The sequence below is a fragment of the Arthrobacter nitrophenolicus genome, assembly GCF_000332815.1.
Lineage (GTDB): Bacteria > Actinomycetota > Actinomycetes > Actinomycetales > Micrococcaceae > Arthrobacter > Arthrobacter nitrophenolicus.
The window spans coordinates 1-50,289 of the sequence record NZ_AOFD01000031.1 but is presented as its reverse complement, the minus strand read 5'-3'; the positions used below and the strand labels follow the sequence as shown (position 1 = coordinate 50,289).

Genomic DNA, 50,289 nt, shown 5'->3' with positions numbered 1-50,289 from the left:
ACCACCAAACCCCCGGCGAGTAGGTTTTGAAACCCGCCACAAATGAGAGAGCATCCCGCCAGGCCTTGCAGGAGGTGAGAGAGCGTGCCCGAAGGGGTACGGGGCGTGGAATTTGATGGAGGATCGGCCGCCTGAAGGCCCGCAAACCCCCCAAAATCCGGTGATTAACCTCAAAAAGTCGCGGAAACACGCGGAATTTGCCGCCCTCGACCGTCCAAGCTGGTAAGTTTTCGAACAGTGGCTTGTGCGCATGCCGCGTATAGGCTCCAGAATCATGATCGTCCAGGAGGACATAAATGGCTAAGAACCGTAGTGAACTTGTTGCAGAGGTAGCGGGCAAGGCCGGCACCAGCCAGGCAGCCGTCAACTCCGTCCTCGACGCACTGTTCGAGGTTTTCGAGACTTCCGTCGCCGCGGGCGAGAAGATCACCATCCCGGGCTGGCTCGCCGTCGAGCGTACCGACCGTGCAGCACGCACCGGCCGCAACCCGCAGACGGGTGAGACCATCCAGATCGCAGCAGGCCACAGCGTCAAGCTGACCGCCGGCTCCAAGCTGAAGGCTGCGGTCTCCAACAAGAAGTAAGCAACTTCTTCCCGGTCCGCCATCCTAGCGGCGGACCGGACAGAAAAGGGCGGCAACCATCCGGTTGCCGCCCTTTTGCATGGGCCCTGCCCCTTGATCAGCAGATTCGCGGCCCGGGCAGGCGTAGCGGACAATGGAGTGGTGTCTTCTGCCGCAAAATCCCAATCCACCACACCCCTGCCCGCCGGCAAAGGCGGACGGGGGCCGGGCGGTGATGCCCTGGGTGTCTCCCTGCCCTGGCAGCTCGCGGGACTGGCAACCCTGTTCCTCGGCCTGACAGTGGCCCTGATCTTTTCAGGTGCGGCCGCCACCCGGGGCGTTGCTGATCCGGGTGCCTTGGTGCGATGGGGACTCCCCGTCAGCAAGGCCCTCCACAACATTTCACTGGCCACGGTCATCGGCGGCCTGGTCTTCGCCGTCGGCATCCTGCCCAGGAGCCTGGCCCCCCGCAGCAGGGACAGGGCCGAGGGGAGTGAAGGTCCGGAACACCCCGCCTTCAGCAGGGCCCTGGCGGCAGCGGCGGCCGCCGGCGCAGCCTGGACCCTCTCGGCCATCGCAGTCCTGGTCCTCACCTACGCGGACGTGGCCGGCCAAGGCCTGTCAGGTGACGCCGAGTTCACCCAGGCCCTCGTGTACTTCATGACCGACATCGAAACCGGCCGTGCCTGGCTGGCCGTCACCATCATCGCTGCCGTGGTGACCACAGCGCTGTTCGGCGTCAGGTCGCTTGGGGGCTTGGCGCTCACGCTCATGCTGGCACTGATAGGCTCGTGCCCACAGCCCTGATCGGACACTCCTCCAGCTCATCCGACCACGAGGGCGCCATCAACTCCCTGGGCCTGCACCTGGTGGGCGTCAGCACCTGGGTGGGCGGCATCATCATGCTGGCCCTGCTCTCCGGCATCCTGACCGGTGCCAAGGCAGGGGCTGCGGGCGACATCACCGAGGCCACGCTCAAGAGGTTCTCCAGCCTCGCCGGGTTCGCGTTCGTGCTGGTCCTCGCCTCCGGCGTCATCAACGCGAGCATCCGCATCACCAGCTGGGCCGACCTCTTTGGCTCCGCGTACGGCCAGCTGATCCTGGCCAAGACCGCCGCCACGCTGGTGCTGGGCGGAATCGGCTTTATGCACCGCCAGTGGGTCATCCCGCAGCTGGGCCGCCAAGGCAACACGATGTCGTCGCGCCGGGTGCTCTGGCAGCTGATCCTCGCGGAGCTCCTGGTAATGGCCGGAACGTCCGGCATCGCCGTCGCACTGGGCCGTTCAGCCCCGCCGCAGCCCACCACTTACGCGCCGGACGCCTCGCCCGCTTTCATCCTCACCGGCTACGAACTTCCCCCGGAGCTGACCGCGGAACGGTGGCTGACGGAATGGCGCCTGGACTGGCTGTGGATCGCGTTCGCGCTGTTTGGCCTGGTGTCCTACTTCCTGGGCGTTGCCAAAATCCGCCGCCGCGGCGACTCCTGGCAGTGGTTCCGGTCCATCAACTGGGTCATCGGCCTGCTGGTGCTGACCTACATCACCTCCGGGCCGCCGTCGGTCTACGGCCGCATACTGTTCTCCGCACACATGGTGGACCACATGGCACTGACCATGGTTGCCCCCATCTTCCTGGTGCTGGGCGCCCCGGTCACGCTTGCGCTGCGCGCCCTGCAGCCCCGCGGTGACGGCTCGCGCGGGCCACGCGAGTGGATCCTGGTCTTCGTGCACTCGAAGTTCTCGCAGGTAGTGACGCACCCGCTCTTCGCGGCGGCCAACTTCGCCGGCTCGATCGTCCTGTTCTACTACTCGGACCTGTTCGGCTTCGCCATGCGTGAGCACGTGGGCCATGAGCTGATGATCGTGCACTTCCTGCTGACCGGCTACATCTTCATCCTGACCATGATCGGCACTGACCCGCTGCCCCGCCGCGCGCCCTATCCGCTGCGGCTGCTCCTCCTGCTGGCGACCATGGGCTTCCACGCCTTCTTCGGCGTCGCCATCATGGGCGGGGACAACCTCCTGGCCGCCGACTACTTCGGCAACCTGGGCCGGGCGTGGGGAGACTCCGCGCTGGTGGACCAGCAGAAGGGCGGCGCAGTGGCCTGGGGCATCGGCGAAGTGCCCACCCTCCTGGTGGCGATCGGCGTCGCCATCATGTGGTCCCGTTCCGACGCACGGGAAACCAAGCGGGTGGACCGGGCCGCGGACAGGAATAACGACGCCGATCTCACCGCTTACAACGATATGTTTGCCAAATTGGCCGAACGCGACGCCAAGCTGGCTGAACGCAACAAGCTGGAAGGACGCTGATGAGCGAAACCGTACGCACCCACGCCCGGGTCCGCGCCTCTGAACTGGTGGGCCGCAACTGGTTGAACACCGGCGGCAAGACCCTGGACCTTGAGGCCCTCCGCGGCAAGATCGTGCTGCTCGACTTCTGGACGTTCTGCTGCATCAACTGCCTCCATGTCCTGGACGAGCTGCGTCCCCTGGAGGAGGAGTACTCGGACGTCCTGGTGACCGTCGGCGTCCACTCACCCAAGTTCGAGCACGAGGCCGACCCGGTGGCCCTGGCCGCCGCCGTGGAACGCTACGAGATCCACCACCCGGTCCTCGACGATCCGGAGCTGGACACCTGGAAGGCCTACACCGCCCGCGCCTGGCCCACCCTGGTGGTCATCGACCCCGAAGGCTACATCGTTGCGCACCTGTCGGGCGAGGGCCACGCGGACGGCCTGGCAGTGCTGATCCCCGAGCTCATCGCCGAACACGAGGCCAAGGGCACCCTCCACCGCGGTTCCGGCCCCTATGTGGCGCCCGAACCGACGTCGGGCACCCTGCGGTTCCCCGGCAAGGCGCTCTTCCTGCCCGCCGGCCGCGGCTCGGGCGCAGATGAAGCGTCCGACGGCGGCCCCGCAGCAGGTGCCGCAGTGAAGGATGCTGCGGAGAAGGGTTCCTGGCTGGTCACCGATACCGGGCACCACCGGGTGGTGGAACTAGGCACCGACTTCACGACGGTCCTGGCCACCTTCGGTTCCGGCACCAAGGGCTATGCGGACGGCCCGGCGGCCGGCGATACCGCAACGGCGCAGTTCAACGAACCCCAGGGCCTGGTCCTGCTGCCGGAGGATGTGGCAGCCAAGGTCGGCTACGACGTCGTAATTGCAGACTCCGTCAACCACCGCCTGCGCGGACTGTCCCTCACGGACGGCAAGGCCTCCACGCTCGCCGGCAACGGTGTCCAGCGCCTGCTGGAGACGGGCCCCGCACGCGTGGACGAGGACGCCGCCGGATTCACCGGCCGGCTGAGCGGGCACCCCCTCGAGGTGTCGCTGAGCTCGCCGTGGGACCTGGTCTGGTCGCGCAAGCTCAACGCCGTGGTGATCGCCATGGCCGGCACCCACCAGATCTTCAGCTTCGACCCCGTCTCCGGCGAAGTGGACATCATCGCCGGCAACGGCCTGGAGGGCCTCCTGGACGGCCCCGCCCACGAAGCCTGGTTCGCGCAGCCCTCCGGCCTGGCCGAGGACGGCGACGGCAACATCTGGGTGGCCGATTCCGAGACGTCGGCGCTCCGGAAGCTCGTGATCGACGATGCCGGCAGCATCACCGTGGAGTCTGCGTTGGGCAAGGGCCTGTTCGATTTCGGCTTCCGCGACGGTCCTGCCGTTGAAGCGCGCCTGCAGCACCCGCTGGGCGTGACAGTCCTCCCCGACGGCTCCGTGGCGATTGCGGACACCTACAACGGCGCCGTGCGCCGCTACGACCCCTCGGCGGGAACCGTCTCAACCCTGGCGCGGGGACTCCTGGAACCCTCAGACGTCATCGTGGACCACACCCATTCGGCCGGTTCCGAGCCGCTGCTGGTAGTAGTGGAGGCCAACCAGCACCAGCTGGTGTACGTCCCCATCCCCAAGGAAGCGCAGCAGGTGGACGAGGGCGCGTCCCAGACGCACCGGCCCAAGAGCCCTGTGGCGCCCGGCCCGCTGGAGCTCACTGTCCGGTTCACCGCCCCCACCGGGCAGAAACTGGACGACCGCTGGGGCGACCCCACGCAGCTCAAGATCTCTTCCACCCCGCCGGAGCTCCTGGTGTCCGGCGGCGGAACCTCCGTGGGGCTGCTCCGCACCGTGGAGCTCTCGTCCGGGATTCCGGAGGGCGTGCTGCACATTACCGCCCGCGCTGCCGCTTGTGACGGCCCGGAGACCGAGGACGGCGAGATCCCGGACCACGCCGCCTGCCACCTGTACCAGCAGGACTGGGGCATCCCCGTGGTCCTGCAGGCCGACGGCGACACCGAGCTCGTCCTGGACCTCCGCGGCATGGACTGACGCCCCGCCGTCGTAATGCTAAAGGCTGCCTGCTGTGTCTCTTGATGTCACGGCAGGCAGCCTTTTGCGGCCGTACCCCCGCAAGAACCGCGACTGCGCGCGGCCTGCCGTGCGCAGTGGAGCCAAAAGCGTGCCTGACGTGACGTTGATGGATACCTCCAGTTCTTCACATAGGGCCGACTCCGGGTGCTGCACCCCCACTGGCAAGACGGGCTGTACGTAGAGGCATCCTGCAACCGGACCGGGGACTTTACGCCCTCCCGACGGCGTCCCCGGACCTGGTTGCCGTACTGCGGAACCGGGAATTGCTGACCTGTTCCAGCGCCGCGCCGTACTACAACCTCTGGTGCGTGAAGCCTCCGGTTCTTCGGCACGTCTACCACCAGCGGCAGGCAGCAGTGGGTGACCCTGCCGTCCACCACGCAGGGCTGCTGCTGCCACCTTCCAGGCTTCGTCCGGTCGCTGCGCTCGCCGATGTGCTGGTCCACGCTCTGCGGTGTCTGCCCTTCCCGGAGTCGCTGGTCATGGTGGAGTGCGCGGTATCGAGGGGAGACATGACCGTCGGCTTCCTGCGCCATCGGCTGCCCGGGAAACGGAACGGGAAAGCAAGGGCGGTGCTGGACTGGGTGGACCGGGGATCCGACTCACTCCTCGAAACACTGGCGCGCACATATTTTCGGCAGGCAGGCATCTCTGTGCAGACGCAGTTCTACCTGGCGCGGGTGGGCTACGTCGACCTGTTGCTGGACGGCTGGCTGGTGGTGGAGCTTGATGGCCGGCACCATGCCGAGTGGAACCAGGTCCAGAAGGATCACCGGCGGAACAACGAGTCCGTGGTCCAGGGCTACACGGCCCTTCGGTACTACTACTCCGACGTTGTATACCACCCGGATGCCATGGTGGCCCAAGTGCTGGCGGTGCTTGCGAGGCGAGCTAGAAGCTCAGCATCGGGGTGACTTTGACCGCGTCGCCGGAGACGTCCAGGCGGGTGGTAAAGCTGAAGTCCACCTCTGCCTCGAGGGGGTACCAGATGCCGGTGAAGGAGTTCTGCTGGAGCGCTTCCACCTTGGCCTTGCCGTCCAGAGGAGCCACCACCCAGCGTCCGTCGAACGGCTCGATGGAGACGTTGGGATACTCCGTGACGGTCCACTTGATGCTGCCGTCCTGCACCCGGTTGTTGCTGGCGTAATAGAACGGGCAGTCCGGCTGCAGCTTCTGCTCCTTGCCCGCTTCCGCAGCACAGCCGTCCAGGAACTCCTTGACCTTGTCCGCCACGTCTTCCTTCAGCCTGCCCGTTGCCTGCGTCAGCAGGTTGAGCGGTGCCACGGGAACATCGCGGGCCGTCACGGTGGCCCGGGTGGCGGGGGCGGAGAAGTACTGGCCGTTCAGGGCGGCCTCGTACTCGCCGGGGTAGAACACGGCGAACGAGTTCCGGCCGTTGGGCATGTTCACCGGGACGCCGTTGACGTTGGCCTGGTTGCCGTTGACTACGGTGATGTCCAGCGTGGGCAGCCGGGAGGGGACGAATGCCCAGGTGTTGAAGAAGATCCACTCCGTGCCGGTTTTCTCCAGCAGGAATTCGGTGCTGAGGCGGCTGCCGTCAATCGTGTATTCCATCGGCACCACCACCTGGTCGCCCGGGCGGTCCTGCGGGTCGCCGATCTCCACGTTGGTGAGGCGGGACGCCGCGGTCTGCAGCCCGGTCCCGTCCAGCATTGCGGCGTTGCTGGGCGGCACGGTGGCGCGCAGCAGCCCCAGCGCCCTGCCGCCGTCGCCGTCCTGCAGGGCGTCCAGATATTCGCGGACCGGCTGCTGCGGGCTCGCCACGGTGTTGTTCACCAGGTTCACTGCAACGACGGCTCCGGCCACGGCAAGCATGAGGCCGAGCAGCCATCCGGCCGCTATCCTCACCAACGCTTGACTCATCTGCACGTTCCTTACAGTAACGTTAGTGCGATCGCACACTAAAGTTGGTGTCTCCCCTACCCGGGGCAGAAACGTGGGGAAAACGTCCGACGGCGGCGTACGGCGCAGCCGGTCAGGGCGCCGTAGACAGCGCTTTGGTCAGCGGCGGCGGCGCCGGGACGACGTGCCAAACACGCCGCGCAACAATTCACGGCCCAGCTGGGTACCGACGGACCTGGCCATGCTCTTCAGGCCGCCGCCGAGTGCGCCGCCAAGGACCGCGCCGAGGTCGTCCATCATCCCGCCACCGGGCTGGGGCTGTGACTGCCTGCGGGGAGCCTCAACAGGTGTCTCGTCACGGCGCGACGCGGGTTTGCTGCTTGTCCTGCTGCTCGGCCTGCCCAGGATTTCCTCCTCGATGCGGCGGGCCTCCTCATCCACGTCCAGCGGGCCCGGAACTTCCGCTGCCGGACCCGTGGGTGCGGCGGTCTTGCCGGCCAGCTTCTCGTAGGCGGACGGGTTGTCCACCGCGGTTCCGTATTTGGGCAGGAGTGCCGAGCCGGCCACGGTGCTCCGGACCAGGGCTTCCTCGCTGGGACCCATCACGGATTCCGGCGCACGCAGGCGGGTATGTGCCACCGGCGTAGGGGCGCCTTTGTCATTCATGACGGTGATGACCGCTTCGCCGATGCCGGCTGATGTCAGGGTCTTCTCAAGGTCGTAGTCGCTGACCGGGAACGTGGACACGGTGGCCTTCAGGGCCTTGGCGTCCTCCGGGGTAAAAGCCCGTAAGGCGTGCTGCACCCGGTTGGCCAGCTGGCCCAAAACGTCGGCGGGAACATCCTTGGGGGTCTGGGTGACGAAGAAGATGCCCACGCCCTTGGACCGGATGAGCCGGACGGTGGTGGTGATCGCCTCGAGGAAGGCTTTGGACGCCCCGTTGAACAGCAGGTGCGCCTCGTCCAGGAAGAACACGAGCTTTGGCTTGTCCAGGTCGCCGGCCTCCGGCAGGTCCTCAAAGAGATCGGCCAGCAGCCACATCAGGAACGTGGAGAACAGCATGGGCTTGGTCTGCAGGGTGGGCAGCTCCAGACAGGTGATCACGCCCCGGCCGTCGGGGGCGGTGCGCAGCAGCTCGGCGGTATCGAACTCCGGTTCGCCGAAGAACTTCTCCAGCCCTTGTGCTTCCAGGTTGACGAGTTCCCGCAGGATCACGCCGGCAGTGGCTTTGGAGAGCCCGCCGAGTTCCTCCAGCTGGTCCTTGCCCTCGGCGGAGGTCAGGAACTGGATGACGGCCCGCAGGTCCTTGAGGTCGACCAGTTCCAGGCCGTTCTTGTCCGCAAAGTAGAACACCAGCTGCAGGCTGGACTCCTGCGTGTCGTTCAATTCCATGATGCGCGAGAGCAGGATGGGGCCGAAGGACGAGACTGTGGCGCGGACCGGGACGCCGTTGCCGTCGCCGCCGAGCGCCAGGAATTCGACAGGGAACGTCCGGCCCTGCCAGGGCTGGCCGATGCTTTCGGTGCGGACGCTGAGCTTTTCGCTGCCTGTTGCCGCCGTGGCCAGCCCGGAAAGGTCGCCCTTGATATCCGCCAGGAAAACGGGGACGCCGGCCGTGGACAGCTGCTCGGCCATCATGTGCAGCGTGACGGTCTTGCCGGTGCCGGTCGCCCCTGCAACCAGCCCGTGCCGGTTCATCATGGCCAGCGGCAGCCGCACCGGAGCATCCTTGTGCAGCTCGCCGTCGATGATGGCAGCCCCCAGTTCGATGGTGGCGCCTTCCAGGGCGTAGCCCTTCTGGATGGTGGCAAGCTTCTCTGCTGTGGTTTTCCTGGCCATGGCGCAAGCTTAGCGGCGGCCAGTGCCGGAGCCGCTGTACCGGCGAGGTCAGTCCTGGCCTGGCGCAGCAGTGTCCTTGCCCGTACGGCCTGGGTGGATGCGACCGTCGTCGACCCTGACGGGGGAAGATCAGGCTGCACTCACGGTGTGGGAGCAGGTTCTGTAGGTCCCTCCGAAATTGTCAGACCCCCTTCCTAAGCTGTAGTCAGCGGAAAAGGACACCAAGGACATTAAGGGGAAGGGGCGCACGTGCAGACGGAACTGGCAGCTGACGACGTCTGGTTTCCTGCTGTCCGGTTTGCGGACGGCGGGCCGCTTCTCGGCGGTGAAGTCAGCTATCCGCTGCCCTCCTTCCTGACTGCTGATGAAGCTCTTGGGTTGGCACAGTCAGCCGACCGGCTTATTGCCTGGGCCACTGCCATGAAGATGCGGGCCGTTGCCCGGGTCGAAGAAGCGGTTGCTGAGGAGATGCCGCCCCGCGATGGCAGCCAGCCCATGCGTTTTGGCGGAGAAGAGGCCCACGCCCTCGCGGTTACGGAGGTGGCAACAGCCTGTGCTGTTTCGGAAGGATCAGCAGCCCAGTCCGTGAATGACGCTGTGGAGCTCACCACGTGTCAATGGGAGGTCCTCGAAGCGGTTGAGGAAGGAAAAATCTCCCCCGCGCATGCACGAGTCATCCTCGAACAGGCGCGCTCTTTGCCCGCAGCCCACCATGGCGAATTCTCGCGGATAGCCCTGCTGCGCACGCGGACGCGCCAGGGCCGGCTCCGCACCGCCGTCGAACTGCGGACCAGCCTGCGTCGGCTGCGCGAGCGGCTCCATCCCGAAAGCCTCTCGTCCCGGAAGGCATCGGCCCGGCGTGAACGGGGTGTATGGTTCACGCCTGAGCGGGACGGCATGTGCACTATTACCGCCTATCTGCCGGCAGAGGCCGGCCTCCCCATTTTCAACGGGCTTGACCGCGACGCCCGGCTGGCCAGCGCCCGGGCTGCGGAAGCGGACACGTATCAAGTGCCGGGTACTGCCGCCGCTCCCGGAAGCCGCACACCACCACGAACCTTGCCGGAGTACCGTGCAGATGCACTGGCCTACCGGCTTCTGGGCGGATCCAGTGAGGGAATCGGGCCCTTCCGCCCCGAAGTCGTGGTAACCATCCCGGTAGGACAGGTTCTCGCCGGCGTACCTGCTGCGGCGCCCTTCGCACACGAGGCCGGCGCGACCGGGCTGCGCACCGCTGAGCTCCAGGGGTACGGACCCATTGATGCGGACACGGCACTCAGGTTGGCGGCCTTGGCTCCTAACTGGCACCGTCTTTTTACCGACTTCAGCACGGGCCAGGCCCTGGGAGTTGGCCGAACGGCTTACCGTCCGCCCCAGGCCTTGCTCCGATACCTGCACAGCCGGGACGGCACGTGCCGGTTTCCGGGTTGTGCCCGCCCGGCGCGAGGATGCGAAGTGGACCACACCATCGAATGGCAGGACGGTGGGCACACCGAGCCGGGGAACCTGGCACTGCTGTGCCGAAGGCACCATGCCCTCAAGTCCATCGGTGCCTGGAGCTATGAGCATTTGTCCCATGGCGGCGATCTTCGATGGCGCTCTGCGCTGGGCAGGACCTACAGCACCGGTGCCGCAGACGCCGGCGCAGTGGACAGGGATGCGGGCCGCGCCGAAACCGCTGAACCGGCCTCAGCCGCAAAGCCTCCGGTACCTCCGCCATTCTAGAAATCACATCGTGTTGCATGTGAAGCGATCAGTCGAGGCCTGATCAGTCGTAGGAAGGCCGGTGCCATTCCTGGTCGGCGGGCATCCGGCCGATACTCCAGGCGGAGACTTTCCGAAGATCGACCTCGTTGCCTGCAGGCAAACCTTCCGGCCGCCTGTAACAAGCACAGGGCCGAGAAAGTGAAGGTACGGATCCTGGCTCAGCTTACGTTCGTCCGATGCCGGCGCCCCAGACTCAAGAGCGTCCGCCACTTCCGGGCTTCCGGCCCGGACCTGGTCGTTCTGCCGTCGCTCCCAGGCCTGCTCGGAGACGGCCGATCCCGAGATGATGGTGCCGTCAACGACCACCGTCAGCTCGATAGTGGCGTTCGGGTCACGCCGAACGGTCGCGGCCAGCAGCTGCGCCAGGCGGCTGTCAGTGGTATCCGTCTCCGCCATCGCCTGTCCCTTCTCCGCCGAAACTGGATCAGCTCCTCTAACAGCTTATGTTCCGGTTTCCTTCGTCGTCAGGCTGCCTACTTCTTGGGCCTGTTCTCCTCGTACCAGCGCACCAGGATTGCTTCCTGGTAGGTGCCCGAGCCCACGACGTTGCGCTTGCCCGCCACGTTCTTAGCTTCCTTGATCTCACCGATATCGGACCCGCTCTACGCATAGAAGCTCAGGAGGTCGTTGCGGTAGGTCGCGAAGCCGAACTTTTCCCTACGGGCCTCGGTCACGGTCACGTTGCAAGTACGGCCTCGTACTTGCCGGACTCGGTGCCGTCGCCGCCGTCGCGCCCGGGTCTGCGCAGGCTGCCAGTCCCAGCAGCGCTGCTGCTGTCAGAGCCGCGACAGCGGTGGGCTTGGCCTTAATGGTCATGATTTTCCCCTGGAAAGTCGGTAGGTGATGCAACGAAACGGATGCGTTGGAGCAACTATCCGGCAGCCCCGGAAGGTGAATCAAAGGCCGCCGCAATGCGGGGATGCAGGAAGTAACCGCGGTTAACCGGGAGACCGGCGCGGTCATATTCCGTGCCCTGGCTGGGCCTTGACCAAGTAGTCGCGCGGCCCGGCCGCTTCGGAAAACGAGTACTTGAAGGTCAAAGTCAGGTGGCCAATTACGCGTGTTCTCCGGTGGGGCTGGAACTTACCTTTAGTGCAGGCAGCGGCCAACGTGGGCCGCCCGATGGTCTCAGGAGCTCGCATGCGCACTTCCCCCAGCAAATCTGTCCTCTCCCGCCGTCTTGCTGCAGCAGTTGTCTTGCCGGGTCTACTCACCAGCGGCCTGGTTTTGGTCCAGCCGGCCTTTGCTGCAGGAACCACGTCAAATACCAGCATCTGCAACGGCGTTGTTAACCAATTCGCCCACCGCGGGACGGTCCAGGAGAACCTGCTGAAGGCAGCGGCAAAGAAGAACGCGGATGTCATCGCCAAATTGGAGGCTGAGAAGGCGCAACTCACGGCCCAGGAAGCCGAGCTGGCGGCTGGCATTGACGCTGCTGACAAGGCGCTGGCTGAGCTTGCAGCCGAGGAGCAGCAACTCACTGATGCCGAGGCTGAAGCAAAACAGGAACTGGAACGGTTGCTTGCCGAGCAAGCCGACACAGCGGCGCAGGTTACGGAAGCCGAAGCTGCCCTCGCTGGTCTTCAGAGTGAGCGGGCTGGCGTTGTCAGCGAGCTTTCGCCGCTCCAAGCAGAGCTGGCAGCAGCCGAGGCTTCAGTCAAAGGCCTGGAAGCCGAGTTAGCCAAAATCGTTACAGAACAGGCCGCCAACAGCGAGGAGCTCACCGCGGCTCGGGCCGAGCTCGAAAGACTGCAGAAAGCTGCGGCTGATGCCGTCAGTGCCGTGACCGCCAAGGAAACCCAGATCCAGCAGGCCGAGGGTGAACTGGCTGCGCTTTCCACGGCGGTGGCAGAGGCGTCAGCCGCTGTCTACGCGGCGCAGCTGGAAGTCACCAAGGCCCAGGAGGATCTGGAGGTCCTCGAAGCGGACAGCGCTACCGCAAGTGAGACGCTGAACGCTGCGAGGGAGCGGTTGGCGGAGGAGGAGCAGACGCTGGCCGACCTCGCCGCAACGGCGACAGCCGCAGATGCAGCAGTTGATGATAAAGAGGCACAGATAACCGAGGCCGAGGGTCAACTGGCGTCCCTCCAGTTGACGGCTACCCATGCGACGGATGCCCTCCGCGCTCAAAACGACGCCATAGCAGCGGCTGAGGCTGAGCTGGCAACCCTGCAAGACACTGCCGCGGAAGCCGCGAAAGCAGTGGAGGACAATACGGCCGGGATCAGCACCCTCAGCGCGGAGATCGCTACCCTTCAGGGTCAGATCACCACGCTGAGTGCAAGCGTCACGGCAAAGCAGGCTGAACTGACCACGGCCCAGAACGAGCTTGCAGCGCTTCAGGCCAGGAAGACCACGCTTGACCTGCAAATTGACGATCTCACCAAGCGCATGGCCGCCATCAAGGGCAATAACGATGAGAAGCAGGCTCTGCTTGATCAGCGCAAGGCTAAGCAGGACGAGCTGGCCGTCGTCAACGGCCTCATCTCAGACAAGACCGCACAGATCTCCGGACTGCAGGGCGACCTGACAACTCTGCAGACCCAGGTGAACACCCTTAACACCCAGCTGCTGGCCAAGCAGACGGAGAGCAGCTCACTGCAACAGCAGGCGGCGCCGCTGCAGGCAGCACTCGATGCAGCTAACGCAGGGCTGGCCGCCAAAGAGATCGAGATCGCCAACCTCAAGGGACAGGTTCCGGCCCTGCAGGAAGAAGTTGACCAGGCCAATGCTGCGGTGACGCTCAAGCAGGACGAACTTTCCACCCTTCACGGCCAACTTGTAACGCTCGAGCAAGCGGCCTCCGACGCTGCCGCCGCCGTCGCGGCCCAGCAAAAGGTGGTCGCCGACCTGGAAGCGGAACTTCCAGGGCTGGTGACCGACGCGCAGCAGGCTCAGGAGGCTGCCACCGACCAGAGGGCCCTGCTGGCGGAGAAGGAGGAGGTCCTGGCGAAAGCACAGAGCGAGCTCACCACAGCGGATAACGCCGTTGATGCCAAGAAAGAGGAGCTGTCAGCGTTGCAGGCCGAGCTGGCAGAGCTGCAGGGCCTCTTGGCGGCAGCGAACGGTGCCGTGGCCGCGCAGGAGACGCAGGTCGAATCCCTCAATAAGCTGGCCGAAAGCCTTGCCGCGCAGGTCTCTGACCTCAATGGCCAGATCACCGCCAAGGAAAACGAGATCCTGTCCCTGCAAAGTCGGGTGGCACCGCTCGCGGACCAGCTCAACCAGCTCAACGGGGAGATCAGTGCGGTGGAAGCCAACCTGAAAACTCTGCAGAACCAGTTGACCAGCCTGGACCAGCAGGTGACGGAGGCGCAGACCACGCTGCGGACTCTGGAAGGCCAAAAGAAGGCGAACAAGGATGCAGTTGCTGCCCAAAAGCTGGTCGTCAACTCCCTGACAGCCAAGCTGGGTGACGTCCAGAAGCAGATTGCTGCCGTCGACGGAACGATCGCGCTGGGAGGCTGCGCCGTCTAAGTGGTGGGGAGGCCGGCGCCCAACGACGTGCGCCGAACGGAAGTGGCCCGGTCCTAGGACCGGGCCACTTCCTTGCCTGAAGACCTAGCCCAAAGCCTTGATCACTTCCTTGGCCACGTCCTCGCTGGACTGCGGGTTCTGCCCCGTGATGAGGTTGCCGTCGCGGACCACGTTGGAGCTCCAGGCCGGACCGTTCTCAATCACGGCGCCCTTCTCCTTCAGCGCATCCTCCACCAGCCATGGAGTGTTCTCTCCGGTGCCGCCGCCCAGCTCCTCCTCGTTGCTGAACACCGTGAGGCGGCGGCCCTTGAACGTGAACGCGCCGCCGTCACCCGTCGCACTCAGCAGCCCTGCCGGACCGTGGCAGAACGGCGCGATGATCTTGCCGTCCCTGTCCGCGGCAGCCAGGAGCCTGCCCAGGTCAGGGTCCTTGTACAGGTCCGCCATGGGCCCGTGCCCGCCGGGCATCACCACGGCGTCATAGGCGGTTGGGTCGACGCCGGCCAGCGCCAGCGGCTGCGACAGCTCGCCGTCGATCGACTCGAGGTAGTCCCGGAAGCCTTTCGCGCGCTCCTCGCCGCCGGCGGATTCCGCTGCCAGGCTGACCTGGTCCACGGTGGGTTTGCGGCCACCGGGCGTGGCGATGTGCACGGTGTGCCCCGCGTCGAGCAGGGTCTGGTGCGCCACCACCAGCTCCTCCGCCCAGAAACCGGTGGGGTGTTCGCTGCCGTCCTTCATGGTGAGCGAGTCGGCTGCCGAGACGACCATCAGGATGTTTGCCATGGTGTTTCTCCTGTCTGTTCCACTTGCTTGCTTTAGGGCGGCAACATCATAAGTTTGCTGAGTATTCCGCAAGTCACAGAAATAAGCCGGGGCCCGCCGTCGTTATGCCAAAGGTGCCCGCCGCGACCCGACGGGCAAAACTACGCAACGCTTCGAAAGGCCGGCCCCCACGTGACTCTCCCGCTCTCCATCCTCGACCTGGCAACCATCGGCAAAGGCCAGACGGCGGCGGAGAGTTTCGCAGGCAGCGTGGCCATGGCACAGAGCGCGGAACGGCTGGGATACCGGCGCGTCTGGTACGCCGAGCACCACAACATGTCCTCCATCGCCTCATCGGCCACCAGTGTCCTGATCGCCCACGTAGCCGCCCACACCGAGAGCATCAGGCTCGGTGCCGGCGGCGTCATGCTGCCCAACCATTCGCCGCTGACCATTGCCGAGCAGTTCGGAACCCTCGAAACCCTCCACCCCGGCCGGATCGACCTCGGCCTGGGACGGGCTCCCGGGAGCGACCAGAACACCATGCGGGCCCTGCGCCGGGATCCCATGTCCGCGGACAGCTTCCCCCAGGACGTCCTGGAACTGCAGGGCTACCTCACCGGCCCCACCCGCATCCAGGGCGTGGAAGCCACACCCGGCAAGGGCACCAACGTTCCGCTGTACATCCTGGGCTCCTCCCTGTTCGGTGCGCGGCTGGCGGCACAACTCGGGCTGCCGTACGCCTTCGCGTCACACTTCGCCCCGAACGCGCTGCAGGACGCCGTCGCCATCTACCGGCGGGAGTTCAAGCCGTCGGCCCAGCTGGACGCGCCGCACGTCATCGCAGGCGTGAACGTCATCGCCGCCGACTCCGCATCGGACGCGCAGGCCATGCTGCAGGCCACCAAGCGCGCCAGGGTTTCCCTCTTCTTCGGCGGCGGACGCGAGTTCACCGACGACGAGGCGGACATGATCCTCGACTCGCCCCAGGGCCAGCACCTCTCGCAGATGATGACCTATTCAGCGGTGGGCACGCCCGACGTCGTCCTGGATTACCTGGACAGCTTCGGCCGGCACGCCGACGCCGATGAGCTCATCGTGGCCCACCAGAGCCCCGGCACCGCGGAGCGGCTGCGCTCCGTCGAGCTGCTGGCACAGGCTGCGGGACTGGCCCGGGTCTGATCGGGGGGGGGGGCACCGCGCCGCCGTCGGACTTTTACACATACGCAATGGTGGGGACTTTCGGGTGAAACCGGCCGGGCGGACCATGGGGAGTGCCCCCTCCGGAATCCTTCCAGCTCCGGAGCGGGGCACCACCCGGTAACCTCCGGCCATCCGGCGGCTGCCTTTCCGGGTGTCCTGCCGAAGGGGTGCCACCATGCCGACGCCGTTGAACCAGACCGTGGCCGATACCGCCCTGCTCACCCGGTCCCTGCCGCTGGGGCTGCTCCGGTCCTTTGTGCAGTCAGAGGCCGCCGACGACGGGCTGACCCCCACGCTGCTGGCCGAACTCAAGATCCTGGCCCGGGTGCCTGGCCTTCTGGTGGCCTGCAACTACGGCGGAACCCTGTGCGATGCGGAGGGCATTTCCACCGAGACCCTTCCGCTGGGCAGCGCGGCGATAGCACTGCGCGCGCTGGCGGCGCTGCCCAACACCCACGCCGCCGTCATTTCCGGCCGCTCCCTCCGCGACCTGGCCGCCGTGTCCAGGCTGCCTGCGGAAGTGCACCTCATCGGCTCCCACGGGGCTGAGGCGGACATGGGGTTTGCGCATGCCCAGCCCCTTGCCACGGAAGCCCTCCTGCAAAAAGCCACCACCGCGGTCAACGAGGCAGTGGGATTCCATAAGGGAATCTGGGTGGAGCGGAAACCGGTGGCGGTTTCCATCCACACCCGCCCCGCCACGGCTGACGTGGTGCAGGCCGTCACCGAGACGGCGCGGGAAGTGGCCCGCGCGCACGGGCTGTTCTTCATCGTGGACGGCTCGGTCCTGGATCTGTCCGTGGTGGAGCCGTCCAAGGCCGAGGCGCTGGAGGCGCTGCGGTCCAGGCTGGGAGCGAGCGCCGCCCTGTACGCGGGGGACGCCTACAGCGACGAACTGGCCATCGCCACCCTCCGCGGCCCGGACATGGGAGTGCGGGTCGGGCCGGGGGAGACACGCGCGGCACACCGCCTGCGCGATCCCGAGTCCTTCGCGCGCGTCCTTGCCATCCTGTTCGAGCTTCGGCGGGCGTGGCTCTTCGGCGAGGATGCCGTGGGGCTGGAACGGCATTCCATGATCGGCAACGGATCGTCCACGGCCCTGGTGACCCCGGATGCAAAGATCTGCTGGATGAGCCATCCGCTCCCGGACTCCGGCTCGCTCTTCGCCCACATCCTCGGCGGAGACGCGGCCGGCCACTTTTCGGTGGAGCCGGTCAAGGCTCCCAGGTGCTGGGCCAACGCTACGTGGACAGCACCATGATCGTAGAGACGCGGTGGGCGGACGTGACGGTCACGGACTACCTGGAGCCTGCGCCGGAGGGCATCACCAGCCTGGTCCGGGTGCTGTCCGGAAGCGGTGCCGCCAGGATTGTGTTCGCCCCTCGGCCGGACTATGCCAACGCCCCTTTCAGCATGGAGGCCCGCGGTGATGAACTGCACGTGATGGGCACCTCGGATCCCATCGTCCTTTTCGCGCCGGGCGTGCAGTTTGCCGTCACGTCCGACGGGCGGCACGCCACGGCCACCGCGGTGGTCAACCTGCAGGACGGGCCGGTGGTGCTGAACCTGCGCTGCGGTGACACCGAGCCGCAGCCGGCGGATTCCGACGGCGAGATCGACCGGCGTGCCATCGTTGCCCTTCACTCCCGCAGCTGGGTGCAGGAACTGGACCTGCCGTCCGTCAAACCCTCGCTGGTCCGCCGCTCCGCGCTGGTGCTGCGTGCCCTGGTCCACGAACCCACCGGCGCCGTGCTCGCCGCCCCCACCACCTCACTGCCCGAGGGCATCGGCGGCACCAGGAACTGGGACTACCGCTACTGCTGGCTGCGGGACGGCTCCATGACCGTGAACGCCCTGGTGGACCTCGGCTCCACCCGGGAGGCGGCGGGATTCCTGGACTGGCTGGGGCGGATCCTGGAGCACGCGCCCGGCCCCGAGTGGCTGCATCCGCTGTACTCGGTGACCGGGGCGCCGCTCTCCACGGAAGCCGTGATTGACAGCCTTCCCGGGTATGCGGGGTCCCGGCCGGTGCGGATCGGAAACGCCGCCGACCACCAGGTGCAGCTGGACGTCTTTGGCCCGATCGCCGAACTGATCTCCGCCCTGAGTGAGCGGGACGGGGACCTTGCGGACAGCCACTGGGACCTGATGGTGCAGATGGCCTCGGCTGTGCTGGCGCGTTGGCACGAACCTGACCACGGCATCTGGGAGGCCCGTCGTGCGCCCCGCCACCACGTCTACACCAAGGTCATGTGCTGGGTGACCCTTGACCGTGCCCTGCGCACCGCCGCCCGGCACGGCAGGGTGCCCGTTCCCGAGTGGGAACCCACAGCAACGGCCATCCGGGAGGAAGTCCTCCGGGAAGGCTGGGACGAGTCCGCCTCGTCCTACACGGTGTCCTATGACAGCCCGGACCTGGACGCCGCCGTCCTCCATATCGGCCTGTCCGGGCTGCTGGACGTGGCGGACCAGCGCTTCCTGGACACCGTCACCGCCGTCGAGCGCGAGCTGCGGGTGGGCCCCACGGTGTTCCGTTACAGGTACGACGACGGGCTGCCGGGCCTCGAAGGGGGCTTCCACATTTGCACCACGTGGCTGATTGAGGCCTACGTGGCAGTGGGGCGGATCGAGGAGGCCTGGGACCTCTTCGACCAGCTCGTGAACCTGTTCGGCCCCACCGGCCTGCTGCCCGAAGAGTACGATCCCGGCACCGAGACCCATCTGGGAAACCACCCGCAGGCCTACTCCCACTTGGGCTTTATCCGCTGCGCCCGCCTGCTGGATGCGGTGGGAGGCAGGAAGTAGCAGTGGCCCGACGGGCTACCGGGACGCGCGGAAGATCTCCGGCGCGGGCCGGGTTCCGGTGGCCAGGTCCGCCAGGATCCGCCCGATTACGGGCGTGAACTTGAAGCCGTGCCCGGAGAAGCCGGCGCCGATGACCACGGGGCCGATCCGGTCCAGGATGAAGTCCTCGTCAGGGGTGGTGGTGTAGGTGCAGCTGACCGCCTCGAAGGAATCCGCGTCCACCCCCGGCAGCCAGGTCCGGGCGTAGTCCTGCAGCGCCGCGAGCTGAACCGGTTCCGGCTGGAAGGACCGGCGGTCCGGATCCACCACCGGTCCCGTGCCGTGCCAGCCGGCCTTGACTCCCTCGCCGGGCGTCAGCATACCGTACACGGGGGAGTACCAGCTGGTACTCCGCACCGGTGCCGGGGTAGTGGTTGAAGCCGGGCCACACGGCGCCCTCATCCGCAACCCGGAAGTGCAGCGGCTGTTCCTGGGTGACGGTGAGCCGCGGAATCCGAAGCGCCCCGCCGCCGGCAGCGGCCAGCAGTTTCCCGGTCCACCCGCCTGCAGTTACTACAGCCTGCGCGGCGGTGACCGTCTCGGTGCCGGACGCCGACTCGAGGACCAGCCGGACGCCGTCGTCCATCACCTGGAAGTCGACCACCTTGATGTGGTGCCGGATGTCGGCGCCCCGTGCAACCGCCAGCCGCTGGAAGGCGGGAAGCGCGGCTTCGGGGTTGAGCTGGCCGCCGTCGGGCATGTGCAGGACCTGCTGGTCGAACCGGATCCCGCGCCACCGCTCTGCCGCTTCCTCGAGGGGGAGGAATTCGGCGCGGATGCCCGCCTGCGTGAGGGCGCCGGCAATCCCTGGCAGCAGCGGCTCCGGGCCGTGGGTGACGATGCCGGTGCGTGACAGCAGCTGGTCGCCGCTTTCCTGCTCAAGGTCGTCCCACAGCGCGAGGCTTTCGGCCAGCATCGCCACATACTCGGGCCGGTGGTAGCCGGGGTTGAGGTTCCGGGTGCTGCCGTGCGACGCCCCGATGGCGTGCCCCGGCCCGAACTGCTCCACCAGCGTCACCTGGCGGCCGCGGCGGGACAATGCCCACGCGGCGGCCGAGCCCATGGCCCCGCCTCCGATCACCACGGTGTCGAGGATGCTTCCCATCAGTTTTCTCCCATCATGTGAGCAGCAGCGCGACGCCGATCATCGCAGGCACGGCCACCACGGTGGTAATCAGCACGGTGTCCTTTGCCACCGTAAGTCCCGTCTTGTACCGGCTGGCGGCGACGAAAACGTTCTGGGCGGTGGGCAGCGCGGAGGTGACGACGACGGCGAACAGCGCGTGCCCTTCCATCCCCACGGCGAAGCGGGCAAAGACATAGGCCAGGGCGGGCTGCACGGCCAGCTTAAAACCGCTGGCAAGCAGTGTGTCCGTCCGGCGTTCCGACGATGCCTGGAGCGGCCGGGTCCCGTTGAGGCTCATGCCGAACGCGATCAGCATGGCAGGGATGGCGGCCCCGCCAATCAGGTGGATGGGTTCCATCACCAGTTCCGGGACCTTGAAGCCGGTGCCGGCAACCACCAGGCCGAGCGCGGAGCCCACGATCATCGGGTTCCGCAGGATCATGAAGATGAAGCTCAGGAAAGTGGTGCGGTGCGAACTGGTGCTCGAATCCAGGATCAGCAGGAACAGCGGGGTGAAGAAGGCGAGCTGGAAGATCAGCAGCGGGGCCACATAGCTCGCGTCCCCCAGGACGTAGACGGCGATGGGGATGCCGAGGTTCGCGGAGTTGGCCAGCGAGGCAGCCATGGAGGACATCAGGGATTCCGGCAGTGAACGTTTGAGCCAGAATTTGGCGATGGTGAAGAAGAGTAATGCCGTGGCGATGGCAGCCACCGCCGTGACCAGCAGGGGAGCGGCGAACACTTCCTGCAGGCGGGCCTTGCTCAGCGTTTCGAAGAGCAGCGCGGGGCTGGCCACGAAGAAGGTGAGGGAACTCAGCACCGGCCGGGCGTTGTCCCCCAGCACCTTCTGCCGGCCCACGAACCAGCCCACCAGGATGATGCACCACACCACAAAGAACCCCGCCAGCACGCCTAGCAATGAAGAACCTGCAGGGTGCGGCGGGGCAGCGTACCGGAGACCACGCTCCGGTTAGAAGTCGGCGTTGTTCAGTGCGAACGGCGGGCGCAGGAGGCCGGGTGTGATGCCCTCGGCGGGGTCATTGCCGAGCTGGACCACCTTATTGTTTTCGTCCACGTGGACCACCCTGGGCTCGTACGCCTTTGCCTCTTCGGTGGTCATCTGCGCATAGGTGATCAGGATGACGAGGTCGTTTTCGTGCATCAGGTGCGCCGCAGCGCCGTTGATGCCGATGACACCGGAACCGCGCTCGCCGGCGATGGTGTACGTCTCCAGCCGTGAACCGTTGGTGATGTCCACAATCGAGACAAGCTCGCCGGGGAGGATGTCGGCAGCCTCCAGCAGGTCCAGGTCAACGGTGACCGAACCTACGTAGTGCAGGTCAGCGTGCGTGACGGTGGCCCGGTGGATTTTGGACTTGAACATTGTTCGATTCATAACGGGACCAGTCTAGCGCCGGGCCTGGTCGGGCGCAGTGACGCAGGGAACACTGTCAGGCCTGCCGTGCCACAGCCTCCGCGGCGGCCGCGAGGGTTTCCCGTGCGGCGAGGATCGCGGGACGCTTGGCGCTGGAACGGCGCACCGAGGTGAACACCGTGCGGTGCGGCTTGCCGGGCAGCTCCAGCAGCTTGGCGGTGGTGCCCCGGCCTGTCCACACCAGGTCCGGCATCAGGGCCACGGCGTTGCCGGACTCGATAAGCCGGATCTGCGCCTGCAGGTCTGCGGTTTCAAAGCGCACGTCCGGTTCAAAGCCTGCGCTGCGGCAGGCCTGTTCCGCCCAGTGGCGCGACGCTGCCCCCCGCGGCTCCATGACCCAGGCGAGTTCCGCGGTGTCCTCGATCCCGCGGATGGCGGGGACGCCGTCGGACTCCGGCGGTACGGCAAGCCGGATGGCGTCCGTGGTCAGTTTGATGCGGTCCAGTTCCGGGTAGCGCGGCGCGGCGTGTCCCGGGTACTGCTCGGCGATGACAAGGTCGAAGTCCCGCGCCCAGGTCTCATGGAGTGCGGTTTCCGGCTCGCGCTGGATCATCTCGATCCGGACCTCGGGGTAGGCTGCGGACATCCGGGTGAGCGTGTCCGGCATGAGCGCCAGTGCCGCAGACTGGAACACGGCGATCCGGACCGTTCCTGTGACCGTGGTGAGGGAGGCAGCCAGGTCCGCCTCCGCCTGCTCCATGGTCTGCAGCAGCTGGGCCGTGTGCGCCACCAGCACCTCCGCCTGCGGCGTCAGCTGCACCCGCCGGCCTGTCTTGCGGAGCAGTTCGACGCCCACTTCCTTTTCCAGCAGGGCCAGCTGCTGGGACACCGACGACGGGCTGTACTGGAGTGCGTCCGCCACCTCCGCCAGCGTCCCGCGGATGCTCAATTCGCGGAGCAGCCGGAGCCTGCGGACGTCGAGCATGAGGGAATCCTTACCGAAACTAACGAATATAGGTTAGAAGTAGTCACTTTATCTAATGCAAGGAGGCTTGCATACTGTTGGGACCGAGTTACCCCCGTCACAGCCATTTCGTGGCGTGCCGCGGCGGGGTCGCACCCCAAGCAGGAGTTCCTGATGAGCACTAGAGATATGAGCCAGTCAGTCATGCGGCGCAAGCGATTGACGACATTGAGGAAGAAAACAAGCACAGTGGCCTGTTCAAGTCACTCGGACTGTGGCAGCTCACCGCGATTGGCGTAGGTGGCATTATCGGCGTCGGCATCTTTTCCCTCGCGGGACTGGTGGCGGCAGGAAGCGAAGGCACGCCCGGAGTGGGGCCCGCGGTGCTGTTCTCGTTCCTGATTGCCGGCCTGGCCTCGGCGGCCGCGGCGCTGTCCTACGCCGAATTCGCGGGCATGATCCCGCGCGCAGGCTCCGCCTATACCTACGGCTACGTGGCGCTGGGTGAGATTATCGGCTGGTTCATCGGTTGGGACCTGCTGCTGGAATACATTGCCATTGTGGCCGTGGTGGCCATCGGCATCTCCGGTTACTTTGACGCCTTCCTCTCCGGCATCGGCATCAACATGCCCGTCTGGATGACGTCGACGGCGGACGAGGGCAAGGGCGGCATCGTCAACATCCCGGCCATCCCGGCCATCCTGGTCTGCCTCCTGGTCACCTGGATCCTCTCCCGCGGCACTAAGGCCTTCGGGCGGTTCGAGCTCGTCGCCGTGGCCATCAAGGTGATCCTGATCCTCTTCATCATCGGCCTGGGCGTTTTCTATATCGACACCAACAACTACAACCCGTTCATGCCCAGCGGTTTCGGCCCGGTCCTGGCCGGCGCGGCCACGGTCTTCTTCGCCGTCTTCGGCTATGACGCCATGAGCACCGCGGCCGAGGAGGCCACCGACGGCAAAAAGCACATGCCCAAGGCCATCATCCTGTCCCTTATCATCGCCATGCTGCTCTATGTGGCCGCCACCCTGGTCCTGACCGGCATGCAGAACTACAAGGACATTGACCCCAAGGCCGGATTCGCCTCGGCTTTCACCGGGGTTGGCCTGCCCGTCATCGCCACCATCATTTCGGTGTTCGCGGTGCTGTCCATCCTGACCGTGATGCTGACCTTCCTCCTGGGCGTCACCCGCGTGTGGTTCGCCATGAGCCGCGACGGCCTGCTGCCCGGCTGGTTCGCCAAGACGGACAGGCACGGCACGCCGCAGCGCGTTACCTGGATCGCCGGCGTCGCCTCGGCCTTCCTGGCTGGCGTGTTCCCGATCAAGGAGGTCGCGGACCTCACCAACATCGGCATCCTGGCCGCGTTCGTCGTCGTCTGCCTTTCGGTGATCATCTTCCGTTACAAGCGTCCGGATGCGCCGCGGACCTTCCGCCTGCCGTTCATGCCGGTAATTCCCGCCTTCGGCGTGCTGGCGTCCGCGTTCCTGATGTTCCAGCTGCACTGGGAAACCTGGCTGCGGTTCGGCGTCTGGCTGGTCATCGGCCTGGCCATCTACTTCTTCTACGGCCGCCGGCACTCCCTCATGAACCCGGACAGCCCGCGGCACGAGGAGCTCGTGGAGATGCACCGCCCGCTCCGCTGACCTGCCCCGGGGGACGCTCCCTCTCTCACTTACTGCCGCTCAAACACGGACGCTCTATCACCTTCATGCGGAGGGTGATAGGGCGTTTCCGTTTTTCCCGCATTAAGTGCGGGAGGGTGGAGTTCGGCGGGGGTTTAATGCTTCATCTTTTCTAACCTGTATTGGTTGGAAAACATCGCTTTATCTTATGTGAACGCAGGCCCATACTGGTGGATAAGACCACTCCAAACCCCCAGGAAAGAACGGGAAAAGCCATGACCCACGTAGCAATGGAGCCGGCAGTTGCCGCACGTATTGCGCCGCAGACCGTCGACGTCGATGTCCCGCAGGCCAAGGCCCTGGCAGACGACGCAGTGGCCCTGGTCCGCCGCTGGCTGACCGAGGCCGCAAAGGTTCCGGTGGACGCTTCCGCCGAGCAGCTTGCCGGAGTTCTCAAGGACGAATGGCCTGGAGTTCACGGTGGGCTTCGTGGACGGTGTGGTCCGCCCCGAGGACCTGAACGTCGCCGCCCGCAACCTGGCCAAGCTTGCCCCCAAGGTTCCGGCTTTCCTGCCCTGGTACATGCGCAGCGCCGTCGCGCTGGGCGGCACCATGGCCCCGGTAATGCCGCAGGTTGTCATCCCCATCGCCCGCAAGGTCCTCCGCGAGATGGTGGGCCACCTGATCGTGGATGCCACGGACGCCAAGCTGGGCCCGGCCATCGCCAAGATCAGGAAGGACGGCATCAAGCTCAACGTCAACCTCCTTGGCGAGGCAGTCCTCGGCGAACACGAGGCATCGCGCCGGCTCGAAGGCACCCACACCCTGCTGGCCCGCCCGGACGTGGACTACGTGTCCATCAAGGTTTCCTCCACCGTTGCCCCGCACTCCGCCTGGGCCTTCGACGAAGCCGTGGAGCACGTCGTCGACAAGCTCACCCCGCTGTTCCAGCTCGCCAACTCCTTCGCCGCCCCCGGAAGCAGCACCGGCGGGAAAGCCAAGTTCATCAACCTGGACATGGAGGAGTACAAGGACCTGGACATGACCATCGCGGTCTTCACCCGGATCCTGGACAAACCCGAGTTCAAGAACCTCGAGGCCGGCATCGTGCTCCAGGCCTACCTCCCGGACGCACTCTCCGCGATGATCCGGCTCCAGGACTGGGCAGCCGAACGCCGTGCCAACGGCGGCGCTGCCATCAAGGTGCGCGTGGTCAAGGGCGCCAACCTGCCCATGGAGCAGGTGGAAGCCTCCCTGCATGACTGGCCGCTGGCCACCTGGGGCACCAAGCAGGACTCCGACACCAGCTACAAGAGCGTCATCAACTACGCGCTGCACCCGGAGCGGATCAAGAACATCCGGATCGGCGTGGCCGGTCACAACCTGTTCGACATCGCCTTCGCCTGGCTGCTGGCCAAGCAGCGCGGCATCGCGGATACCGCACAGCGGAGTATCGAATTCGAAATGCTCCTGGGCATGGCCCAGGGCCAGGCGGAGGCCGTCAAGAAGGACGTCGGCTCGCTGCTGCTCTACACGCCCGTGGTGCACCCGTCCGAGTTCGACGTCGCCATCGCCTACCTGATCCGCCGCCTCGAAGAGGGCGCCAGCCAGGACAACTTTATGTCCGCAGTGTTCGAACTGAGCGAAAACGAGGCCCTGTTCGAACGCGAAAAGCAGCGCTTCCTGTCCTCCCTGGAAGCCCTGGACAACAGCGTGCCGCCGGCCAACCGCCAGCAGAACCGCAGCCTTCCGCCCGTTCCCATGCCGCACACCGGCTTCCGCAACACCCCGGACACCGACCCGTCCCTGCCCGCGAACCGCGACTGGGGCCGGGCCATCCTGGACCGCATCCCGTCCTCCACCCTCGGCCACGCCTCCGTGGCCGCCGCATCCATCAAGGACGAGGCCACCCTCAACACGGTGATCGCCACCGCCGTCGAAAAGGGCAAGGCCTGGGGCGGGCTCTCCGGTGACGAGCGCGCCGAAATCCTGCACCGCGCCGGCGACGTCCTTGAGGCCCGCCGCGCTGACCTGCTCGAGGTCATGGCCAGCGAAACCGGCAAGACCATCGACCAGGGTGACCCCGAGGTCAGCGAGGCAGTGGACTTCGCCCACTACTACGCCGAGTCCGCACGCAAGCTGGACAAGGTCGACGGCGCCACGTTCGTCCCTGCCAAGCTCACCGTGGTGACCCCGCCGTGGAACTTCCCGGTCGCCATCCCGGCCGGCTCCACCCTGGCGGCACTCGCCGCCGGCTCCGCCGTCGTCATCAAACCGGCCAAGCAGGCCGCCCGCAGTGGCGCCGTGATGGTCGAAGCCCTCTGGGAAGCCGGCGTGCCCCGTGACGTCCTGACCATGGTGCAGCTGGGCGAGCGTGAGCTCGGCAAGCAGCTCATCTCCCACCCGGCCGTTGACCGCGTCATCCTCACCGGCGGCTACGAGACCGCCGAGCTGTTCCGCTCCTTCCGCAAGGACCTGCCGCTGCTGGCCGAGACGAGCGGCAAGAACGCCATCATCGTCACCCCCAGCGCGGACCTGGACCTGGCAGCCAAGGACGTGGCCTACTCCGCGTTCGGCCACGCCGGCCAGAAGTGCTCCGCCGCATCCCTGGTCATCCTGGTGGGCTCGGTGGCCAAGTCCAAGCGCTTCCACAACCAGCTGATCGACGCCGTCACCTCACTCAAGGTGGGCTACCCGCAGGATCCCACCAGCCAGATGGGCCCCATCATCGAGCCTGCCAACGGCAAGCTCCTGAACGCCCTGACCACCCTCGGCGAAGGCGAGAACTGGGCGGTGGAGCCAAAGAAGCTGGACGGGACCGGAAAGCTGTGGAGCCCGGGTGTGCGCTACGGCGTCAAGCGCGGTTCCTACTTCCACCTGACCGAGTTCTTCGGCCCGGTGCTGGGCGTGATGACAGCGGACACCCTGGAGGAGGCCATCGCCATCCAGAACCAGATCGAGTACGGCCTCACCGCCGGGCTGCACTCCCTCAACTCGGAGGAACTCAGCATCTGGCTGGACTCCATCCAGGCCGGCAACCTCTACGTCAACCGTGGCATCACCGGTGCCATCGTGCAGCGCCAGCCGTTTGGCGGCTGGAAGAAGTCCGCAGTGGGTGCCGGCACCAAGGCAGGCGGCCCCAACTACCTGGCCGGCCTGGGCGACTGGGCTGCAGCACGCAGCACGGCGACTGCCTCCGTTACCCACCCGGGTGTCCGCCGCATCATCAACGCCGCCGGCGCCGCCCTGGAGCCGGCCGGGCTTGAATCCGTCCAGCGTGCCCTGCGTCCGACGCCGAGGCCTGGGCAGAGGAGTTCGGCACCGCCAAGGACGTGTCCGGCCTGGGCGCGGAACGCAATATCTTCCGCTACCGCAGCCTGCCCGTCACCGTCCGCCTGTCCGAAGGGGCGGCGCTCGCGGACCTGGTCCGGACCGTGGCAGCCGGCGTCCTGGCCGGATCGGAGCTCACGGTGTCCACCGCCGTCGAACTTCCCGCCCAGCTGCGCCCGGTGCTTACCGCGCTCGACATCGACGTGACTGTAGAGTCCGACGCCGGCTGGCTGGCTTCCGCGGGACGCCTTGCCTCCGCCGGCAAGCTTTCCGGAGCGCGCATCCGGCTGATCGGCGGGGACGCGTCCGCGCTCGCCGAGGCAACCGGCGGTCGCCCCGACCTGGCGGTGTACGCCCACCCGGTCACGGAGGCGGGCCGCGTGGAACTGCTGCCGTTCCTGCACGAGCAGGCCGTCAGCATCACGGCACACCGCTTCGGCACCCCGAACCACCTCTCGGATGCGCTGATCTGACCAGGCGCAGGCAACTCTAACCAGGCGCAGGCAAACACAAGGCCGGGCGGCCACCTTCCCGGGTGGCCGCCCGGCCTTGTTTGCTGTCAGTGTCCGCGCTGGCTGCGCGGCAGGAGACCTTCGGGCGTCAGCCCAGGTACCACCCGGGCGGCGTCCACGTCACGGGAACGCTGTGTGCTGAGAAGTCCTCGCAGCGGGTGCAGGTGTAGGCCACTTCCCCAAGGGTGGCTACTGCACCGTCGCGCCGGTAGGTGGGCGGTATATAGGACTCAAGGTAGATGAATTCGTCGGTACGGCACTTGTCGCAGGTTGGCTTGCCCACGTAGCCGGAATCCGTGGTTGCTACTCCCGCGCCGAGGATTGATTGGCGGGTTGCGGGCCGCGCAGGAGTGTGCGGGTGTGCATGGGCCGCACTGAAATGGGTGTTCTTGGCTGTCTTCATTGGCTGCCTGTCCCGGGCGGAAAGCTCTGTTGTTCAGGGCACGCCCGTGTAAGAGAACCGGCCAGCTGCTTGACCCTGGGAGACCAGCATAGATTAGGTAACGTTCTGACATCAATGGATAGATTTCACGGGGTGGCGTATTGCTCCGGTTGCCGTTTGGCCCCGCGGGAGTACCGTTCCTAGGCCTGGCGGTTGATAGTCCTGCCCACGATGGACTGCGTGAGCGCATCGATGACTTCCGAGTTGGCCAGCGGATTGCGGATCAGGGTGAAGTCCACGTCCCCCACGGCGGGCAGGTCGAAGCGCCGCGTGATGATCTTCAGGTCTTCCGGGACCAGCGACGTCGGCATGACTGCCACGCCGATTCCGGCCCGGACGGCAGCCAGGACTCCACTGATCTGGCGGGTGGTGCATGTGATGCGCCAGGTCCTGCCGTGTGCTTCGAGGGCATCAATGGCCAGTTTCCTGCTCAGGCTGGGCGAGGGATAGGCGATCAGCGGGACCGGGTTGCCCGGTTCCAGGCTGGTCTGCTCCAAGCCCACCCAGGAGAACGAATCGTGCTGCACCACCGTGCCGTCCTTGGCGCCGGCCACCCACTTCACGAACACCAGGTCCAGCTGGCCTGCGTTGAGCTTTCGGTACAGCTGGTCGCTTTGGCCCACCGTCAGCTCCAGGTTGATCTGCGGGTAGATCTGCCGGAACTCGCGGAGGATCCGGGGCAGGCCGGTAATGGCAAGATCGTCCGCCGTGCCGAACCGGAGGCGGCCGCGCATCGCCGAACCGGAAAAATAGCGCGCCGCGGCGTCATGGGCGGACAGGATGTTGCGGGCGAACCCTGCCATCGCATCCCCGTTGTCTGTCAGCCGGACGTCACGGGTGTCCCTTGCGATCAGCACGCGCTTGGCTGCCGCCTCCAGCTTCCGGATGTGCTGGCTGATGGTGGGCTGCGCGAGGCCCAGGCGCTCGGCGGCCTTGGTGAAGCTGAGCGTTTCGGCCACTGCCAGGAAGGAGCGCAGCTGGGCGGGTTCAAACACGGCGGACTCCATCAGTCTTGACTGGCATTACGTACTGCAATGGGAGTTATAGGCACGATACGCCTCCATAATCTTCCTGCCCAGCCTAGCGTTAAGGACATCCCAGCCCGCCCGCAATTTGAGGACACCACTGTGGCACCCCCACCGCCGTCGTCGGCAACCGTCACCCAGCCCGTCATCGATTCTGCAGGTTCTGCATCTGCCCCTCCCATGGAGGACATCCACACCCAGCCGCTCCCGGTTGTGGCCGAACACCTCCCTTGGCGGCACACCTTCATCTCCCTGAAAGTGCCCAACTTCCGGATTTTCGCTATGGGGCATTTCGTGGCCGTCATCGCGCTGTGGATGCAGCGCATCGCGCAGGACTGGCTGGTGCTGCAGCTTTCAGGCTCCGTAACGGCCGTGGGAATCACCGTTGCCCTGCAGTTCCTGCCGTCCCTCCTCTTCGGGCCGTGGGGCGGGATGGTGGCTGACCGGTTCGCCAAGCGCCGGATCCTCATTCTGTGCCAGAGCCTGGCAGCGGTCCTGGCCGCGACGCTGGCTGTCCTCGCACTCACCGGAACCATCGAGGTATGGCATGTCTACGTGATCGCCCTGGTGCTGGGCCTGGTCACCGTCCTGGACCAGCCGGCCCGGCAGGTGTTCGTGCACGACTGGTAGGTCCGAAGTACCTGCGGAATGCCATCAGCGTGAATTCCACAACTTTCCAGCTGGGCGGCCTGATCGGCCCGGCTTTGGCCGGCCTGCTCCTGACCGCCGTCGGTGCGGGCTGGGCTTTCGCTGCCAACGCCGCCGCCTGCTGCTCCACGGTGGCGATGCTTCTGGTCCTCCGCAAGGACAAGCTGTTTGTCAGCGCCCCTGCGCCCAAGAGCAAGGGGATGTTGCGGGCAGGCCTTCGTTACGCACTGGGCAAGCCCACCATCTTCTGGCCTTGGCTGATGGCTGGCTTCATTGCAGTGTTCGCCATGAGCCTGCCCGTGCTGCTTGCAGCGTTCGCCGACAACGTCTTCGCGGTGGGTGCAGGTGGCTACGGGCTGCTCAACGCCCTGGTGGCTCTCGGCGCCTTGGCCGGGGCAGTGGCGTCCACCCGCCGCCGGCGCTTGCGGCTGCGGTCCGTGGTGTTCTGCGCCGGCATGTACGGGGCGATGCTCTGCCTGGCCTCGCTGGCACCATCCATGGCCTGGTTCGGCGCCGCGATAGTCCTGTCAGGATTCTGGTGCCTGATGTTCCTCACCGGCTCCAACCAGCTGGTCCAGGTCAGTTCGAACATGGGGATCCGGGGGCGGGTGATGAGTCTCTACATCATGGTGCTTATCGGCGGCCAGGCTTTGGGCGGGCCGATGCTGGGCTGGATCGCCGAACACGCGGATCCGCACGCCGCACTCCTGGTCTCGGGCGGGCCCCTGCGCTCGCGGCGCTGACAGTGTCAGTCCTGCTGGCCCGGAAAGCAGCGCTCACGCTCCGGGTGGACCTGAAGGACCGGCGCCGGCCGCTGCAGATCGTGGACCGGACAGCGGCAGCCTGAAGCAAACGCCAGCATTCTTTGGTAGCTGCTCCAGGCCGTCGGTCGGCTTCCAGCCGGCGGTTTCCCGGCTACTTCTTCTTGGCAGCGCTCTTGCCGGAGGGGATATCCAGGGAACTGGCCGGCGCGGAAGCGGCCCTCTTGTCTGCGCGTTTTTCCTTGATGGATTTGCCGGACTTTTTTGATGCCGTTTGACGCGGGGACTTATCAGCCATGATTGCTCCTGTAGCGGAACCGAAAGGTTCCTGACTACAGACCCTACACCCCGGCACCTAATACGGTCCGTGCGCGGCCACGGCAATACAGGGGAAACTGGAGCGGCTGACGGGAATCGAACCCGCGTATCAAGCTTGGGAAGCTAGCGCTCTACCATTGAGCTACAGCCGCACTGCCGCCGCTCGCGCGGGGCAGAACTTAGCTTAGCGCAGATGTAGCTTCAATCCGCCCAACCCTGAGCGCTGTTGGCCGTGTCCCGTGGGCCCCGGCGTCATCCAGTAACTCTTCAATAACGTCGCAGGCCCTGGCTAGGTGCGGGTCCGGAGCGCTGGTTAACCTGAACCGGAAGGCTGCGGCGTCAGGGGGAGGCGGCCAGCGCGGCAGGCCGACGGCAACCACGGGAAGATTTACATGGCATTCGCAGAACACGAGGTCCTCATCCGGCGTGACGCCATGGCTGTGTACCTCTACCTGCTGGACGCCACCAATCTTCCGCTCTGGCGCGAGGGCGTCCGCAGCGTGAAGCTGCTGCAGGGCCCGGCTGAGGCCAAGGGCGCCGTCTACCGGCAGATGGTCGCGGGCCGGTCCGGGCTGAGCATCCCGGCTGACCTAGAAATCACCCAGGCCCGTCCGGGCGCAGAAATCGAGTTCCGGGTCCTGTCCGGCCCCGCAAACCGCAGCGGCGGCTACTACCTCAGCACGGAAGAGGCGGGAACCCGGGTCCGGTTCGCGGTTGAAGCGCAGGCCGAGGGCCGGTTCGCGTTCCTTGACCGGCTGGGCCTGCTGAACAAGATGGTCCAGCGAAGCGTCCGGGCAGAAGTGGCCCAGCTGGAGCGGCTCAAGGACGTCTTGGAGCTCCAGCCCGCCGTCTAGGTCCCGGCTGGTCGCGTCTGCCGGGTCCGCCTACCGGGCCCGCTTACTGGGCCAGCCGCTGGCCGGTCCACGGCCCTGCGATGTTCGACGCCGAGGCAAGGCTTCCACCGGTCAGGTCCCAGTACTGGACAACGTCACCCGCACGGCGGAGGGCCACGCCGGTTGAGTTCAGCCCGGTGACGTCCCGCAGGGCCTTCACGCCCGTGGCATCCTGCCAGCCGGTGGCAACGGTGGGCCGGGCTTCGGCGCGCAGCGCCGTGGTTCCCCAGCCGCGGTACAGCACAACCGCTCCGTCGGTGCGGATGGCCAGCAGGTCCTGGAAGCCGTCGGCATCGTAGTCCACCATGGCCAGCCTGCCGCCTGGCAGCCCGCTGGCGACCAGGGTCCGTGCGGCGAGGTCACCGGTTCCCTTGTTGGGATACAGGTAGAGGTTGCCGGCGGCATCCCGGGCAAGGATTTGGGGCATCCGGTTATTGGCACACCAGCCGCCCACGGCCAAGGTCAGGGTGTCCCACCCTCCGGCGCCGAGGGTGACCGGTGCCTGGAACCCGCCTGCGGCAATGCCGCGGTGCAGAGTCAGGTTGCCGTTGGTCCATTGGGTGAGCAGGTCATAGGCCCCGTCGCGGTCCCAGTCCGTAACGAAGACTTCCTTGACGCCGTAGAAGCCCGAACCGATCAACCTTATAGACCCGTAGGAGCGTGCGCCGAGCGAGGTGCGGGCAAGGAGTTGGCCCGTGGCATCTACAGTGACCAGGTCTCCGGGGCCCGTGATGGCTGCGGCGGACAGGTCCAGCGTGGGCGGCATGTGCCGCACCGTGGCATCGCACATGGTGGGAGCGGGAGGCGGCAGGGCGGCTCCGCCGCCGCTGCTGGCGCCGCCGGGCGAATTGACGGTGCCCGCCGGAAGCGTGGTGTAGCCGAAGAAGTTCACCACGCCCCAGATCTTGTAGGTGCGGTCGGTGTAGGAGATGCCGGCGCCCATCACGTTGAACCTGGGGTCGAGCAGCATGGCGTTGTGGCCGGGCGAGCCCTTCCACCACTCCACCAGCAATGCCGCATCCCGGTCGGTGCGGATGGCGATCACTTCGCCGGCGCCATTGTTGGGGTTCAGGGCGCGGGGATCAGTCCAGAAGTTGGCACGGTGCTCGATGACCTCGCGTGAGGCAATGTTGTCCGACCACTCCTGCGCCAATCCCGCCACTGTGGGGTGGTACTTCACGGGCGCCAGGCCTTTGGACACCCGGTATTCATTGATCCGGTTGAAAACCGTGAGGATTGCGGCCGAGTTGTCATCCCGCACCAGGGCTTCGGGACTCGGTACGGCAAGCATGGATTCGGGGGCGGGCAGCGCCGGTGCGGACTTTCCCAGTTCCTCATCCGGCGCCCACAGCGGCGGGATCCACGGAACTTCCGGAGCGGCATCAGCCGTGCCGGCGGCAGTGGCCTCGGACGTCACGGGCTCGGGGGCCGGGGCCGTCCCCGAGGTTGTGGGGGCGGGCGCCTCCGGGGCGGGAGATGCTGTGGCCGGCGACGCCGGACGGATCTCCGGTTCCACGGCAGGGGTGAGCGGTGATCCTGCTGACGGGTCCCCTGCACCGCCCGCGCCGCCGCCGCGCAATGCGGGCTCCAGCAGGACACTCCGCGGACCGGCGGCGACTGCCGGGTCGCTGGCCGGCAGCGTAGCAGGGTGGGTGCCCGCTGACGAGGAGGCCAGCGCCAGGGCGCAGAGCACGCCAATGAAAGAGGGCGCTACCAATCTATTCACAACATCCCCAGCTCTGTTGGGCCATCCGGGAGACCATCCGGCGCCTGAGTATCTGAGGCAACATTAGCCCCATGAGGCCACAGCAACAACGGAAAAATATTGGTGTGGATAAGCCATACGGTAATTTGGGACGGTGCTGATCTCTGACCGCGATATTCGTGCCGAAATTGATTCCCAGCGGATCGTCCTGGAACCCTACGATCCCGCGATGGTGCAGCCGTCGTCCGTGGATGTGCGGATCGACAAGTTCTTCCGGTTGTTCGACAACCATAAGTACGCGCACATCGACCCCGCGCAGGAGCAGCCTGAGTTGACGCGGCTGGTGGAAGTCGAAGAGGACGAAGCCTTCATCCTGCACCCGGGGGAGTTTGTCCTGGGCTCCACCTACGAAACCGTCACGCTGCCGGACGATATCGCTGCCCGGCTGGAGGGCAAGTCCTCGCTGGGCCGGCTGGGCCTGCTGACGCACTCCACCGCCGGATTCATCGACCCCGGCTTCTCAGGGCACGTCACCCTTGAGCTGTCCAACATGGCCACGTTACCCATCAAACTGTGGCCGGGCATGAAGATCGGCCAGTTGTGCTTCTTCCGGCTGACATCGTCCGCGGAGTACCCCTACGGCCAGGGCGAGTACGGAAACCGCTACCAGGGCCAGCGCGGGCCCACCGCAAGCCGCAGCCACCTGAACTTCCACCGCACCAGCATCTAGCCGGCTCCGGATCCGGCAGCCACCTCATTCCGCAGGCACCGCGCTTACGCCTTCGCCGGAACTCCCTGCCTGCCGCCGCCGGCTGCGCCGACCAGAGGTTCGACGTAGCGCGCCGCCAGCGGGCCCAGCACGGCCATGATCAGCACGTAGGCCGTTGCCAGGGCTGCAAGTTCATTTGGTACCGCTCCCGACGCCACTGCCAGGCCGGCGATCACGATCGAGAACTCGCCGCGGGCGATCAGCGCTGCTCCGGCACGGAAGCGGCCGCGCCGGGCAATGCCAGCACGCTTCGCGGCCCAGACGCCCGTGACCATCTTGGTGGCGGCGGTGATGACGGCCAGCACCAGGGCCCATCCCAGTACCGGAGGGATGGACGAAGGATCGGTGTTGAGCCCGAACGCCACAAAGAAGATTGCCGCGAACAGGTCCCGCAGCGGTTCAAGGATGCGGGTGGCGTTGTGGGCTGTGGCGCCGGAAATGGCGATGCCGAGCAGGAACGCCCCCACCGCGGCGGATACCTGCATGGCTGAAGCGAGTCCGGCCACGAGCAGCGCGGCACCAAGGACGTTCAGGAGGAACACTTCCGAGTTCTCGCTGTGGACGGCCCTGGACACGTGATGCCCGTGCCGCAGCGCAACCATCAGGACCACACTCACGACTGCAAGCGCGATGCCCACGCTGGTGAGCCCGCCGAGGAAACTGACCCCGGCCAGGATGGTGGTCAAGACAGGCAGGTAGACGGCCATGGCCAGGTCTTCGAACACCAGGATGGACAGCACCACGGGCGTTTCCCGGTTTCCCAGCCGGCCGAGGTCGGTGATGACCTTGGCCGCAATTCCCGATGAGGAGATGTACGTGACGCCGCCCAGCACCATGGCCCCCACACCGCCCCAGCCCAGCAGGTAGGCCAGCGCGGCACCGGGCAGGAAGTTCAGTACCAAGTCGAGCACACCGCCCTGCCAGGACCGGCGCAGGCCCGTGAAGAGCTCGGTTGCCGTATATTCCAGCCCGAGCATAAGCAGCAGCAGGATTACCCCGATTTCGCTGCTGATGTGGGCGAATTCGTGCATCCCCTCAAGCTTGACGATGCCGCCTGCGCCGAAAGCGAGCCCGCCCAGGAGGTAGAGCGGGATGGGTGACATTGCGATCCGTCCGGCCAGCCTGGCCAACAGGCCGAGGCAGAACACAACGGCCCCCAGTTCAATGAGGGTCAGGGCCAGCGGGTCCATAGGACTCAGCCGTGGCGCAGGATATCGGCTGCCGCGTCGAGACCTTCCTGCGTTCCGACTGCCACCAGCAGGTCCCCGGTGTGGAGGACGGCGTCGGGGCCCGGCGAGGGGAGCACCTCACCTTCACGCATGATGGCCACGATGGACACGCCGCACCGGGTGCGGATGCATGCCTTACCCATGGGCTGGTTCTGGAACGGGGAGTCGGGAGCGATCGAGAACTGCCGGGTGACAATTCCGGGGTAGTCCTTGTGCTCTTCGGTCAGCTTCATGGCCAGGTGCTGCCCGCCCAGGAGGTTGCCCAGGGTGGCTGCTTCGTCGCTGGTCAGCGGAATGGACGCCTGGCAGGTATCGGGATCATCCCAGGTGGAGATGATGAGTTCCGTCTGACCCTCGCGCAGCTCCACCACGCCGATTCGGCGGCCGGAGGCTGTCATGAAATCCTTCCGCAGGCCAAGGCCCGGAAGGTTGGTCTCATCCACGTTCATGCTTCAAGCCTAGTCTTCCGGGGGCGCCCGTGGGGTGCGGTCAGTGAGCCCGGAAGTCCTGCCCGGATTCAGGCCGCCGGAACAACCGCAATAGGCGCCTCGTCCGGCGCTTTCACCGGGAGCAGGACCAGCAGGCCGGCCAGGAGGACCACCATGATGCCCAGGATCCCCCAGCGCTGGGCCTCGCCGGCAGGAACCAGCGGCGTGGCAACGGCAATGCAGAGGGTGAACAAGGCTGGAGCAAGGAAGCTGACGGCACGGCCGGTGGTGGCATACAGGCCGAAAAGTTCACCCGACTCGCCGTGTGGTGCCAGCCGCGCCAGGTACGCGCGCGACGAGGACTGGGCGGGACCCACGAACAGGCAGAGGAAAAGGCCGAACACCCAGAACGTGGTGCTGCCTGCCCAGGCCATGCCAAAGAAGACGTACTCGCCGTTGCCAAGGACCAGGATCACGGTGCCCGCGGCCAGCAGGCCGAGCAGGGAACCGATGATGACGGCCTTCGGTCCCACCCGGTCATCCAGGAATCCGCCGATCACGGCCCCCACCGCCGCCACCACATTCCCGAAAATGGCGAAGAAGATGACCTGGGAGAGCTCGAAGCCGAAGGTTCCGGCCGCGATGATCCCGCCAAACGTGAAGACCGCGGCAAGCCCGTCACGGAATACGGCGCTTGCCAGCAGGAAGTAGATGGTGTGCGGGCTGGTGGCATAGATCGCCTTGATCCGCCGCACCAGCAGACCGTAGCTGGCCAGGAAGCCCAGTTGCCTGCCCTTGCCTGTGCGGGGCAGTTCGGGGACGGCGAACAGCACGGGCAGGGCGAATACGAAGAACCACAAGGCGGAGAAAACGGCCACCAGGCGAATGTTCAGGCTGTCCTCCGTGGACGCGCCGAACCACTCGAAACTGGGCTGGACGAACAACTGCAGGACGGCCAGCAGGGCCACGATTCCGCCCAGGTATCCCGCACCCCAGCCAAAACCGCTGACCCTGCCGATGTTCCGGGGCGTGGATATCTGGGCGAGCATGGCGTTGTAGTTGACGCCGGCGAACTCGAAGAAGATGTTTCCCAGCGCGATCAGGGACACGCCCAGGAGCAGGAATTCGGGCCGCGGAAACACGAAGAAGCACAAGGCGGTCAGGACGGCGACGGCCGCGGTGTTCACACCCAACCAGAGCTTCCGCCGGCCGCCCGCATCGGAACGCTGCCCGGTCACGGGGGCCAGCAGGGCGATGGCCAAGCCCGCCACGGTAAGGGCAGCGCCGAGCACGGCGGACGCCTGATCTTCCCCGCCAAAGGCGCTGGAGGTCAGGTAGACGGTGAAGACGAAGGTTGTCATCACGGCGTTGAAGGCCGCGGAGCCCCAGTCCCAGGAAGCCCAGGCCAGGATTCTGCCCTTATTGGAGGCGTGCTGGCCTGATTCAAGGTCCGAGGCCGGCTGCATGGCCCCCGGAGCGCTGGCGCTGTTCATACGATGCATCGTATCCGCCGAGGGCGAACACGGCGCGGACCCTGCCCCGGAATGCCGGGGGAGGCGGCGGTCATGTTACCCGATGCGGGGCGGAGGCAAAAGAGACTTGATAAACTGCCTGTTCCCGAACCTTACTTTTTGCCGCCTGCTTTACTTTTGACAATCGAATCCCTGACGTTGCGGAGAATCCAGTGGTAACAGTCCTTGCCGTGCACTTTTCGGTGGCTGTCCTGGCGCCGCTTCTCTTCCGGGCCTGGGGCCGCAATGCGTTCTACGCCCTGGCTGTTGTCCCTGCAGGTTCCTTCGCCTGGCTCCTTTTCCAGCACGCACCCGTCTACTCGGCAGCCGGTGCTGTGGCCGAGGTCTTTCCGTGGATTCCCGGCCTGCACCTCGAATTCGCCTTCCGCCTGGATGCGCTGGCCTGGGTGATGTCGCTGCTGGTGCTGGGCGTCGGTTCCCTGGTGCTGGCCTACTGCGGGCGGTACTTCAAGCGGAAGGACCAGGACCTCGGAGCATTCGGAGCCCAGCTCCTGGCCTTCGCCGGCGCCATGTTCGGCCTGGTGGTGGCGGATGACCTGCTGCTGCTTTTCATCTTCTGGGAACTCACCACCATCCTGTCCTACCTCCTGATCGGGTTCGCCCGGACCAGGCTGGCAGCGCGCCGGTCTGCCCTGCAGGCCCTGATGGTCACCACGGCAGGCGGCCTGGCCATGCTGGTGGGCCTGATCATGCTGGGGCATGCCGCCGGAACGTACCGCATCTCCGCGATCCTCGGCCAGGCTCCCGCCCTGGCGGGCGGAGCGTCCGGCCCCATGGTGAGCGCCGCCGTCGTGCTTGTCCTCGTCGGTGCCATCACCAAGTCGGCGCTGGTTCCCTTCCACTTCTGGCTCCCCGGAGCCATGGCAGCCCCCACTCCCGTCAGCGCGTACCTGCACGCCGCGGCCATGGTGAAAGCCGGCATCTACCTGGTGGCGCGGCTCGCGCCGGGCTTCTCCGAAACGGCCTACTGGCAGCCGGTGGTGCTGGGGCTGGGCCTGGCCACCATGCTGGTGGGCGGCTACCGCGCGCTCCGCCAGACAGACATCAAGCTCATCCTCGCGTACGGGACCGTCAGCCAGCTGGGCTTCCTCACTATGGTGGTGGGGCTGGGCACGCCCGATGCCGCCCTGGCCGGACTGGCGATGCTGCTGGCCCACGGCCTGTTCAAAGCCACCCTCTTCCTGGTGGTGGGCATCATCGACCACCAGTCCGGCACCCGCGACGTCGGAAAGCTTTCCGGCGTCTTCCGGTCCTCCCGCGCCCTGGGCATCGTGGCGGGCGTCGGTGCCGCGTCCATGGCGGGCGTCCCGCTGCTGGCCGGGTTCGTGGCGAAGGAATCGGTGCTGGAGGCCTTCGTGCACCACGCCGAAGACCCTGCCGCCGGGCCGTGGGGAGCGGTGGTCCTTGGCGGAATCGTGCTGGGATCCATCCTCACGTTCGCCTACAGCGCGCGCTTCATGTGGGGGGCGTTCGCCACCAAGCCGGGCGTGGAGCCCACCCCGTTCAAGGCAATCCGGCCGTCCTTCCTGGCCGCCCCCGCCATCCTGAGCCTCCTCACCGTCGTGTACGGGCTCTGGCCGGTCCCCGTCGACGCCTGGCTCCAGCCCTACGCTGCACTGTTCGCATCCACGGCGCCCGACGCCGGCACCCCGGCTGAGCAGGCAAGGCACCTGGCGCTGTGGCACGGCTTCACCCCCGCGCTGGGCCTGACAGCGCTGACCTTCGCGCTGGGCCTGGCAATGTACTTCGGCCGGAATGCCGTCGTGCGGCTGCAGTCCAAGGTGCCGGCCTGGGTGGACGCCGACCGCGCCTACCAGCTGACCATCGGCGCCCTGGACGACATTGCCGTCTGGGTTACCGGCCGCACCCAGCGCGGTTCGCTCTACTACTACCTGGCCGTCATCCTCAGCGTGGCGTTCGTGCTGCCCCTGGCCGCCATCCTCGCCGCCCGCAAACCGCTTCCCGAGGGCCTCTACCTGGTGGATCCCGGCTCGCCGCTCCAGCTCGTGGTGGGAGCCGGCATCGTGATCGGCGCCCTGGCCGCGGTCAAGGCGAACAAGCGCTTCCTGGCAGTCCTGATGGTGTCCGTCACCGGTTACGGCATTGCCCTGATGTTCGCCCTGCAGGGCGCCCCGGACCTGGCCCTTACCCAGATGCTGGTGGAGACCATCATCCTGGTGGCCTTCGTGCTGGCCATGCGCAGCCTGCCGGCCGAACTCCGTGACCGCACCGGCGGAAAGTACCGGGTGGTCCGCGTCCTGATCGGCCTGGGATTCGGTACCACCATGGTGTTCGCCGCGATCTTCGCCATGGGAGCGCGCATCGCCACTCCCGTCTCGCTGGAGTTCCCGCAACTGGCCTATGAAGGCGGCGGCGGGCTGAACATCGTGAACGTGACGCTCGTGGACATCCGGGCGTGGGACACCTTCGGGGAGATCACCGTCCTGGCGCTCGCCGCCACTGGTGTGGCAAGCCTGATCTTCGTCCGCGGCCGGGGCGACCGGATCCTGATGTCCGCGTCGGTGGCCGAGGGATCCGTGGGGCGCCACCATGGCGTCGATCCCGGGAGCCGGGACGGCGCGGCCCTGGCCATCAGCAGGAAATTCGCTTCCGCCACCCGGGACGCCTGGCTGGTGGCCGGGCGGACCCTCGCGCCGGAGCGCCGGTCCATCATCTTCGAGGTGGTCACCCGCCTGGTCTTCCACTCCCTGGTGATCTTCTCGCTGTACCTGCTGCTGGCAGGCCACAACCTTCCCGGCGGCGGATTCGCGGGCGGCCTGACGGCCGGACTTGCCCTCACCATCCGCTACCTCGCCGGCGGGCGGTTTGAACTGCGGGAGGCGACCCCCGTCAGCGCCGGGGCACTGCTGGGCATCGGGCTGGCCATCGCCGCGGCCTCGGGCGTGGTCCCGCTCCTGCTGGGCGGCCAGGTGTTCCAGACCGCCATCATCCAGTTCTGGCTGCCCGTCTTCGGCGACATCAAGTTCGTCACCTCCACCATCTTCGATATCGGTGTCTACATCGTGGTGGTGGGGCTGGTGCTCGACGTCCTGCGCAGCCTCGGCGCCGAAATCGACGAGCACTTCGAGGAACGCGCAGCCGCTCCCGCCGAGGACCAGGAGCCGGACGGCATTCCGGCGGAAACCACAGCGAAGGGCAAAACATGAGCGTCAACCTGACCCTGCTGATCATCATGGGTGCCCTGTACGCCTGCGGTATCTACCTCATCCTCGAACGCAGCCTCACCCGGGTGCTGCTGGGGCTGATGCTGCTCGCCAATGCCACCAACCTGCTGATCCTCGCCACCGGCGGATACGCCGGACTGGCTCCGCTGTACTCCAAGGACATTGCGGCCGAGGACTACAACGACCCCCTGCCGCAGGCGCTGATCCTGACCTCCATCGTGATCTCCTTCGCGGTCACAGCCTTTATGCTCGGCATCATCTACCGGACCTGGGTGCTTGCCCGGCGCGATGAGATCCAGGATGACGTGGAAGACCTTCGCGTCGCCGAGACCCCCAGCTTCGATGCCGAGGACGATGCCGAAATCCCGGCGGAGACCTCCGAGTTTCCGCTCACCATGCTGGGCGGTGACGGCCGGGACATCTCCGACCACCGCCCGGCCGGTGACGGCGGGCGTGCCGCCGGCACGGCCACCCTCGTGGCCGGCGGCCGCGAAATGCCGGCCGAGGATGCCGCTGCCGAGGAAAAACCCGGCTCCCGGAACGTGGAGCCCGGCCCGGAAGAAGGCGGAAAGTGAACATCGCAAGCTTTGCCCCGCTCGCCGTCGTACTTCCCATCCTGGGTGCTGCCCTGACCTTCATGCTGATCCGGCATTCCCGGGCGCAGCAGGCCGTCAGCATCGGTTTGCTGTCCCTGACCCTGCTGCTCGAATGCCTCCTGCTGGCCCATGTGTGGGACGGCGGCACCGTGGCGGTGACCATCGGGGGCTGGCTGCCGCCGTGGGGCATCGTGATGGTGGTGGACCAGTTCTCATCGCTGATGCTGGTGGTCTCGTCCGCGGTGAGCCTGGCCGTGCTGGTGTACGCCACCGGCCAGGGCATGGCCGACGGCGACCACGACGCGCCGGTCTCGATCTTTCACCCCACCTACCTGATCCTGGTGGCCGGCGTGTCCAACGCGTTCCTCTCCGGTGACCTGTTCAACCTGTACGTCGGCTTCGAGATCCTGCTGACCGCAAGCTACGTGCTGATGACCCTCGGCGGGACTGGCCCCCGGATCCGCGCAGGCGTCACCTACGTGGTGGTGTCAGTGGTGTCCTCGGTGCTGTTCCTGATCTCCATTGCCATGGTGTACGGGGCCACCGGCACCGTGACCATGGCGGACCTCGCGCTCAAGCTGGGGGAACTGGACCAGGGCACCAGGACCCTCCTGCACGTGATGCTGCTGGTGGCGTTCGGCATCAAGGCGGCCGTTTTCCCGCTGTCCTTCTGGCTGCCCGACTCCTACCCCACGGCCCCGGCCCCCGTCACCGCGGTGTTCGCCGGCCTGCTGACCAAAGTGGGCGTCTACGCCATGGTCCGTACGGAAACCCTGCTGTTTCCCGGGGACTCGCTGAACACGCCCCTGATGGTGGCGGCGCTGCTGACGATGGTGGTGGGAATCCTGGGTGCCCTGGCGCAGAGCGACATCAAGCGTCTCCTCTCCTTCACCCTGGTCAGCCACATCGGCTACATGGTGTTCGGGCTGGCCATGTCCTCGGTGGCGGGACTGGGCGCGGCGGTCTTCTACGTTGCCCACCACATCACCATCCAGACCAGCCTGTTCCTGGTGACCGGCTGATCGAACGCCGCGGCGGAAGCTCCTCCGTGGACCGCCTGGGCGGGCTGGCCAAGCTCTCGCCGCTCCTGGCGCTGCTGTTCTTCATCCCCGGCATGAACCTTGCCGGCATCCCGCCGTTCTCCGGGTTCCTGGGCAAGGTGGGACTAATGCAGGCCGGCATCGAACTGGGAACGCCCCTTGCCTACGCACTGGTGATCGGCGGCGTCCTCACCAGCCTGCTGACGCTGCTGGCAGTGGCCAGGGTCTGGAACCGCGCGTTCTGGCGCCGGCCGTCCGATGCCGAGCACCCGGACCCGGTGCTGCTGGCAGGGCCGGACGAGGACGCACAGGCGGACGGGCAGGTCCAGGGGGAAGGGCGCCAGGATGGCGGTGCCCGCCGGACCGGCATGCTGCTGACCTCCCGGACCAGCGCCACCCGCTCCGCAACGCTGCTGCCGCGGACCATGGTGGGCTCCACGCTGGGCCTGGTGGCGCTGGGCGTGTCCCTTACCGTCTTCGCCGGGCCGCTCTTCGGACTGTCCGACCGGGCGGCTGAAGACATGCTGGACCGGACGCCGTACATTCAGGCCGTCATGGGCGGGGACACCGTGGTGCCACCCGTCCGGACCGCGGGAGGAGGTCAATGAGCCGCCGCCGCATTTCACTGCGCCAGGAACTGCCGCTCCTGGTGTGGCTGGTGATCGTGTGGGGTGCTCTCTGGCAGGACTTCAGCCCCGGCAACCTGCTGTTCGGCGCGCTGCTGGCAGTCGCCGTCGCCCGGCTCTTCTACCTTCCGCCGGTGGAGCTCAGCGGCCGCTTCAACATCCTCTACGCCATCCCGTTCGCCCTGGCGTTCCTGGCGAAGGTGGTTGTTGCCAGCGCCCAGGTCCTGCACCTCGCTATCACCAGGGGACCCAAGGTGACCAACGCCGTCGTCGCGGTTACCCTGCGGAGCCACCAGGACCTGATGGTCACCGCCACCGGGCACGTCATATCCCTGATTCCCGGTTCCCTGGTGGTGGAAGTGGACCGGTCAACGTCCACCCTCTACCTGCACGCCATCAACATCAGCACCCCGGAGGACGTGGAAAACCTGCGCAACGAAGTGAGGTCCATCGAGGCCGGACTGATCCGGATCATGGGCACGCGCGAAGAACTGGAAGCAGTCCGGATGGAGGCAGCCGCATGATGCAGGCCGTCCTGGCCGTCACGGCCGTCATCTTCTCCCTGGCCGCCACCGGGGCCATCATCCGCATCGCGCGCGGGCCCTCGCTGCTGGACCGCGTCCTGGCCTCCGACGTGCTGCTTGCCATCCTGGGCGGGGCGCTGTGCGTGGACATGGCGGTGAACCGGCACCTTAACAACCTGATGCTGGTGGTGGCCATCTCCGTCATCGGCTTCATCGGATCGGTGACGGTGGCCCGGTTCGTGGCCGACCGGAGGGAGCAGCCCAGTGAGCCCTGATACCTGGACCTTCGACCTGGCAAGCGCGGACGGCTGGATCAACCTGGTGTCCGCCGTGTTCATGGTGGTGGGCGCGGTGATGTCCCTCGGCGCGGCCATTGGCCTGCTGCGCTTTCCGGACCTGCTGAGCCGCATGCACGCCGCCACGAAACCGCAGGTGCTGGGCCTGTTCCTGCTGCTGGCGTCCATCGGGCTGCAAATGCGGACGTGGTGGGTGTGGCCGGTGCTGCTGGTGGCCTGGATCTTCCAGCTCCTCACGGTGCCCGTCTCGGCGCACATGGTGGGCCGGGCAGGCTACCGGACCAAGCACCTGCACCGCGAGCTGCTCACCTCGGACGAGCTGGAGGCAGTGGTGCAAAAAGCCGCCGCCAAGGCCGCCCGCGAGGACGGCTCCGGCGACGGCCCTGAACGCCAGTCTTAACGGCTAGACGACGTCCTGGCTCTTCGCGAACCGGGTGATGGCCCGCTGGGTCCCGCGGTTGGTCAGCACCTGGATCACGGCACTCACCGACGCGGACACGAGCGCGAACGTGAGGGCGGTGCGGAGCGTGGTGGGGACATCCTCCTTGTCGCCCTTGGGCGGCTTCCGGCCCGTGGTCTTTTCCCAGATCACGTCCACTGCCTTGGTTCCGGCGAATCCGGCCAGCAGGCTGATGCCCGTGCCCAGCAGCTTGATGAAGAAGTTCATTCCGTGCCTCCTAGCGTCGTGAAATCAGGACTTCCCCTAGCCTAACGTCAGGGTGGCCGCCCCACGTCAGGGCGCCCTCACCAGGCCTTCCCAGTTCACAGTCCAGTGCGGCGGAAAACCGGGCGCATCCCGGTCCGGGCCGCCGTCCCAGCCGGCAGCCATCAGGGCAACGGCCGCCAGCAGCCCGCCGTTGCCCGGCAGGTACAGCGGCAGTGATTCCGTCTGCCGGTTGTGGCCGTTGGGCAGCACCAGGTTCTTCGCTGCGTCCAGCAGGAGCGCGTCGACGGCGGTTTCCGGGTCTTCGAGCCTGGCGGCGGTCATGGCCATCACCGGATAGTCCCAGCCCCAGGTGCTGTCCCAGTCCCAGTCGGCCAGGACGCTGGCCAGGGTTGCGCGCATGATGGCGGGATCGATGAGGTCCGTCCGCGGCAGCACCCCCAGCGCGCAGAGCATGGAGGGATGGTCCGTGCGGATGGTGTACGGCTCCACACCGATGGCCGCGTATACCCCGTCCACCACCGTGGGGCGCACCATCCCGTCCGCCACCTCCGCCCACTTCTTCCGGGGCGGCAGCCCCAGCCGCTCCCGCCAGGTGTTGGCTACCCGCAGGGCCCACTGCCAGTAGGCGAGCTCGAAGGTGGGGTTGCTTGCGGTGGTCCTGGTGGATTCGTAGCTCTCCTGGGCGGGCACCAGGGGCGGGCCCAGCTCATAACCGCGGGCGGTCGGGTGCGCGAAGCCGGCCATGAACTCGGCGCTTTCGAACACAATCTCCGCGAACTCCTCCAGCAGGTCCCGCGATGGCTCCGCCCGGTACGCCAGTTCCGCGAGGTGGATGGGGTGCGGCTGCTGCCAGATGAGGAACGTGCCGATGGGGCTGGGGCTCTCGCGCCCGTCCGGGCCCACCTGCTTGGGCCAGCGGACGCCGTCGAACCCCTGGGCCTTCGCTGTCTGCCGGGCGGGCTCCAGGATGGAGGCGTACCAGCGCAGCGCGGGCAGCAGGAGTTCGGTCCGGTCCCAGGCCGCGAAGTGGGCTGCATGCCACCAGTGCATCTCCAGGTGGAATCGTCCGCGCCAGGAATTGCAGACCAGTCCTGTTTCCTGGGGCGGCAATGAGCCGGAGCAGTTGATGGCGGTGAGGTACTGGGACAGGACCGCCCGGCGTTCGATCTCCGCCGCGCGTGGATCGTCCGGTGCGGAAAGTTCGACGGCGGCGCCGGACTTCCAGAATTCCGGCCACACCGTGCGGGAGGCCCGGATGACGGCGGTGCCGGCCCCGGACTTCTGCGGTGCGCCATCCCCGCCGCCGGTGTTTCCGGTACGCCTGGCGCTTCCGATGCCCCCGGTGCCGCGGGGCTGGCAGTCACCCGTACCGGTGCTGGTGAAGTGGACACTGAAATCCAGGACCTGCTGTCCGGCCGCAGCCTGGACCAAGACGGTGTGCGGGCCGGTCTGCTCCAGCTCCATGCCGCTGCCCATGACCTGCACCCGGTAGGCCGACCCGTCCAGGTCCCGGGTGATGACCCAGTTCCGCCCGCCGCCGGCAGCCTGCCGCTCCGCCAGCGTGGTGGTGTGGGCGTCGGGGCGGGACCAGTCGGCAGCGTTGTGCCAGGCACCGGAGCCGTACGGGAAGGCCAGTGAGACGGCCAGGCCGTGCTGCAGGGCGGCAGATTCGATCTTGAAGCCGAGTTCGTCCCTGCCGGGGTGGCAGGCGGTGCACACTGTCACCGGATGCCCCTGCAGCCTGAAATTGCTGGTGGCCGTGCCGGTCCAGAGGTCAAGGACCTGGCTGGTGTTGGAGATGTCGTCCGCTGCCAGCTCCGGCTTTCCGCGCGCCGGCAGGACGAAGCCGATCCGCCCCAGGTCCAGCCGGTGCGGGTTGGCCCGCAGCCAGGCCTCGCTGTCCGACGCACCGGTGTCCCGCCCGTCCACGATGCCGCCCACCATGTCCACGTACGGCACCGGGCCCCGGGGCGAATCGTAAAGGACGGTGGATCCGGCCAGCGTGTAGTCCTGCCCGGGCGGAATGGAATGCCAGCCCCACTGCGACTGGGTACCGAGCAGGGTGCCTGGCGGAAGCCCGTCCCGTGCGGCCACCGGGTACCGGGCGGGCAGGGACTGCAGGCCTGTCAGGTCCATGGTGAAGCAGAATTCCCCGTTGCCTACGGAAATGGGGCTGCGGGGATCAATGGTGCGCTGCTCCACGTTGTGGCGGCGCACCAGGGTTTCGCGGTCGATGACTGCCTGTTGGCTGTGCAAGTGCGCACGCTCCTCGGATCAGAAAACGCTTTCCGAGAATCCATCCTTGTGCGCTGCCCCGTGGGTGTCAACCACGTGGGTCCGTCCGGAACTTGATCATTTTGTGGGTGCCGTCGCAGTAAGGCTTGATCGCTGAAGCCCCGCACCGGCACAGGGCCACCGTCTTCCGTTCGCGGGGGACCGGCTCTCCTGAGGGCGTGACGATCTCGAAGTCCCCCCGCACGATGAGTGGCCCGTCCGGGCACACCACGATGGAACTCTCGGGCGGGTCCTGGTCCATGGCGGCTCCTCCGCCTGCAGGGGCGGTCATGCTGCCACGGGCATTGCCGCCCTGAGCGAGGAGCGGCCGTTTTCCCAGGACTCAAGAAGGTGGGCGGAAAGCCTGATGTCAATGGCCATGACCGCCGTTGCCCCGAACAGGACGTCATCCAGCAGTTCCGGCTCGGCTTCCACCAGCCCGCCGGCAAGGTCGCGGCCCGCGATCTGCTCGTGGACCGCATCGGCTTCCACATGTTCGTCGAAGTAGTGGGTGACGCCGGCATCGAAGCCGTGGCGGCGGAAGCCGTTGCCGTAGAACCGGTTGGGCTGCGAAGACGTCATCTCATAAATGGCCAGGTGCCCGATGATGGCGCCGCGGAGGCGCCGGTTCAGCCCGCACAGGGACATCAGGTTGACGGCCGCCAGGGAAACCGCCGGAACGGTATCGATGTACGCGCCGTAGGAGTCATCCATCCCCAGCCCCCGCATGGTCCGGGCGAACAGGGCGCTGTGCATCCGGTCCGGACGTCCGCCGCCGTACTCGTCCGCCTGGATTTCCACCAGCGCCGCCTTGGCCCGGCCGCTGAGGCGGGGGATCGCCCACGTGTGCGGATCCGCCTCCTTCAGCTGGTACACCGACTTATGGATCAGTAACTCCTTGAGCTGGTCAAGGCTGGCCTTCCTGGCCACATAGCGGGAGACGCTGGGGCCGGTGTCCCTGCCGGCAAGGCTGAACAGCACATCTGCCACTGCGTCGCTGGTGAGGTCGGCGGCAGCCGGAAGGTCCAGCTCGCCGGCGGCGTCGCCGGCTGCCGCGCGAAGGGCCGCCTCAAACGGCTTTTCCAGGGCCTGACGGACCTGGATCAGCCCGGCATCCCATTCCCACGCGTCCGTGACGCCGTCGAGGCCGGAGTAGTGCAGTTCGTACAGGCAGAAGAGGGCCAGCTGCGCATCGTCGTCGCCGATGATGTCCGCAGTTTCCGCCAGCCGGTTCAAGGTGAGCTCCCGCAGCCCGGCCAGGGCTTCGGCCGGGCCCGCCGGCGCACCCGCCAGGACGTCGAGCAGCGTGCCGCTGATGGGGCCTCGGGGTTCCGGGATTCGCATGGGATGCTCCTTGGTTTCGGGTTGTGGCGGTGCCGTCTGCGCTGGCGGCAGGTGGGTCAGGTCAGGATTTCCGGCTGCCCGCCGGGGTGGTCCGCGGCGAGAGGAGGACGGCAAGGACGATCATGGCCAGCCCCAGAATGAGGTGGAGCCAGTTGTCCGCATAGTTTTCGGGGATGAAGTTGGCGGGGGTCTCGTCCCCGATGAGCAGGCCGTACAGCCACAGGACCAGGTAGATGACGCCGCCGTACGTGAGGAAGTTCCGGGCCTGCCGGTGGGTGCGTGCCATGAACAGTCCGGCGGCGCCGAACAGGAGGTGGACAAGGTTGTGGAGGACGGACACCTGGAATATGCCCAGCAGCAGGGCCCCCGAGCCGGGTCCGGCGAAGCCAAGGGAGCCATAGTTGCTGGTAATGCCCGGAACGAACCCAAGGATGCCGGCGAACAGGAAGACGCCGGCAACGCCCAGCGCGGACCACTGCAGTGCGGTCCGGACGCCGGGTGGACGGGTGCTGACTGCCATGTCCTGGACTCCTCGTACGCGGTGGAAACAACATAGTAAGCATGATTACTAATAAAAGCTAAGCAAGCTTGGTTTCCGCGCCCGGAGCTAAGGCCGGCCAGGATGTTCCCGTCAGGCCGGTCCGGTCCAGGTGTAGGGGTTCGTGTGGTGCCCGCCGCTGCGGGCCTGGTCGTACCCCTGCTGCCATGCCTTGCCGACGGCGGACACCAGCTCGGCCAGCAGGGGATAGTAGGGATGGTCCGGGCCGATAAAGATCATCTCGTCCTCCGCCCTGTCCACCGCCGCCCGGACGGGGTTGTCAGCGGGATTGCCGGTCATGGTGCCCCGTCAGCCCCGGCGGACCGCAACACCTCACGCATGGCCTCCACCACCAGGTCATGGTCCTGCACCTGCGGCAGTCCGGACACGGTGACGGTGGCAACTGCCCCCACCCCCGTTACGTAAACGGGGATAGAGCCGCCGTGGGCCGCATAGCGGCTCTGGTCGAACCAGCCTTCGTCCTCGATCCTGCCTCCGCGCAGGCGCCCGCGAAGCCCTACCAGCAGGGAAGGCACCTCGTACCGCGCAGCGGTCCGTTGCTTCGCCCGGATCCAGTGTTCGTTGTCCGGCGTGGCGCCCGGCAGTGCCACATGGAACAGCACCTGTTCACCCTTGGTGATGTCGATCGCGATGGGCAGGCTGCGCTCCTTGCCCAGCTCCACCAGGAGGAGGCCAAGGTTGAGCGCGTCATCCATCGAGAAGCCCGGGAACTGGAGTTCGTGGATTTCACCCTCGATGCGGCCGATGAGGGCCTGCAGGGATCCCTCCGGCTGGGCGTCCTCGGAGTCCGGGTCGAACTCGGTCACATGCGGCTTATTGGCGGTCATGGCCCACAATCTACCCCTGTCCAGGTGTAAACTGGACCACGCCCAACAGGGCAATCCAACGCATCATCCAAGCAAGCAACACATAACGACAGGGGAGCGCCGCCGTCGGACCTGGCAAGGCCGGGAACCGCAGGTGGGCGCTGAGAGTGCGGACAGCCGCAGACCCTCGAACCTGATCCGGTTAGTACCGGCGCAAGGGAGTCGAGTTCTCGAAGTCCGGCAGCGGCGAAGTGCCGACTGCCGTGCTTTCCCCTCCTGTTTCCCAGGAGGATTCCATGAGCACTGCAGCAATCAAGAAGACCACCAGCAAGTCCTGGCGCGTCGTGGACATCGTGGTGGCGGCCCTGATCGCCATCGCCGGCGGCGTCATCTTCTGGGCCTGGTCCCAGGGCGCGGCCGCGGTGTCCGGCCCCATGAACGCCGTCTACCCGCCCCTGACCGGCCTGATCGCCGGCGGCTGGATGATCCCGGCCGTGCTGGGCATGCTGATCATCCGCAAGCCCGGCGCAGCCCTGTTCTGCGAGACGGTCGCAGCCACCGGTGAGCTCCTTATGGGCTCGCAGTACGGCGCGTCCGTGCTGTTCTCGGGCTTCGTCCAGGGCCTTGGCGCCGAAATCATCTTCGCGATCTTTGTCTACAAGAAGTTCAACCTGCCGGTGGCGCTGCTGGCAGGTGCTGCCGCAGGCCTGTTCTGCGGCCTGAACGACTCCTTCGCCCCGTGGGGATGGAACATCGCGTACGCCGGCGGCGACAAGCTGGCCTACATCATCTTTACCGCCATCTCCGGCGCGATCATCGCCGGTGCCCTGTCCTGGATCGCCACCCGCGGCCTGGCCAGGACCGGCGTCCTGAGCTCCTTCGCTTCCCGCAAGGCGGCAACGGAGCCCGTCTTCTCCTGATGCAGGCACCCAACCACCACGGCGCGGCCGGGGCGGTGCGGCCGGCCGCAGTCACGGCGCGTGGCTGGGGCTGGCGG

35 protein-coding genes, 1 tRNA gene, 8 pseudogenes and 1 riboswitch are annotated in these 50,289 nt (G+C 66.7%); of the genes and pseudogenes, 20 read left to right on the top strand and 24 right to left on the bottom strand.

Annotated elements, in window-relative coordinates; genetic code table 11:
* The first annotated feature begins 296 nt into the window (after positions 1 to 296).
* From G205_RS12270 to G205_RS12255, 4 genes and pseudogenes are all read left to right on the top strand, one after another.
* Positions 297 to 584, top strand: coding sequence for an HU family DNA-binding protein (locus G205_RS12270; protein ID WP_009358243.1), 288 nt, complete (start codon positions 297 to 299; stop codon positions 582 to 584).
* Between the two features lie 138 nt (positions 585 to 722).
* A pseudogene (locus G205_RS12265) lies at positions 723 to 2,875 on the top strand (bifunctional copper resistance protein CopD/cytochrome c oxidase assembly protein).
* A complete protein-coding gene (locus G205_RS12260; protein ID WP_009358242.1) occupies positions 2,875 to 4,896 on the top strand; it encodes an NHL domain-containing thioredoxin family protein in 2,022 nt (673 codons plus the stop codon). Before G205_RS12265 ends, G205_RS12260 begins: the two are co-directional and overlap by 1 nt.
* A 350-nt stretch (positions 4,897 to 5,246) precedes the next feature.
* A complete protein-coding gene (locus G205_RS12255) occupies positions 5,247 to 5,852 on the top strand; it encodes an endonuclease domain-containing protein (protein ID WP_235046904.1) in 606 nt (201 codons plus the stop codon).
* Here the strand turns inward: G205_RS12255 and G205_RS12250 are convergent.
* The gene (locus G205_RS12250) at positions 5,830 to 6,822 is read right to left on the bottom strand and encodes a hypothetical protein (RefSeq protein ID WP_200859161.1); all 993 of its coding nucleotides are present in this window, start codon (positions 6,820 to 6,822) and stop codon (positions 5,830 to 5,832) included. The genes G205_RS12255 and G205_RS12250 overlap by 23 nt on opposite strands.
* Positions 6,823 to 6,960: 138 nt before the next feature.
* The gene (locus G205_RS12245) at positions 6,961 to 8,640 is read right to left on the bottom strand and encodes a helicase HerA-like domain-containing protein (protein WP_009358239.1); all 1,680 of its coding nucleotides are present in this window, start codon (positions 8,638 to 8,640) and stop codon (positions 6,961 to 6,963) included.
* Between the two features lie 249 nt (positions 8,641 to 8,889).
* Between G205_RS12245 and G205_RS12240 the strand changes: the two genes are divergently transcribed.
* Positions 8,890 to 10,365, top strand: a complete 1,476-nt coding sequence (locus G205_RS12240) for an HNH endonuclease signature motif containing protein (protein WP_009358238.1) — start codon at positions 8,890 to 8,892, stop codon at positions 10,363 to 10,365.
* Between the two features lie 3 nt (positions 10,366 to 10,368).
* On the opposite strand, the gene G205_RS12235 is transcribed toward G205_RS12240, so the two are convergent.
* Both G205_RS12235 and G205_RS24060 read right to left on the bottom strand, forming a co-directional pair.
* Entirely contained in the window at positions 10,369 to 10,803 is a 435-nt protein-coding gene (locus G205_RS12235) for a hypothetical protein (protein WP_009358237.1), read from the bottom strand.
* 89 nt (positions 10,804 to 10,892) lie between these two features.
* Positions 10,893 to 11,125 (bottom strand): annotated as a pseudogene (locus G205_RS24060) (ABC transporter substrate-binding protein); the annotation flags it as partial.
* Between the two features lie 422 nt (positions 11,126 to 11,547).
* Here G205_RS24060 and G205_RS12230 point away from each other — a divergent pair.
* Complete coding sequence (locus G205_RS12230; protein WP_009358236.1) at positions 11,548 to 13,884, top strand: coiled-coil domain-containing protein; 2,337 nt, start codon at positions 11,548 to 11,550, stop codon at positions 13,882 to 13,884.
* An 84-nt stretch (positions 13,885 to 13,968) separates the two neighbouring features.
* Here the strand turns inward: G205_RS12230 and G205_RS12225 are convergent, their stop codons facing one another.
* Positions 13,969 to 14,667, bottom strand: a complete 699-nt coding sequence (locus tag G205_RS12225) for a type 1 glutamine amidotransferase domain-containing protein (RefSeq protein ID WP_009358235.1) — start codon at positions 14,665 to 14,667, stop codon at positions 13,969 to 13,971.
* Positions 14,668 to 14,838: 171 nt separating this feature from the next.
* Between G205_RS12225 and G205_RS12220 the strand changes: the two genes are divergently transcribed.
* Entirely contained in the window at positions 14,839 to 15,828 is a 990-nt protein-coding gene (locus G205_RS12220; protein WP_009358234.1) for an LLM class flavin-dependent oxidoreductase, read from the top strand.
* Positions 15,829 to 16,024: 196 nt separating this feature from the next.
* Positions 16,025 to 18,654: pseudogene (locus G205_RS12215) on the top strand (trehalase-like domain-containing protein).
* Between the two features lie 15 nt (positions 18,655 to 18,669).
* On the opposite strand, the pseudogene G205_RS12210 reads toward G205_RS12215, so the two are convergent.
* The 4 genes and pseudogenes from G205_RS12210 to G205_RS12195 all read right to left on the bottom strand — a co-directional run bounded on the left by G205_RS12210 (position 18,670) and on the right by G205_RS12195 (position 22,179).
* Positions 18,670 to 19,798 (bottom strand): annotated as a pseudogene (locus G205_RS12210) (FAD-dependent oxidoreductase).
* Between the two features lie 13 nt (positions 19,799 to 19,811).
* On the bottom strand, positions 19,812 to 20,738 hold the full coding sequence (locus G205_RS12205) for an AEC family transporter (protein ID WP_035752904.1): 927 nt from the start codon (positions 20,736 to 20,738) through the stop codon (positions 19,812 to 19,814).
* A gap of 51 nt (positions 20,739 to 20,789) precedes the next feature.
* On the bottom strand, positions 20,790 to 21,215 hold the full coding sequence (gene panD / locus G205_RS12200) for an aspartate 1-decarboxylase (RefSeq protein WP_009358232.1): 426 nt from the start codon (positions 21,213 to 21,215) through the stop codon (positions 20,790 to 20,792).
* Between the two features lie 55 nt (positions 21,216 to 21,270).
* The gene (locus G205_RS12195; protein ID WP_009358231.1) at positions 21,271 to 22,179 is read right to left on the bottom strand and encodes a LysR substrate-binding domain-containing protein; all 909 of its coding nucleotides are present in this window, start codon (positions 22,177 to 22,179) and stop codon (positions 21,271 to 21,273) included.
* 153 nt (positions 22,180 to 22,332) lie between these two features.
* On the opposite strand from G205_RS12195, the pseudogene G205_RS12190 reads away from it, so the two are divergent.
* Together G205_RS12190 and G205_RS12185 are read left to right on the top strand one after the other, a co-directional pair.
* A pseudogene (locus G205_RS12190) lies at positions 22,333 to 23,804 on the top strand (amino acid permease).
* A gap of 254 nt (positions 23,805 to 24,058) precedes the next feature.
* A pseudogene (locus G205_RS12185) lies at positions 24,059 to 27,586 on the top strand (bifunctional proline dehydrogenase/L-glutamate gamma-semialdehyde dehydrogenase).
* A gap of 127 nt (positions 27,587 to 27,713) precedes the next feature.
* On the opposite strand, the gene G205_RS12180 reads toward G205_RS12185, so the two are convergent.
* Both G205_RS12180 and G205_RS12175 read right to left on the bottom strand, forming a co-directional pair.
* Positions 27,714 to 28,028: a hypothetical protein gene (locus tag G205_RS12180; RefSeq protein WP_009358229.1), complete on the bottom strand. Its 315-nt coding sequence runs from the start codon at positions 28,026 to 28,028 to the stop codon at positions 27,714 to 27,716.
* 179 nt (positions 28,029 to 28,207) lie between these two features.
* Complete coding sequence (locus tag G205_RS12175) at positions 28,208 to 29,062, bottom strand: LysR substrate-binding domain-containing protein (RefSeq protein ID WP_009358228.1); 855 nt, start codon at positions 29,060 to 29,062, stop codon at positions 28,208 to 28,210.
* A gap of 132 nt (positions 29,063 to 29,194) precedes the next feature.
* On the opposite strand from G205_RS12175, the pseudogene G205_RS12170 reads away from it, so the two are divergent.
* A pseudogene (locus tag G205_RS12170) lies at positions 29,195 to 30,587 on the top strand (MFS transporter).
* A 68-nt stretch (positions 30,588 to 30,655) separates the two neighbouring features.
* Here the strand turns inward: G205_RS12170 and G205_RS22105 are convergent.
* A complete protein-coding gene (locus G205_RS22105) occupies positions 30,656 to 30,799 on the bottom strand; it encodes a hypothetical protein (protein WP_009358227.1) in 144 nt (47 codons plus the stop codon).
* A gap of 98 nt (positions 30,800 to 30,897) precedes the next feature.
* Positions 30,898 to 30,971: transfer RNA gene (locus tag G205_RS12165), tRNA-Gly, on the bottom strand.
* A gap of 240 nt (positions 30,972 to 31,211) precedes the next feature.
* Between G205_RS12165 and G205_RS12160 the strand changes: the two genes are divergently transcribed.
* Positions 31,212 to 31,673 carry an SRPBCC family protein gene (locus G205_RS12160; protein ID WP_009358226.1) on the top strand — a complete coding sequence of 154 codons (462 nt, stop codon included), beginning with the start codon at positions 31,212 to 31,214 and terminating at the stop codon, positions 31,671 to 31,673.
* A gap of 43 nt (positions 31,674 to 31,716) precedes the next feature.
* Here the strand turns inward: G205_RS12160 and G205_RS12155 are convergent, their stop codons facing one another.
* Positions 31,717 to 33,438 (bottom strand): CAP domain-containing protein, encoded by a 1,722-nt coding sequence (locus G205_RS12155; RefSeq protein WP_152419574.1) that lies wholly within the window; start codon positions 33,436 to 33,438, stop codon positions 31,717 to 31,719.
* 133 nt (positions 33,439 to 33,571) lie between these two features.
* On the opposite strand from G205_RS12155, the gene dcd reads away from it, so the two are divergent.
* A complete protein-coding gene (dcd, locus tag G205_RS12150; protein ID WP_009358224.1) occupies positions 33,572 to 34,147 on the top strand; it encodes a dCTP deaminase in 576 nt (191 codons plus the stop codon).
* A gap of 44 nt (positions 34,148 to 34,191) precedes the next feature.
* Here the strand turns inward: dcd and G205_RS12145 are convergent, their stop codons facing one another.
* From G205_RS12145 to G205_RS12135, 3 genes are all read right to left on the bottom strand, one after another.
* On the bottom strand, positions 34,192 to 35,376 hold the full coding sequence (locus G205_RS12145; RefSeq protein WP_009358223.1) for a cation:proton antiporter: 1,185 nt from the start codon (positions 35,374 to 35,376) through the stop codon (positions 34,192 to 34,194).
* A gap of 5 nt (positions 35,377 to 35,381) precedes the next feature.
* On the bottom strand, positions 35,382 to 35,864 hold the full coding sequence (locus G205_RS12140; RefSeq protein ID WP_009358222.1) for a cation:proton antiporter regulatory subunit: 483 nt from the start codon (positions 35,862 to 35,864) through the stop codon (positions 35,382 to 35,384).
* A 68-nt stretch (positions 35,865 to 35,932) separates the two neighbouring features.
* Positions 35,933 to 37,336: an MFS transporter gene (locus tag G205_RS12135; RefSeq protein ID WP_009358221.1), complete on the bottom strand. Its 1,404-nt coding sequence runs from the start codon at positions 37,334 to 37,336 to the stop codon at positions 35,933 to 35,935.
* A 191-nt stretch (positions 37,337 to 37,527) separates the two neighbouring features.
* Here G205_RS12135 and G205_RS12130 point away from each other — a divergent pair, with 191 nt between their 5' ends.
* The 6 genes and pseudogenes from G205_RS12130 (at position 37,528) to mnhG (ending at position 44,042) form a co-directional block, all read left to right on the top strand.
* Positions 37,528 to 40,542, top strand: coding sequence for a Na+/H+ antiporter subunit A (locus G205_RS12130; RefSeq protein WP_009358220.1), 3,015 nt, complete (start codon positions 37,528 to 37,530; stop codon positions 40,540 to 40,542).
* Complete coding sequence (locus G205_RS12125; protein ID WP_009358219.1) at positions 40,539 to 41,135, top strand: Na(+)/H(+) antiporter subunit C; 597 nt, start codon at positions 40,539 to 40,541, stop codon at positions 41,133 to 41,135. Before G205_RS12130 ends, G205_RS12125 begins: the two co-directional genes overlap by 4 nt.
* Positions 41,132 to 42,804: pseudogene (locus tag G205_RS12120) on the top strand (Na+/H+ antiporter subunit D). The gene G205_RS12125 and the pseudogene G205_RS12120 overlap by 4 nt, the downstream one beginning before the upstream one ends.
* Complete coding sequence (locus G205_RS12115) at positions 42,801 to 43,346, top strand: Na+/H+ antiporter subunit E (protein WP_009358218.1); 546 nt, start codon at positions 42,801 to 42,803, stop codon at positions 43,344 to 43,346. The pseudogene G205_RS12120 and the gene G205_RS12115 overlap by 4 nt, the downstream one beginning before the upstream one ends.
* Positions 43,343 to 43,621, top strand: a complete 279-nt coding sequence (locus G205_RS12110) for an MrpF/PhaF family protein (protein ID WP_009358217.1) — start codon at positions 43,343 to 43,345, stop codon at positions 43,619 to 43,621. The genes G205_RS12115 and G205_RS12110 overlap by 4 nt, the downstream gene beginning before the upstream one ends.
* A complete protein-coding gene (gene mnhG, locus G205_RS12105) occupies positions 43,611 to 44,042 on the top strand; it encodes a monovalent cation/H(+) antiporter subunit G (protein WP_009358216.1) in 432 nt (143 codons plus the stop codon). The genes G205_RS12110 and mnhG overlap by 11 nt, the downstream gene beginning before the upstream one ends.
* Before the next feature lie 3 nt (positions 44,043 to 44,045).
* Here mnhG and G205_RS12100 read toward each other — a convergent pair whose 3' ends face one another.
* The 7 genes from G205_RS12100 to G205_RS12070 all read right to left on the bottom strand — a co-directional run bounded on the left by G205_RS12100 (position 44,046) and on the right by G205_RS12070 (position 49,313).
* Positions 44,046 to 44,309 (bottom strand): DUF4235 domain-containing protein, encoded by a 264-nt coding sequence (locus tag G205_RS12100; protein WP_009358215.1) that lies wholly within the window; start codon positions 44,307 to 44,309, stop codon positions 44,046 to 44,048.
* 66 nt (positions 44,310 to 44,375) lie between these two features.
* The gene (locus G205_RS12095; protein WP_009358214.1) at positions 44,376 to 46,565 is read right to left on the bottom strand and encodes a hypothetical protein; all 2,190 of its coding nucleotides are present in this window, start codon (positions 46,563 to 46,565) and stop codon (positions 44,376 to 44,378) included.
* 67 nt (positions 46,566 to 46,632) lie between these two features.
* Complete coding sequence (locus G205_RS12090) at positions 46,633 to 46,845, bottom strand: CDGSH iron-sulfur domain-containing protein (protein WP_009358213.1); 213 nt, start codon at positions 46,843 to 46,845, stop codon at positions 46,633 to 46,635.
* Positions 46,846 to 46,871: 26 nt separating this feature from the next.
* Positions 46,872 to 47,927: an iron-containing redox enzyme family protein gene (locus G205_RS12085; RefSeq protein WP_009358212.1), complete on the bottom strand. Its 1,056-nt coding sequence runs from the start codon at positions 47,925 to 47,927 to the stop codon at positions 46,872 to 46,874.
* A gap of 61 nt (positions 47,928 to 47,988) precedes the next feature.
* Positions 47,989 to 48,447, bottom strand: coding sequence for a DUF4383 domain-containing protein (locus tag G205_RS12080; RefSeq protein ID WP_009358211.1), 459 nt, complete (start codon positions 48,445 to 48,447; stop codon positions 47,989 to 47,991).
* A 111-nt stretch (positions 48,448 to 48,558) separates the two neighbouring features.
* The gene (locus G205_RS12075) at positions 48,559 to 48,765 is read right to left on the bottom strand and encodes a hypothetical protein (protein WP_009358210.1); all 207 of its coding nucleotides are present in this window, start codon (positions 48,763 to 48,765) and stop codon (positions 48,559 to 48,561) included.
* Entirely contained in the window at positions 48,762 to 49,313 is a 552-nt protein-coding gene (locus G205_RS12070) for a heme-degrading domain-containing protein (RefSeq protein ID WP_035752898.1), read from the bottom strand. Before G205_RS12070 ends, G205_RS12075 begins: the two co-directional genes overlap by 4 nt.
* 80 nt (positions 49,314 to 49,393) lie before the next feature.
* Positions 49,394 to 49,530: riboswitch (TPP riboswitch) on the top strand.
* Positions 49,531 to 49,588: 58 nt separating this feature from the next.
* On the opposite strand from G205_RS12070, the gene G205_RS12065 reads away from it, so the two are divergent.
* Positions 49,589 to 50,212 (top strand): ECF transporter S component, encoded by a 624-nt coding sequence (locus G205_RS12065; RefSeq protein WP_009358208.1) that lies wholly within the window; start codon positions 49,589 to 49,591, stop codon positions 50,210 to 50,212.
* Positions 50,213 to 50,289 lie beyond the last annotated feature (77 nt).

What these genes read in the sequence shown, in the direction of transcription:
- G205_RS12135 (WP_009358221.1), bottom strand. Translation starts at nt 37,336, where the DNA reads ATGAACAGCGCCAGCGCTCCGGGGGCCATGCAGCCGGCCTCGGACCTT.
- G205_RS12140 (WP_009358222.1), bottom strand. Translation starts at nt 35,864, where the DNA reads ATGAACGTGGATGAGACCAACCTTCCGGGCCTTGGCCTGCGGAAGGAT.
- G205_RS12125 (WP_009358219.1), top strand. Translation starts at nt 40,539, where the DNA reads ATGAGCGTCAACCTGACCCTGCTGATCATCATGGGTGCCCTGTACGCC.
- G205_RS12235 (WP_009358237.1), bottom strand. Translation starts at nt 10,803, where the DNA reads ATGGCGGAGACGGATACCACTGACAGCCGCCTGGCGCAGCTGCTGGCC.
- G205_RS12260 (WP_009358242.1), top strand. Translation starts at nt 2,875, where the DNA reads ATGAGCGAAACCGTACGCACCCACGCCCGGGTCCGCGCCTCTGAACTG.
- G205_RS12100 (WP_009358215.1), bottom strand. Translation starts at nt 44,309, where the DNA reads ATGAACTTCTTCATCAAGCTGCTGGGCACGGGCATCAGCCTGCTGGCC.
- G205_RS12075 (WP_009358210.1), bottom strand. Translation starts at nt 48,765, where the DNA reads ATGACCGGCAATCCCGCTGACAACCCCGTCCGGGCGGCGGTGGACAGG.
- G205_RS12160 (WP_009358226.1), top strand. Translation starts at nt 31,212, where the DNA reads ATGGCATTCGCAGAACACGAGGTCCTCATCCGGCGTGACGCCATGGCT.
- G205_RS12245 (WP_009358239.1), bottom strand. Translation starts at nt 8,640, where the DNA reads ATGGCCAGGAAAACCACAGCAGAGAAGCTTGCCACCATCCAGAAGGGC.
- G205_RS12115 (WP_009358218.1), top strand. Translation starts at nt 42,801, where the DNA reads ATGAGCCGCCGCCGCATTTCACTGCGCCAGGAACTGCCGCTCCTGGTG.
- G205_RS12250 (WP_200859161.1), bottom strand. Translation starts at nt 6,822, where the DNA reads ATGAGTCAAGCGTTGGTGAGGATAGCGGCCGGATGGCTGCTCGGCCTC.
- G205_RS12080 (WP_009358211.1), bottom strand. Translation starts at nt 48,447, where the DNA reads ATGGCAGTCAGCACCCGTCCACCCGGCGTCCGGACCGCACTGCAGTGG.
- G205_RS12180 (WP_009358229.1), bottom strand. Translation starts at nt 28,028, where the DNA reads ATGAAGACAGCCAAGAACACCCATTTCAGTGCGGCCCATGCACACCCG.
- G205_RS12145 (WP_009358223.1), bottom strand. Translation starts at nt 35,376, where the DNA reads ATGGACCCGCTGGCCCTGACCCTCATTGAACTGGGGGCCGTTGTGTTC.
- G205_RS12085 (WP_009358212.1), bottom strand. Translation starts at nt 47,927, where the DNA reads ATGCGAATCCCGGAACCCCGAGGCCCCATCAGCGGCACGCTGCTCGAC.
- G205_RS12195 (WP_009358231.1), bottom strand. Translation starts at nt 22,179, where the DNA reads ATGCTCGACGTCCGCAGGCTCCGGCTGCTCCGCGAATTGAGCATCCGC.
- G205_RS12090 (WP_009358213.1), bottom strand. Translation starts at nt 46,845, where the DNA reads ATGGACCAGGACCCGCCCGAGAGTTCCATCGTGGTGTGCCCGGACGGG.
- G205_RS22105 (WP_009358227.1), bottom strand. Translation starts at nt 30,799, where the DNA reads ATGGCTGATAAGTCCCCGCGTCAAACGGCATCAAAAAAGTCCGGCAAA.
- G205_RS12230 (WP_009358236.1), top strand. Translation starts at nt 11,548, where the DNA reads ATGCGCACTTCCCCCAGCAAATCTGTCCTCTCCCGCCGTCTTGCTGCA.
- G205_RS12110 (WP_009358217.1), top strand. Translation starts at nt 43,343, where the DNA reads ATGATGCAGGCCGTCCTGGCCGTCACGGCCGTCATCTTCTCCCTGGCC.
- G205_RS12070 (WP_035752898.1), bottom strand. Translation starts at nt 49,313, where the DNA reads ATGACCGCCAATAAGCCGCATGTGACCGAGTTCGACCCGGACTCCGAG.
- G205_RS12225 (WP_009358235.1), bottom strand. Translation starts at nt 14,667, where the DNA reads ATGGCAAACATCCTGATGGTCGTCTCGGCAGCCGACTCGCTCACCATG.
- G205_RS12065 (WP_009358208.1), top strand. Translation starts at nt 49,589, where the DNA reads ATGAGCACTGCAGCAATCAAGAAGACCACCAGCAAGTCCTGGCGCGTC.
- panD (WP_009358232.1), bottom strand. Translation starts at nt 21,215, where the DNA reads ATGAATCGAACAATGTTCAAGTCCAAAATCCACCGGGCCACCGTCACG.
- G205_RS12270 (WP_009358243.1), top strand. Translation starts at nt 297, where the DNA reads ATGGCTAAGAACCGTAGTGAACTTGTTGCAGAGGTAGCGGGCAAGGCC.